The following is a 56,842-nucleotide window of genomic DNA, read 5'->3' on the forward strand; positions in this document are numbered from 1 at the left end:
GGGGCGCGGCAATCACCGCCGCTGGGAATTCATGTTGCTCCCCGGCGAGGACGACCAGGCGATGATGGAGCCGCAGGCGGTCGCGACCCTCGTCGAACCCTATCTGGCGCAGGTGCCCCACAGGATAGTGCGCGCGGCAACCTATCGCTTCCACGGTCTGATCGCCGAGCGGTGGCGGCTGGGCGGCGTTTTTCTGGCGGGCGATGCCGCCCACCAGACGCCGCCCTTTTTCGGGCAGGGCATGTGCCATGGGCTGCGCGATATCGCCAATCTGGCATGGAAGCTGACACTGGTGATCGCCGGCAAGGCGCCTGATGCGCTGCTGGACAGCTATCAGCCGGAGCGCGATCCGCATGTTCGCGCAGTCATTTCGGCGGCCGTCAATGCGGGCCGTTATATCTGCGTGCTTGATCCCGACGCTGCCGCCGAGCGGGATTCGGCAATGCGCGAAGCGGCCAGGGATGCGGAGCATGGCACCGCCGCCGACCTGATCCCGGCCATTGGAGCGGGCATCGTGGCGCTCGGCACCCCGGGGGCGGGGGAGCGCTTCATCCAGCCGCGCGTGGGTAACCGTCTGCTCGACGATGTGACGGGCGGGGGCTGGCGGCTCTTCACCGCTGTGCCGACCGAGGGCGGCGACGTAACCGTCATTCAGCTCGATCAACTGAAGGACGGCGGCGCGATCGGCGACTGGCTGAAGGCACGCGGCGCCGAAGCCGTGCTGGTCCGCCCCGATCATTATGTGTTCGGCACTGGCGAAGGACCGGAGCTTCTTGCCTTCCGCAACTTGCTGATCGCCGGAACCAAACACCATCGGGATATCGCAGCATGACCCTGACGCTTCTTCAGGCCCGCACGGTCATCGACGCCGCGCTGGAGCAGGCGCGCGCGCAGCATGCCCAGCCGCTTTCGGTGGTGGTTCTCGACGCGGGTGCGCATCCGGTCGCTTTCGCACGTGAGGATGGCGCCAGCCTGTTCCGCTTCGATATTGCCAGGGCCAAGGCGACCGGGGCGCTCGGCATGGGCGCGGACACCCGCGTCATTGCGGGACGGGCGGCAAAGAATCCGGCTTTCTTCCAGAGCGTGGTGGCCGCCACCGGCGGCCAGCTTGCCCTGTCCCCCGGCGGCGTCCTGATCCGTGATGTGGAAGGCGCGGTGATCGGCGCCGTCGGGATCAGCGGCGATACGGGTGAGGTCGATGAAGCCTGCGGACTGGCGGGCATCCGTGCCGCCGGACTTTTCCATGGAGATGCAAGATGAAGTTGCGCAGCATCGAACTGGCGCTGCCCGGCGCCGCGGAAGCGGCCGCTTTCCTGACCGACATATGGGGCATGGCTCCGGCCGAGGTGCGGGATGGAACTCATTATCTGCGTGGATCGGGCGGCTTTCCCTATCTGGTCGCGCTGGAGGAATCGCCGGACAACCATGTGCGCTCGACCACGTTCATCTGTTCGGCCGAGCGGCTTGAGCAGCTCAAGGCGCGTGTATCGGCAGCCGGCCTGCCCGCCATGCCCGTTATCTCGAACGATCCGGGCGGCGGCCATGGCATCATCGTCGAACTGGCCGAAGGGGAACTGCTGCGTTTCCTGACCGATGCCGGGGAGGTCGCGCCGATCGAGGGCGAGGATCTGCCGGTCAAACTCACCCATGTCGTCTTCAACTCCGTGGATGCCGAAGTCACCGCTCATCTCGTGGAAGATACGCTGGGTTTCCGCGTGTCGGACCGGACCAGGGGCATGGTGTTCGTGCGCTGCAATGACTCGCATCATTCGACCGCCTTTGCACGCGCAGGCTTCGCCTCGCTCAACCATATCGCCTTCGAGATGGTGGACATGGATGCGGTGATGCGCGGCATCGGCCGCCTGCGCGACCATGGCATGGTTCCCGCCTGGGGCCCGGGCCGTCATGGGCCGGGCGCGAATGTCTTCGCCTATTTCATCGCACCGTTCGGCCCCGTCGTCGAATTTTCCACTGCCGTGGAAAAGGTGCCGGAGGATTATCGGGCGGGCACCCCTGAGGATTGGACCTGGCCCGAAGGCCGGATCGACCAATGGGGCATGTCGGACAAGGATTTCAACGCGCTGCGCGAAGCCGAGGAGCGCTTTCGCCATCGCCGCGACTGGCAACCCCGGCCATTGAATGAGGAACAAGCCTGATGCGATATGTGAGTTTTCGCCGCCCTGACGGCACCCCCAGCTTCGGCCGCCTCGACGGCGAGATGATCGTGGAACTGGCGAGCGAAGGCGTGCCCAGCCTTAAAGCCGCGCTCGCCGGTGGCGCGCTCGCGACGCTCGCCGATGGCGTGCATTATGCCAAGGCCGACGTCGTGCTGCTGCCGGTGATCCCGGATCCGGCCAAGATCCTCTGCGTCGGCCTCAATTATGCCGAACATGTCAAGGAAACCGGACGCGAGCAGAAGGAGCATCCGACTATCTTCGTGCGCTATGCCGACAGCCTGATCGCGGACGGCCAGCCCATGGTGAAGCCGTCGGTCACCAGCCGCTTCGATTATGAGGGCGAACTGGCGGTCGTCATCGGCAAGCCCGCCCACAAGGTCGCCCGCGCCGATGCGCAGGCCTATGTTGCGGGATATGCCTGCTTCAACGACGGCACGGCACGCGACTGGCAGCGCCACAATATCCAGTTCACGCCGGGCAAGACCTTTCCGGGTACGGGAGGCTTTGGCCCGGCGCTGGTGACGACCGACGAGATCGACGATCTGGACTCGCTGCATGTCGTCACCCGCCTCAACGGAGAAACCGTGCAGGATCAGGCCATTGCCGACATGATCTGGGACATCGGCACCGTCATCGAATATGTCTCTGCCTTCACCCCGCTGGCGCCCGGCGACGTCATTGCCACCGGGACGCCCGGCGGCGTCGGCGACAAGCGTAACCCACCGCTCTACATGAAGGCCGGGGACAAGGTGGAGGTCGAGATCGGCTCCATCGGCACGCTCATCCACCGTATCATCGACGAACAGTGATTTCGGGCACTTACCCGATTCACAAAGAGGGGAGGAAACACATGCACAAATTCCATCTGTCCATCGCGGCGCTCGCGGGTGCGAGCGTCATCGCCCTTGCCGCACCCGTCCAGGCGCAGGATACCGCCGCCCAGGCGCCGGACGCGGCCAACAGCGACATCATCGTCACCGCCCAGCGCAAGCAGGAAAAGGTGACGGAGGTACCGATCTCCATCACCGTGGCTAATCAGGCGCAATTGGAGCGGCAGCAGGTCAATACGATGAACGACCTCAACCGGATCGCACCCAGCCTGGAAATCCAGCAGGCACCGGGCCAGAATACCGGTGGCGGCGGTTCGATCCGCGGCATCGGCACCCAGACCTTCTCGGCCGGCGCGGTCGCTTCGGTCGGTGTGGTGGTCGACCAGGTCAGCCAGGGCAATGCCAATATCTCCGACCTGTTCGACGTCAGCCGGATCGAGGTGCTGAAAGGACCACAGGGCACCCTCTTCGGCCTGACGACCTCGGCCGGCGTCATCAACATCACCACCAACGCGCCCGACTTCCATGCTTTCTCGGCCCGTGTGCGCGGCGAGCTTTCGGATGCGGGCACGGCTGGCTCGAAATTCGGCAATCAGGTGCTTCAGGGGGTCGTCAACCTGCCGCTGGCATCCAACGCCGCGATCCGGGTTTCGGGCGTCGCCAACATGCGTCAGGGCGTGAACCGCAACCTGACTACCGGCGACCTCAACGACAATGATCGCTACGGCGTGCGCGCACGGCTGTTGTGGGAACCGGCCGACAAGCTGACCGTCAATCTGATCGGGGACTATGCCAGGGCGCGCGCTGAAAATGGCGGCGACTTCTTCACTTTCATCAAGACCAGCACGGGGGTCGGCAGCGAGATCGCCAATTGCGGCCTGGTGGCGCGCGAAGGCAACCAGAATTATTGCACCAGCCAGTCCTATGTCGGCCACACTGAAAATTACGGCGGTTCGCTGCAGATCGACTATCAGGCGGAACCCTTCACCCTGACTTCGATCACGGCGCTGCGCCGCTCGACCGAAACCGGCTATAGCGCCGCCAGCAACGTCTTCCGCGCTGATCCGCTGGCGCTTCAGGTGGCTAATGGCCCGGTCAACCGGCACCTTAGCCTGTTCACCCAGGAATTCCGCATTTCCTCGCCGTCAGACCAGTTCTTCGAATATACCGCCGGCGCCTTCTATTCGCGGCAGAAGCAGACGCGCGACCCGGAAACGCTGTCGGTGATGCTGACGCTGTTTCCCGGAATGACCATCCCACTCGTTGATCCTGCGACGACGGGTGCCGGTGCGAACGACAAGATCGTCGACGAATCGCTCGCCTTTTTCGGCCAGGGTACGTTTCACCTTTCACCCGGCCTGCGCCTGATCGCCGGCGGGCGCTACACGACCGACCGGTTGTCGCTGGACCGCTATAATTATGCGACGGCGGTGGCCAGCAACACGGTGCTGAACGTTGGCAACTTCTCCTGGAAGCTGGGAGCGCAATATGATCTGGCGCGCAACGCCATGGTCTATGCGACTGCGTCGCGCGGGTTCAAGGGCGGCCAGATCGCCACGCCGTCCGCTCCGGCCGTCCCCTTCGTCGTGCTGCCGGAGATTCCGACCGCCTATGAAGCAGGCCTCAAGACGACGCTGTTCGGCGGCTGGGTGGCCGACCTCAGCCTCTTCTACCAGAAGATCAAAGACTTCCAGGCGCAGCAGTGCACCGTCGACAGCAATTCCGTCATCTCCTGCGTCCAGCGCAACATCGACGGGGTGAAGTCGCGCGGCGCGGAAATCAACTTCTTCGGCAAGGTCTTTGACGGCCTGTCGCTGAATACCGGCTTCATCTACGCTAAGGCGACCTATCCGACCGGATTCGTCGGCACCGACGGCACCGTTATCGGGGGGACGCAACTCGCCTATGCCCCGAAATATAAATTCACTCTGTCGGGCGAATATGAGGTTCCGGTCACCAGCCGCTTCAATGGTTTCCTGGCTGTGGATACGGTATGGAAGTCCCGCATCCGCTATGAAGCCAACTCGCGCAGCGAAACCACTTTCCGGCCGCATTGGCTGGTCGGCGGCCGCATCGGCGTCCGCACGGAGGATGACCGCTACAGCCTTTCGGTCTTCGGCCGAAATCTGTTCAATGTGCACGAACCTTCGCTAATCCAGAGCGATTTCCCATTTGGTGGCGCCGCAAATATCGGGGCCATTTACGGGCCGCAGTCCTTCCGTCAGGTTGGCCTGAGCTTCGACGCCAAATTCTGACCGGGTGAGGGAGGCAGGCGCATGGACACGGAAAATCGGATCGCTGCGATGGGACAGTCGCTCGGGCCGGATGTGTTGCAGGCCGTGCGCGACCTTTTCTCCGCCGAACAGGAGAGGCTGGCCGATGAGCGGCCGGCCTCTGCCGTCGATCTGCCCTATGGCCCGCATGAGCGGCATCGGCTGGACGTCTATCGGCCCGACTGTAGCGCGTCCGCGCCGATATTGGTCTTCGTTCATGGCGGCGGGTTCCTGAAAGGGGACAAGGGCGATCAGGGAAGTTGGGCCAATGCCAATGTCGGGCGCATGGCGGCGAAGGCAGGCTTTCTGGGCATCGTCATCAACTACAGGCTTGCGCCCGGTCATGTCTGGCCCGCCGGGTCGCAAGATGTCGCCGCCGTGGTGGCATGGCTCAAGAATCACGCGGCAAGCCATGGCGGCGATGCCGGTCGGATCGTGCTGGCGGGCACGTCGGCAGGCGCCGTGCATGTCGCCGGCTATCTGAAACTAGCCGGAACCCGCGATATTCGCGCGGCTGTCCTGCTGTCGGGGCTGTACGGATATACGCCGCTCGATGAACGGGACAGTGCCTATTATGGCGATCCGGCACTCTATCCCCAGCGGATGCCGCTGGAGGCGGTCGCCGGGACCGATCTGCCGCTGTTCATCGCCTGTGCCGGGCATGATCCAGCACGGTTCCAGCGGGAATTTCTCGGACTGATGCAGGATCGGGTCGCGCGCCATGGCACGATGCCCAGGGCGACGGTTCTCCAGGGTCACAATCATTATTCCATGCCCATGCATCTGGGAACCGCCGACCGGCGGCTGGCGGATGCGATCTGCGCCTTCGTGCGCGAAACCACCCTCTGAGATAATATGGGAGAGACTATGCTGGACCGCAGGATGCTGCTGGGTGCGGGGGCGGCACTGATGGCAGCCCCGGCCCTGGCCACGCGCGCGAGGAAGGCCGGTCCGGCTTTCCCCAAGGGTTTCCTCTGGGGCGCTTCGACCGCGCCGCATCAGATCGAGGGCAATAATGTCGCCAGCGATCTGTGGTTTCTGGAGAACCAGCAGCCGACCGCCTTCGTCCAGCCTTCGGGCGATGCCTGCAACAGCTTCGCACTATGGGAAACCGATCTCGATCTTGCTAGGGGGATGGGGCTGAACTGTTATCGCTTCGGCATCGAATGGGCGCGGATAGAACCGGAAAAAGGGCTGTTCTCCCAGGCGATGCTCGATCATTACAAGGCACTGGTCGACGGTTGTCTCGCGCGCGGCCTGAAGCCCGTGGTCACCTTCAACCATTTCACCGCGCCGCGCTGGTTCAGTGCGCAGGGTGGCTGGACCAATCCGGAAAGCGCGCAGCTGTTCGCCCGCTATTGCGACAAGGCGACCCGCGCCCTGGGGGATGGGATCGCCAGCGCCATCACCTTCAATGAGCCCAACATCCTGCTGCTGCTGAAGCCCATGTTGCCGGCGCAGGTCTGGGACATTCAGAAGCTGACGCTGGCAACGGCGGCGGCGCGGCTCGGCGTGCCCCGGTTCGTCTGCGCCAATGTGGCGGGGGTCGAGGATCTCCCGGCGCTGCAACGGGGGCTGCTCGCCGCGCACAAGGCGGGCAAGGCCGCGATCAAGGCAGTGCGCGACGACCTGCCGGTGGGCATTTCGCTGGCGATGATGGACGATCAGGCAGTGGGCGCGAACTCGGTCCGCGACCGGATGCGGACTGAGATGTACGGCGGGTGGCTGGACGTCGCCAGGGCGGACGACTTCATCGGCGTCCAGAATTATGAACGGGCGCTCTGGAGCGCCAAAGGCCGCCTGCCCGCCCCCAAAGGGGCGACGGTGAACTGGGCGGGGACGGAAGTCTGGGCGCCCTCGCTTGCGGGTGCGGTGCGCTTTGCCCATGAAGCGACGGGCGTGCCGATCCTGGTGTCCGAACATGGTGTCGGCACCGACGACGATGCCATTCGCGCGCGGTTCATCCCGGAGGCGCTGACGGAACTCAAGCAGGCGATGGATGATGGCGTGCCGGTGCTGGGCTATTGCCACTGGTCTTTGCTGGACAATTTCGAGTGGATTTTCGGCTACAAGCCGCATTTTGGCCTGCATAGCGTCGATCCGGTGACCTTCACGAGGACGGCCAAGCCCAGCGCGGCAGTCTATGGCGCGATCGCCCGCCGCAATGCGCCGTAAGGGGGAAAGCCGATGAAAAGCACCCGTCTGGTTGCGGCTATGCTGGCCTGCACCGCTTTCCTGTCGCCCGCACTGGCGGACCCGTTGGCCGATGGCTTCCGCGATCCGCCGCAATCGGCGCGTCCTCGCGTCTGGTGGCACTGGATGAACGGCAATGTGACGAAGGATGGAATCGACAAGGATCTCGACTGGCTGTCGCGGATCGGCATCGGCGGGGTGCAGAATTTCGACGCCAATCTGCAAACGCCACAGATCGTGAAGGAGCGGCTCATCTATATGACGGACGGCTGGAAGGATGCCTTCCGCCACGCCGTACAGGTCGCGGACAGCAAGGGGCTGGAGTTCGCCATCGCTGCCTCGCCGGGCTGGAGCGAGACCGGCGGTCCATGGGTGAAGCCGGAGGACGCCATGAAGAAGCTGGTCTGGGCAGAGGCTGACCTGGGCGGAGGGCAGCGGTTCAGGGGAAGCCTGCCCAAACCGCCTTCCGTCACGGGGGCTTTCCAGAGCGCGAAATTCAGCGATCCGCTGGCCGGAAGCGAAGTGCCGGAGCAGCCCGCTTTCTACCGTGACGCGCTGGTCCTGGCTTATCCGCTGGCCGTGCAGGCGCTTCCCCGGCCGATGGTGACGCAGGGCGACGGCGAGGCCGTCGACGCGGCGGCGTTGAGCGACGCCGATCTCGAGAGCAGCGTCGCTATCCGAAAGAATCCGGGCACCATGATCCTCGATTATGGCAAACCGGTCACGGTTCGATCGGCCAGCCTGTTCGTACCGCATGCGCGTCCGCCCTTTGGCGATCCGGAATATCGGCCAGTGCTGGAGGCGGAAGAAGCAAATGGCTGGCGACATGTGGGCGCCTTCGCGCTTACGGAGGCGGCCGCCACCATCGCTTTCGCGCCAGTGGCCGCGCGTCGTTTCCGGCTGGTACTCGCGGCCAACGATGCAGCCAGGGCGCCCGATCTTGGGGAAGGGGCGCCGGGCGCGATCAGCATCAACATATTCGGCCGGCCGCCCAGCGATACGCTGGCCATCGGCGATTTCCGCCTGTCGGCCGAAGCCAGGGTCGATCAGTTCGAAGCCAAGGCGGGCTATGCCGTCTATCCCGAATATGACGGCCTGCCTCAGGCACCCGATGCGCCCGCCATCGATCCCGCCAGGGTGATCGATATCTCATCCCGTCTTCGTCCCGACGGTTCGCTTGACTGGACCGCGCCCAAGGGCGGCAACTGGCGCATCCTGCGGCTCGGCTATTCGCTGATGGGCACGACGAATCATCCCGCCACGCCGGAGGCGACGGGGCTGGAGGTCGACAAATATGATGCGGCTGCGGTGCGGCGCTATATGGAAACCTATCTCGCCATGTATCGCGATACGGTCGGCGCGGAATGGATTGGGCAGAAGGGCATCCGGGCGCTGCTGACCGACAGTATCGAAGTCGGCCCGTCCAACTGGACGCCGCATATGCGGGATGAATTCAGGAAACGGCGCGGCTATGACCCGCTGCCCTTCCTCCCGGCGCTGACCGGGACAGTGGTCGGTTCGACGGCGCGCAGCGATGCTTTCCTCCACGATTTCCGTCAGACCCTGGCCGATCTGCTGGCCGACGCCCATTATGGCACCGTGGCGGCGGTCGCGCACGAGCATGGGCTGAATGTCTATGGCGAGGCACTGGAAAATGGCCGCCCGGTGCTGGGCGACGATCTGGCCATGCGGTCGCATGCCGATGTTCCGATGGCTGCGCTCTGGACATTCCGGCGTGGTTCCGCGCCCCGGCCGACCTTGCTCGGCGACATGAAGGGCGCGGCGTCGGTCGCGCATATTTGCGGGCAGAACATCGTGTCCGCGGAATCCATGACCTCCAGCTTCGCGCCCTGGGCTTTCGCTCCGGCCGACCTCAAGCGGGTGATCGATCTGGAATTCGTCTCCGGCATCAACCGGCCGATCATCCACACGTCGGTCCACCAGCCGGTGGATGACAAACAGCCTGGTCTCAGCCTCATGATCTTCGGCCAATATTTCAATCGGCATGAAAGCTGGGCGGACATGGCCAAGCCCTGGGTCGATTATATGGCGCGTACCGGCTTCCTGCTGCAGCAGGGGCGCAACCATGCCGACATCGCCTATTTTTACGGCGAGGACGCGCCGATCACGCAGCAGTTCGCGATGGGCGAACCGGCGGATCTGCCCAGGGGCTACGCCTATGATTTCGTCAACGCGGAAATAGTGAAGACGATGCTGGACGTGAAGGACGGCGACCTCACGGTACCTTCCGGCGCGCGGTACAAGGTGCTCTATCTGGGCGGCGCGGCAAGGGTTATGACGCTGGCGACGCTGCAACGGATCGCCGCCCTGGTCGAGGCTGGAGCGACTGTGATCGGCAGGGCGCCGCAGCGCGCGCCGGGGCTTCAGGACGATCCCGCCTCCTTTCAGGCGCTCACCGCGCGGCTTTGGAGCGGTGGGGCCGTGACAAGGCTTGGCCGTGGGCGGGTGATCGACCGCGATGATGCGGACGGCGCGATGGCTGGCCTTGGCATCGGGCCGGACTTCGCCCGCTCCGGCGGGGCCGCCGACGGCGATGATCGCTTCATCCACCGCAGGCTGCCAGACGGCGACCTCTATTATATCGTCAACGGCAAGGCCCGCGCGGAAAGGATCGAGGCGCGCTTCCGCGTTACCGGCAGACAGCCGGAAATCTGGCGCGCCATGTCCGGCACGGCCCAGCCCGTTTCCTATCGCATCGAGGGGCAGGAAACGATCGTCCCGCTCGACATGGGTCCGGAGGACGCACTGTTCCTATTGTTCCGCAAGCCGGCGACGGCCCCGTCGATGACGGTGAGGGAACGGAAGCTGCGGACGGTCGCCATGCTTTCAGCATCATGGACCTTGTCGTTCCAGCCCGGCCGCGGTGCCCCCGAAAGCGTCACCATGCCCGCGCTCGCCCCGCTGGAGGAGAGCAAGGATAGCGGCATCCGCTATTTCTCCGGCACGGCGACCTATGCCAGCCATTTTACCTTGCCCAAGGGGATGAGGCGCGGCGCACCGCTGTGGATCGACCTGGGCAAGGTCGGCGATGTCGCGGAGGTGCGCGTCAATGGAACGCCGGCGGGTACGACGTGGTTCGCACCCCATCGTCTGGACATCGGCAAGCTGGTCAGGGCCAGCAGCAACAGTCTGGAAGTGAAGGTCGCCAACCTTTGGGTGAACCGCCTGATCGGCGATCAGCAGCCTGGCGCGCAGAAAGTGACGTTCACTGCCGCGCCGACCTACCGGCCCGACGCCCCGTTGCGTCCGTCCGGCCTGATCGGGCCGGTGACGCTCCTGGATCGTGAACCCTGATCCGATCGCTCTTCTCGTTTCGGACGAAGGCGATCCGTTGAAGCGATGGTCACGCGGCGCTTCCTTTACGGGCGCGCCTTGCTCTGGGCGAACCAGATGACATGTTGCGGCCCCTTGCCGTTGCTGCGCGCCCGCACCTTGACCTCATCGACCGACAGGCCGGTCTGGGCAAGGCGGCGGGTGAAGGCCGGGTCCGGCGCCGCCGACCAGATCGCCAGCACGCCGCCCGGCTTCAGCGCGGCGACGGCGGCCGACAGGCCCCTTGCCGAATAGAGCCGGTCATTCTCCTGCCGCACCAGGCCGTCCGGACCATTGTCCACATCCAGCAGGATCGCGTCATATTGCCCCTTGGCCGCGGCGATGACATTCGCCACGTCGTCGCCGACCAGGCGCACGCGCGGGTCATCCAGACAGCCCGCCGCCAGATCGGCCATCGGTCCCCGGGCCCATTCGATGATCTCGGGCACCAGTTCGGCGACGGTCAGCCGCGCCGTCCCATCCAGCGCGGCGAGCGCGGCGCGCAGGGTAAAGCCCATGCCATAGCCGCCGATCAGCCAATGCTGGCCCTTGCGGCCCTGCAAACGCTGGAAAGTGACGTTGGCCAGCGCCTCCTCCGACCCGCTCATGCGGCTGCTCATCAACTCATTCCGGTCGAGCACGATCATGAAATCCCGGCCGCGCCGATAAAGCGTCAGCGTCTGACCGCCGGGAACCTGCGCTGTTCCCATAAATTCACGTGGCTGCATGGCTTTCCTCAAATCCCGTCCGACCCGCTTGGGGGCTGGCCTGCCCCCTTATGCCATCCGGCCGGCATGCGCCACGTCCGATGAAGGGTTTACGACCGGGCCGGGCGGCGTCATAGCGGCCGGGCAGCGAGTCCTGTCCCTGGGGCGGTTTTCGATCCGATCGGATCGGGCCACCGCTTCGGGTTTGTTTGCCGCGATTTGCGAACCGCGATCGATCCCGATCGCCTCGAAATCGCTCTAGTAGAAAGCGTTTTTCGAGTTGCGATATTTCCTGGATACCGAATTCAACGGCTTTGGCGGAGAGTTGATCAGCCTGGCGCTCGTTCCCGAATTCGGCGACCAGGATTTCTACGTCTCGCTGCCGCTTCCCGACCATATCCATCCCTGGGTGCAGCAGAATGTCATCCCCTATCTGCGCTTCGTGCCGGAGGGGATCGACCATCAGCTGAGCCGCGAAGAGGCGGCGGATCATATCGAGGCCTATTTGGCGCACGACCCCGATCCGGTCATCGTGGCGGACTGGCCCGACGATCTGGGCTATTTCTGCCATCTGCTGGTCAAGGGACCGGCCAATATGATCACGCTGAACGGGCTGCGGCTGGAATGGGTCAATGCCGCCGGCTTCAGTTCCGCGGCGAACAGCCGGACGCCGCACAACGCGCTGCATGATGCGCGCGCGCTCAAGGATTTCTGCCTCGGCCTGACCTACTGACCGGATAACGCCGCGTCGCGCCACTGGCCCGGCGCAAGGCCGTCGAGCGCCCAGTCCCCGATGCGCCACCGCACCAGCCGCAGCGTCGGATGCCCCACGGCGGCGGTCATCCGACGCACCTGCCGGTTGCGCCCCTCGCGGATCGTCAGCCGAAGCCAGCAATCGGGCACGCTCTTGCGGAAACGAACCGGCGGATCGCGCGGCCAGAGCGCCGGATCGTCGATCCGTTCGACCTGCGCGGGCAGGGTAGGGCCGTCCTTCAGGCGCACGCCCCGCCGCAGGGCTTCCAGCGCCGCCTCGTCCGGATCACCCTCCACCTGCACCAGATAGGTTTTCGGCGTCTTGAACCGGGGATCGGCGATCCGCGCCTGCAAGCGGCCGTCGTCCGTCAGCAGCAGCAGCCCCTCGCTGTCGAGGTCGAGCCGCCCCGCCGGATAGACGCCGGGGACATCGACGAACCCCGCCAGGGTCGGGCGCGCCGGCCCTGTGCTTTCGTCGGTGAACTGGCACAGCACGCCATAGGGCTTGTTGAACAGGATGAGCGTCATCGCGATCCGTCATCCTCCTCGAAGGCGAGGCTGCCCTGATCGATCAGTGCCGCGATCAGCGTCAGCACCGGCGCCGACCCGGCCAGCCCGGGATCGACGGCAACGGACTGTCCGGCGCAGAGCGACTCGGCCAGCGCGGCGCTGTCACCCACGCAATCGAAGCCATGGCCGTCCGCGAACAGCGTGAGCGCGCCGTCCTTGCCCCGGATGAAGGCGAAGCGGCTGGCGGGGTTGCGGCACAGCGGCACGCCCTGCGCCAGCAGCGCGCTTACCATATCCCGCCCGACCGGCCGTTCAGGCCGCCAGTCCGCCTCGGCATATTTGGGCAGGCTGTTATGCAATCCGAACCAGCGGGCAAAGGCATCGCGGTCGGCCAGCGCGTCGAGCACCATCGCATGCAGCCGGTCGATGGCCGGGGCGGTGATCTCTCCCGGATGCGGCTGAGCGTTCAGGTCGGGGTCGGCATAGCGATCATCCTCCGCCAGGGCATCGGCCTGATGCTCGGCCCAGCCTTCGACCAGCTCGGCGCGGGAGGGCGCGCGAAAACCGATCGAATAGGTCATGCAGTCCGTGCCCACCGCCGTACCGTCATGGGCATAGCCCGGCGGGACATAGAGGATATCGCCCGGTTCCAATATCCAGTCGCCCGTCGCTTCGAAATCGGCAATCAGGCGTAAATCCTCATGCGGCAGCAGCGGCGTTTCGGCATCGCATTTCGGCCCGACCCGCCAGCGCCGTCGGCCCAGCCCCTGCACCAGGAACACGTCATACTGGTCATAATGCGGCCCCACGCCGCCGCCGTCGGTGGCGTAGCTCACCATCACATCGTCGATGCGCCAGTCGGGCACGAAACGGAACGGTTCGATCAGGGCGGCGACATCGGGCGCATGATGGTCGACCGCCTGCACCAGCAGGGTCCAGGGGCCGCTGCCCAGATCGCCGAAGCGCGATTCCGGCAGCGGGCCGTTTTCCAGCCTCAGCGCATCGCCGTCGCGAAGGATAAGGCGCGATTCCACTCCTTCCTCGCAGGCCAGACCGGCCAGTTCGTCCGGCTCCAGCGGGTTGCGCCAACGCGTCCAGGGACTGCGGATCAACAGCGGGCGCTTCTGCCAATGGTCGCGCAGGAACAGGTCGGCATTGAAACGGGATAGCTGCATGGCGTGCCCATGCGCCGATAAGCGCCGCCTGTCAAAAGCGCGACCGGACCTGCGCCACGATCGCCCCGCGCCTTCCCGGCCCTTCAGCGCTCGGCACGGCCCGACAGGCGGACATGTTCAAGCGCCATGGCAGCGGACCGGGCCAGCGCCTCCAGCAGCGCGATCTCATTATCGCTGGGTTTCCCGATTTCCGACCAGTAAGCGCCGATCGCGGCGATCGGTTCGACCCGGCCGATCGGCACCATCAGCATGGACCGGACAAAGGTGGTGCGATAGGCATCGACCGGCACGCGCGGATCGTCGAAAATATCCGCGATCACGGCCGTCCGTTCATGTTCCATGGCCCAGCCCGACACGCAGTTTCCGATCGGGAAGCGCTGCCCCGCCCATAGCGGCTCCATCGCGTCTTCCGCGATATAGTGGCAATGATCGTCCTCGCGCAGGACGATGGCGATCCCGTCCGCACCCACCGCCCGCCGGGCGAAGGCGCGCAGCACATGGGTGACGGCGTCCAGCGAACGGGCCCCTGCCAGGGCTTCGATCGCCTCGGCGGCGATGCTCCATCGCGCCGCCAGCGCCTTTTGTTCCGAATCCCGTTCGCTCGCCAGCTTCTTGTCCATGGACAGTCTTCCGCATCAGAACCGGCGGACTTTGTACCATTGCAAAGGGGGGATCACAAAGACAATTCATTCAGTCACTTAGGGTCAGGGCATGAAAGTCCTTCTCAAAGTGAAAGGTCAATATGATCTTTACCTTTCCCGACCGTTCACGGAGGAGTGCAGCCGGCTATTGCGCGGCGACAGTTTCATGGCCGCGCTCGCCAGCGATGGCACGCTCGATCATCATGCGCGAACGCACGCCGCCCGCATCGATATTGAGCTTGAGCAACCGGCGGTCGGGCCGAAGCAGCAAATTCCTCTGCTGCTCCTCCAGCATGGCGAGGTCTTCGCTGAAAATCCTGCCCTGTCCTTCCCGGATGGCATCGGTGACGGCCGGATCGTCCACCGCGAACTGGCGCGCCATGCCCCAGAAATACCAGTGGCTATGCTCGGTTTCCGGCGTGATGAAGTCGACGACGATGCTCGATGCCTTGACCGCCGGATCGGCATCATGGCCGCCCTGTCCCTGCAGCGCGACGCCCACTTCGATCATCACATGGCTGGGCAGGCTGAAACGGCAGATCTGCCAGCGATCCACCGGTTCGTCCTCCGGCAAGCCCGCACAGCGCAGCGCCATGCGCCAGAAGGGCGGCGCGGATACGGCCGGCATCGTCCGGCTGGTGACGACCTCCTCTCCCTCGACACGCGTGCTGACCGGCGCCTCGTCGATCTCGCGCTGACCGATGCTGGAGGCATGGACATAGGTTTCGTGGGTCAGGTCCATCAGATTGTCGATCATCAGCCGATAATCGCAGGCGATGTGGAAGAGGCCGCCGCCATAGGCCCATCCATCGCTTTCCGCCCATGGCAGATGATGCAGCTTCGCAGGATCGGCCGCCGCCCGGTCGCCGGGCCAGACCCAGATGAAGCCATAGCGTTCGATCACCGGAAACGCAGCTATGGGCGGGAAATTCCGGACGCGCTGGCCCGGCATGCTTTCGGCATGGCCCGTGCAGGCCATGGCCAGCCCATGATAGCCGCAGACCAGATGGCCATCGCGCAGGAATCCCAGCGAAAGGGGCGCGCCACGATGGGGGCAGAAATCCTCCAGCGCGGCCACCTGGCCCTCATGCCCGCGATAGAAGACCATCCTTTCCCCGCAAATGGTGCGGCCCAGCGGCTTTTCCGCCAGTTCGGCCGATGTGCAGGCCACATACCAGGCGTTGCGGGGCCAGGGGCGTTCGGCGGACAGCTTATCGGTCACTTCATCTCTCCAGACATCGCGCCGCTGATCGAGGCTGCGAACCGGAGGTCTACCTGCCGGACAGGATATTTTCATCGGAAATAAATCATATAGTCTGTATATCGTCTGATAATGGAAATGATGGACCTCAATCTGCTGCGCGTGCTGGACGCGCTGTTCGCGCACAGGAGCGTGTCGGGCGCCGCACGGGCGCTGGGCACGACCCAGCCGGGCGTCAGCCTCGCCCTACGCCGTTTGCGGGCGCAGTTCGAGGATGAACTGTTCGTCCGCCAGGGCAATGAGATGGTCCCGACCCTGGTCGCCGAAAGGCTGGCCGAACCGGTGATGAAGGTGATGGCCTCGGTCCGGTCGGACATCATGATCGCCGCGCCCTTCGATCCGCCGCACTCGAACCGCTGCTTCACCCTTGCCTTGTCGGACCTGGGCGAACTGACCTTCCTGCCCGATCTGATCGCCGCCCTGCGCGAACGGGCGCCGGGGGTGCAGGTGCGTTCGGTCAACCTGCCTCCCGCAGAATTACGGCAGGGGCTGGCGGGCGGATCGGTCGATCTTGCACTGGGCTTCGTCCTGGGTCTGGATGGCGAGAGCCTGTTCACCCAGACATTGTTCCGGCAGGGTTTCGGCTGCCTGGTGCGCGAAGGGTGGGGCAATGGCGCCACCGTCATGACGCTCGACCATTTCCTGGCCGCGGATCATGTGGTGGTCGAACAGCAGGGGCGCAGCCAGGAAGTGCTGGAACGGCACTTGCGCAAGCTGGGCCTGCATCGGCGAACCGTTCTGCGGTCCCCGCATTTCATCACGGTTCCGTTGCTGGTCGCCGGGTCGGACATGGTCGCGACCGTTCCGCTGGGGGTCGGCCGCATCTACACGCGGCTTGCCCCGCTGCGCTTTCTCCCGTTGCCGTTCGAGACGCCGGAGATTCCGCTCCAGCAGATCTGGCACCGGCGCAGCCACAATGATCCCGGATCGATATGGCTGCGCAGGCTGGTGGCGGAGCTGTTCATGGGGCGCGATCCCATGCTCGACCCGAAAAGGTCCTGACCCGGATCGCCGGGACAGCATATCGAAGGCACGCGAAATCCACTTCCATCGCATCGGCAAGCTCTTCGCGCCGGTGACGGTTCGAAACCTGCAAAATGGGACCATCCCTCCTGGATGGCCGGGAAGGGCCTATCTTGCCGCGGACCGGCCGGTCGCGGTCCAGTAGATTCCGCCCATCAGATGCGCGAGATATTGGGGATCGCGGTACATCTCTCCCTTATGGCCAAGGGTGGTGACGAAGACCCGACCCTTTTCACAGGAATGATACCAGGCCACCGGATGGTCCCGTCCCATCGGCCTTGCTACCTGGCCGGGCCAGATTTTTGTGGGGTCGTAACTGTCTTCATCCACGTTCAGGACCGGGCTGACGCGGATATGATGCGGATTGGCGGTCACATAATATTCGTCGCTCCAGATCCAGCGTTCGGGCAAGCCGTAGGTGGCGGGAAAGCGCCTGTCCGTCACCGTCACCACGCCGGTCTGGAGCATCGGATGGATGACGAAGCTGCGGCCGACCATCTTTTCATACCATGGCCAGTCGCCGGGCGGCGTGATCGCGGCGCGGTGCACGACCATCGCATTGCCGCCCGCACGCATATAGGCCTCGAACCGGCTGCGTTGCGTGGCGCTCAACTCCTCGCCCGGCGTATTCAGGAACATCACCGCGGCATAGGGGCTGAGATCGCGGTCGAACGTCTCCGTCCTGTTCGTCCAGACCAGCTCGAAATCATGCAGCTTCGCCAGCTTTTCCAGGCTCTCGCGCGCTATCGGAATATATTCATAATGATATGTGTTAGGGATGGCGAGCACCAGCAGCCTGAACTGGCCCTCCGCCCGGACCGCCGATGCGGTCATGAGGGCAAGACAGGCACAGAAAAGCCGGACGATGCCGGTCATGCCGCCTACGCTCATTCGATATGCGCCGCGTAGAGCGCGTGGTGCGCCAGCATGAACAGCGTTTTCCCGTCCGGCCCGCCGAACAACAGTTGCAGCGGTCGTTCCGGGACATCGATCCGGCCGATTTCCCGGCCGTCGGGCGCATGGACGAACACCTGCCCGTTGGCGACATAGACGCGGCCCTGGGCATCGGTGGTGACGCCCTCTCCCCCGCGCTCGGCAAAGACCTTAAGGTCGGTGATCGCGCCGCCTGCGCCGACCTTGCCGCTATAGGTGCGGTTTTCCGATCCGTTGGTCAGGTAAACCCGTTCGCCAGGCTTTCCCTGAATGAAGCCGTAGCTGTCGAGCGAATCCGAAAAGCGAAGCCCGCGATGGTCCGCCGGCCCCTGCGCAAAGACGCGCCAGGCAGGCAGCACGATGCTGCCGTCGGGCGAGACATATTCCCGCGCCTTGGGCAGCGCCATGTCGCGCGCGAACATTTCGGCAAGGGTGGTGAACCGATAGCTTTTGGGATCGATCTGATCCTTGAACTCGCCATTATTCCACCAGTTGACCGGCAATATGGTTGTCGCTCCGGCGTGGGACGTGGCGGAGGTCGGCTGGATCAGCGTCAGGTCGGTGTCGGGCGTGCCGGGCCTGAAGCTGTAGACCGTTCCATTCCGGCCATGGGAGGACAGCACCAGCAGGTCGCCCGACCGGTCCACGGCCAGATTGACCGGATCGAGCGCCGCGTCGCGGACGATCTCCAGCCCGCGGGCATCGGACCAGCCCCAGATGCGCTGGAACTGGCGGTCGATGAAATAAAGCCTGCCCTGCGCGTCCGTCGCGCCCCCGCCGATGGAGTGGAATCCGTCCGCCAGCTTCTCGACCCTGGCCCCCGCGAAGGTGGAGGGCGTGACCGGCTCGGGCCTGGCGGGCACGTCCAGCACGGCGAACTCCCGTTCCCGCACATCGATGCCATGGGTCACGTCGCGGATGGCGTTTTCGAAGGGAAATTTGGTCAGCCGCAGGAAGGTCGCGCAGCCATTCTCATCACAGGTGCCAAGCCCGCTTTCCCCGTTCACATGGACGTTGCGGAAACGGATATCGTGCGAATTATAGAGCGTCACCGCGGCGGGAGCCGCCTTGCGCGTGCGGGTGACGCGATAGCCATGGAAATTGGCGATCAATATGTTGCGGGAATCGCGGATTTCCAGCGCCACGGCATCGCCGCTCTCGCCCGCTTCGCCCTCGGTCTGGGGCGCCAGCAATTCCCAGTTGGCAACGCGGTTGAGGCCGATTTCGGTTCGGACATGATGCTCCACCGACGCCTGGATCAGGCGGCCGGGGGTGTCCGTATCCGATATCAGTATGCCGGGATGGCCGAAGGTGCTGGGGCTCCAGATATTGGCGAAGGTTCCGCCGCCGCCGCGTGTTACCCAGAGGCTGGCATATTGCCCGTCCCAGCGCCGGGCGGCATCGGGATCGGCCGTCGCATTGTTATTGTAGGGATTGACGCGGCTGCCATCGTAGAGATTGGTGCCGTGGCCGCCCTGAAACTTGACGTCGTTCACCATCGAACGGGCGCCCGCCATCCACAGCAGAGCCGTCGCTCGCGGATTGGCGCCGTTGCTATTGAGGCCCAGCCCGGCGACGATCGCGTCGCCGCCCCGCGCGCTTTCGACCAGCGCCTTGGGCGCGCCGACCCCGTGATAGGCCGGCGTCCCGTCCGGCAGCACGATCTGCGTCAGGCTGGGGTGCAGGCCCAGCAGCACCGTGTCGGGACGCAGGCGCAGCGTATCGCTGACCTTGTAGAAGCCGGCCGGGAGATAGACCACGGGATGGCCGTCGATCGCCCTTTGCAGCGCGGCGGTATCGTCGCTGTCATTGTCGCCCTTCGCGCCCAGCGACCGGACGCTGACCCATTCCGATACCGGCGGCAGCGGCCGGATGGCAGGGCCGGGAGGCGCGGGCAGGCTGGCGATCCCTTCCGCCTGCATATCCGTCCGGTAGTCGCCCATCCGGCCGAGGCCCGGCAGGGTCAGTCCATGGGTGAAGGCCGTGACCTTGTAGGCCGCGCCCTTGCCCGCCACCGTCCGCCCGCTCTCCCGAAAACGGGCGAAGATGGGCATGTTCGCCGCCAGCACATTCTGGAAGCCGATCTGCGTATAGACATTCTTTTCGTTGGAGATGATGACGCCCGCCTTCGAGACATTCTCGAACCGCACATCCTGTCCCCACAGCCAATCGCCATAGCCCCGGTCGATCTCGATCCCGACCGGCGTGTTGCGGATGGCGACATTGACCAGCGTCAGCCCGGCCTCATGCTCGCGGATGGCCGCGTCGCGCTGCCCGTCGAAGCTGGCATCGACCAGCGCGAAGGGCCAGGCGGGCGAGGTTTTCTCCGCGAGGATACCATAGCGGCCGCCCTTGAAGTGCAGGTCTTCGGCCTCGTTGGCGACATGATAGAGGCCCGCGAGACCCGATCCGATGTCGAAATCCACATGGCTGACGAAACTGTGCTGGGCGGAGTGGAAACGGATCGCGGTGGCGGCGGGATTGCCCTCCATGATGCGGAAGTCGATATTGCCCAGCGCCGAGTAGAAGGTGCCCGGATTGGCGTCGGCGACCGCCTTGTTGAACGGTACGCTGCCTGCGGGCGGGAAGGCCGCGGGCGGGCTGTCCCTGTCGGTCTGCCGCGCGCTGCCGGTGAACATCAGCATATGCGCGACGCCGCGCTGGAATCCGGGCGTCCTGGCGCCCAGCAGGATCACCGGCCGCTTTTCGCCGATGCCGAAGATGCGCACGCCCGGCCAGAGGAAGATGGTCCGGCTGATGCGATAGGTGCCCGCATGCAGGAAGACGATGCCGCCGCCGCCCTTTTCGGCCGCCTTGTCGATCGCCTGCTGGATCGCGGCGCTGTCGTCCGCGCGACCGTCGCCCACGCCCATGACGCGGATCGCGCCCGGTTCGTCAGGCGCCGTCGCATAGACGGAGGAAGAGGCCGAAGCAGGCTGTGCCGCCGCCAGAAACAGCAGCACCGGCGCACAGGCTCGGCTCAATCCTCGATACATCGACATGCTCCGGTTACAAGAAGTCCCGGCCGGTAAAGGCCGGGACAAGGTGAGGGGATGGTAGGGGAGGCAGGCTAGAAGTTGAAGCGCACCCCCGCGCGATAGATCCGGCCCAGCGTGTCGTAGAGCGCCGGGTTGACGTCCAGGCCGGTATTGGTCTGCGGCGCGGCGACCGGGTCCTTGTCGAACAGATTGTCGACCTTGCCATAGATCGACACATTGTCGCCGAACTTGAAGGTGGCGCCGATGTCGACATAGAAGGCGCCCTTCATCTTGTTATAGTCGATGGTCGGGTGGTTCGCGTCCGATGCCGGGCAGGACGACTGGCACACGACATATTGGTTGCCGAAAGTGCCGTCGCTGATCCAGCGTTCCTGCACCGTGAAGCTGAACCGGCCGCTGTCATAGGTCTGTATCGCCAGCCATTTCCAGTCCGGGGTCGCACCATTGTTCGCGCCTGCCTGATCGACCGGAGCGACGCCCGCGATGCCCGCACTGACGATGAATTCGCGGATATGCGTACCCAACGCCCGGACGGTGAAATTGCCGGGCAGGCCCAGCGGCTGCTGCCACTGGTAGCTTGCCTCGATATCGAACCCGCTGGTCTTCCACGAGGCGAGGTTGAAGGGCTGGACGTTGACGAAGTTCGTGCCCTGCGGTCCGTCGAGCTGGAAGCCGCCGCAGAAGGCCTGATTGCCTTCGGAACAGAAGCGCACGATCTGGTCCGCCGACAGGCTGGATACGACCCCGCTCAACTTGATGTTATAATAGTCGAACGACAGGCTGAGGCCCGGCAGCCAGGACGGCCGCGCCAGCACGATGCCGAGTTCGGTGTTCCGCGCCACTTCGGGCTTCAGGTTCGGGTTGCCGATGGTGTTCTGGAACACCTGCACCGCCTGGTTGCGGAACGGATCGTTGAAGTTGGGCAGCGTCGTCACCGTCGGCGCGGCGAACAGTTCGGACAGGTTCGGCGCACGCACGTCGCGCGATGTCACCGCGCGCAGGCGGATACCGTCGAGCGGCGTGTCCCAGGTGCCGCCGACCTTCCACGTCCACACCGTGCCCGACGTGCTGTAATGGGTTCCGCGACCCGCGGCGTTCAGGTTGGCGCGGCCCAGCGAATCGCTGTTGATCAGCGGCAAGTCGACTTCCAGATAGCCTTCATAGACTTCATATTTGCCGCGGCCATTCTTGTAGTTTCCCGCCGCCCAGTTGCTGCCTTGCGCCGCATTGAGCAGCGGGTCCGCCGGATATTCGGGACTGTTCGGGCTGAACGCCGACACGCCCGCGCCATAGGGATCGGCGTTCACGCGATAGAATTCGCGGCGATATTCGCCACCGAAGGCAATGGAGACCGGCCCTGCCCACAGTTCGAACGGATTGCCCGAAAAGTTGAGGCTGGCGACGTCCTGCGTCAGCTTGGTATGCTGGAACGGTCCATTCTCATGCGGCGCGACATAGGCCAGCGCCGCCGCCGACGGCGTGAAGCCGCCGAAGATGTTGATCGGCTGGCACCCCGCCGCCCGCGCCACCGGATCGGCGCAGACGATCGCGCCGTTCAGCGTGATCGCATTGGTCGCGGCCACATAGCGGTTCTGCAGCACGATATCGCGGACGCGGATATCGGAAATGGTGATGCCATGCTCATAATAGGCATCGTAGTTCCAGTCCGTCCCGCCCATGTCGAACTTGCCCTTCAGGCCGCCGACGAAACGATATTGCTTGCGGTCGGTATGCACCTGCGGGTCGGGGAAGGCGCCGTTGCTGGTGCCGAAGTTGAACTGGGTGATCCCGGCGGCGGCGCAGCGATCGCGCACCAGTTGCGGCAGGAAGGGATTGGCGCACTGGACGGTCAGGTTCGGGCGATTGTAGCCGGGGCTGGGCTGGTTGCTGGTCTTCACCTGCGCCACATTGACGGTGACATAGGCTTCGTTGTCGTCGGCAAAGTCGTAACCGACGCGCGTATAGCCGTTGATGCGTTCCAGCGCCGATTTCAGCGAGGCACCCGAACCCGGCGCGCCCGACAGATCGCCGCCCTGGCAGAAGCTGTTGCCGCGGAAGCAGTTGCTGACCTGGCCATTGCCCAGCGGCTGGCCGTTCGACCCATAGTTGAAATTATAGGGCGTGCCGTTCGCGTCGAAGGCGATGCCCTGCAACGGGCCGTTGTTGATGAGGCCGTAGCGCGCATATTGATAGGGCTGCGCATAGTCGCGATAGTTGAACTGGGGCAGGCCGTTGTTCGTCTGGCCGGTGTTCATCAGCGTGGTGGCGCGATACCAGTCGCGGCTGCCCGCCAGGTCGGTGCCGAAATCGCCGGCGCCCACGCCGCCTTCATGGTCGAACTCGCCGCTCACCACGACATGCAGGCGGTTGTCGAGGAAGGATTTGCCCCAGGCCGCCTGCACCAGCCCGGTTTCGTCATCGCCATATTTGGTGATGCTGCCCAGGATATTGCCCTTGAACCCTTCGAACCGGGTGTCGGTGATGAAATTGACCACGCCGCCGACCGCGTCGGAGCCGTAGGAGGCCGACGCGCCGCCCGTCACCACATCGACCCGCTTCACCAGCAGTTGCGGGAACATGGAGATGTCGGGCACGCCGGTCACGTTGGCACCGACCACGCGCTGGCCGTCCAGCAGCGTCAGGGTGCGGATCGGCTGGAGCCCGCGCAGCGAGAAGGAACTGAGGCCCTGCTGCCCGCTCGACGTGCTGAAAGTGCCGGTCGCCGCGCCGGTCGATCCCTGCAGCGAGGGCAACTGGGCGATGGTGTTGAAGACATTGGGCTGCGCATTGTTGGCGATCTGCTCCTCGCCGATCACCTGCGTCGGCGTCGGCGCGTTGAAACCGCTGGTGGTGATACGCGATCCGGTGACGACGATATCGGCGTTGCCGGCGGGCGCCTGGCCGGTCGTCCCGGTCTGCGGCGCGACCGTCGCGGCCTGCGGCGCGGCATCCGTCTGGGCCTGCGCCACGCTGGCGAACGCCATGACGGCCAGGCTGGCGCTGGCAAGCTGGATAGCGGTTTTCATCGATCCTTCCCCTTATTTTTGTCCTCCGGCCCCCCTCCCGGAGCGGGCCGCGCCCATGGCGGGCGATCTTGTCAAGAATATCGCGCCGCCCCCGACGCCGCACTTACGACATAGGTCGTAGGTGGCGCTTTCAGGGCCGGGCGGCGTAGAGGGCGTGGTGCGTCAGAATATATAATGTACGCCGGTCGGCACCGCCGAACAGGATCTGCAGGGGCCGGTCGGGCACGTCGATCCGCCCGGCTTCCTTTCCGTTGGCACCATAGATGAAAATCTGCCCGTTCGCGACGAAGACGCGGCCCTGCGCATCCACGGCGACGCTTTCGCCGCCACGATGGGCGAAGGGCTTGAGGTCGGTCAATGTGCCGCCCGCGCCGATCCTGCCGCTATAGGTGACATTCTCCGATCCGTTGGTGACGAACAGGCGCTCGCCCGGCTTGCCGCCCACCAGACCATTGGCGTTCAGGCTGTCGGACCAGCGCCAGCCGGTGTGATCGGCCGGGCCCTGCTGCCAGACGCGGAAGGCAGGCAGCGAAACACTGCCGTCGGGGGAGACATATTCCTGCGCCTTGGGCGTTCCCGCGTCGCGCGCGAACATCTCCGCCAAGGTGGTGAACCGATAGCTTTTGTGATCGAGCTGGTCGGAAAACTCGCCATTGTTCCACCAGTTGACCGGCAACAGGGTCTTCGCCCCCGATCCGGCACGCACGGGCGTAGGCTGGATGAGCGTGAACTGGTCCTTCGGTCCGTCCGGATCGAAGGAATAGACGCCCGCCTTCGCCCCCAGCGACGACAGCACCAGCAGATGGCCGGACGCGTCGATCGCGAGGTTGACGGGGTCGAGCGCATGGTCGCGCACCACCTCCAGCCCCTTGCCCTCGCTCCAGCGATGGATGCGCTGGAACCGCCGGTCGATGAAATAGAGCGCGCCCCTGGCATCCACCGCCGCGCCGGAGATCGACCAGAAGCCGTCCTCCAGCTTCTCCACCTTCGCGCCGCCGGGGGAGGGCGGGGCGATGGTGCGGTCGACCGCACCGATGTCGAGCTTCGCGAATTCGCGTTCGCGCACCACCAGCTTGCGGCTCAGATCCTCGATCGCATTGTCGAACGGATATTTGCTGGCGCGCAGGAAGGTGCCGCAGCCCTCGTCGTCGCAGGTCGCATAGCCGCTCTCGGCATTCACATGGACGTTGCGGAAACGGATATCGCCGGAATTGAACAGCTTCACCGCGCTGCGGGCGGGATGATAGCTGCGCGTCACGCGATAGCCATGATAGTTGGCGAACAGCAGGTTGCGCGAATTGCGGATCTCCAGCGAGACGGCATTGGGGCCGTCGCCCACCTCCTGCTCGGTCTGGGGGGCGAGAAACTCCCAATTCTGCACATTGTCGAGCACGAACTCGTTGCGGGCATGATGTTCGACCGACATTTCATAGACATGCCCCGGCGTGCTGGTGTCGGTGACGTAGAATCCGGCCTGCGCGAACGTGTTGGGGCTCCACACATCGGCAAAGGTTCCCCCGCCGCCGTCCGTCACCCAGATGCTGGGATATTGCGCATCCATCCGCCCGTCCGTCACCGGATCGCCGGTGCGCGCGGTCAGCGTTCCCAGCATCTTGCCGTCGGCGGTCGGCGTGCCGCCCCCGCCCATGATCTTGACGTCCTCGACCAGGCTTGTCTCGCCCGACCGCCAGAGCAGGGCAGAGGCGCGGGGGTTCACTCGCCCGGTGAACAGGCCAAGGCCCGACAGGATATTGTCTCCCCCCTTCGGGCTTTGCAGGATCGGCAACACCGTGCCCAATCCGGCGTGGCGCGGATTGTCGTCGGGAATATAGAGCTGGGTGATCGCCGGATGCAGCCCGATCAGCACGCTGTCGGGGCGCAGCTTCAACCCGTCCGTCACCTTGTAGAAACCGGCCGGGAAATAGAGGACGCGGTGGCCGTCGATCGCCCGTTGCAGGGCGGCGGTGTCGTCCGCCTTTCCGTCACCGGCCGCGCCCAGCGTCCGCACATTCACCCAGTCCGCCATGGCGGGCAGGTCGCGGATGGCGGGCGCTCGCGGCGCGGGCAGGGCGGGCAGCGGATCGATCTTCGCTTCGGTCGCATAATCGCCCATCCGTCCCAGTTCGGGCACGGCCAGCCCATAGGAGAAGGATGCGACCCTATAGGCCTTGCCCTTGCCCTCCACCGTGCGGCCGCTGTCGCGGAAACGGGCGAAGACCGGACTGTTCACCGCCAGCGCATTGTCAAAACCGATCTGGGTAAAGACGTTCTTCTCGTTCGAGATGACGACGCCCGCGCGGCTCACATTTTCGAAGCGGACATCCTTGCCCCAGAGGGAATCGCCATAGCCGCGATCGATCTCTATCCCGACCGGCGTGTCGCGGATGGCGACGTTGACCAGGGTCAGGTCCACCTCATGCTCCCGGATCGCGGCGTCCCGCTGCCCCGCGAAGCTGGAATCGATCAGCGTGAACTGCCAGGCGGGCGAAGTCTTTTCGGTGACGATGCCGTAGCGGCCACCCTCGAACCGGACATTCTCGATGACGTTGCCCGCCTGGTAGACTCCGGCAAAGGCCGAACCCAGGCGGAAGTCCATATGGCTGAGGAAGGCGTGCTGGGCCATGCGGAACCGCACCCCCGCCGCCGCCGGATTGCCGGGGCCGATCTCTATGTCGACATTGCTCATCGCCGAATAGAAGGTGCCGGAATTGGCGTCCCGCACGATCCTGTCGCGGGGCACCACGGTCGGGACGGGCACCGGCACCTTGCCGACCTGATACTGGTCGCCCCCGGCGAAAACGATCATCGTCGAGACGCCCTGCTGGAAGCCGGGCGTGCTGGCGCCCAGCAGGATGACCGGCCGCGTCGGCCCCACGCCATAGAGGCGCACCCCGGCCGGGACCACCAGCGTCCGCGTGATGCGATAGCGGCCGGACGGCAGGAAGACGATGCCATGGCCGGTCGGGTCGCGTGCCTTGTCGAGCGCCTGCTGGATCGCATCGCCATCGTCGGCGCGCCCGTCGCCCCTGGCCCTGACCGTCACCGCATGGGGTTCGTCGGGCGCGACCGGAAAGACGGATTCCCCCGCCGCCCAGGCCCGGCCGGGTCCAGCCAGAGCCGAAGCCGCCAGCAAGGCTGCCATCATGCCGCGTCCGATCATCTGGCCTCTCCAAAGACTGTCTGCATCCCTCGAACAGCTAGATCGCGCCGCCGCATTTGGCACTTGCGACAAAGGTCGTAGTTTTCATGCGCTTGCTCCCAATCCTATAGGAGTGGCAAATCCATCCTTGCGAGAAGAAGCCTTTGCCAGCCGCTACCGACCCTCCGCCCGATTTGCCGCTGGCCATCATCGTCATGGGGGTAAGCGGCTGCGGCAAATCGACGCTGGGCGCGCTGATGGCGGAAGCGCTCGACTGCGCCTTTCTGGAAGGCGACGGTTTCCATTCCAACGAGGCGATCGAGAAGATGCGCGGCGGCTGCCCCCTCACCGACGAGGATCGCTGGCCCTGGCTGGACCGGCTGGGCGCGGCCATGGATCGGGCGGTGACGGAACAGGGGATCGCGGTCGCGGCCTGCTCGGCGCTCAGGAAAGGCTATCGCGACCGACTGCGCGCCGCCATCGGCGCGCCCGTGCGTTTCATCCTGCTGGAAAACAGCCGGGACAGGCTGCTGGCCCGTCTCGCCGGCAGGCCCGGCCATTATATGCCCGCCAGCCTGCTGGAAAGCCAGCTCGCGACCCTGGAACGCCCGCTGGCCGAAGAAGGGGCGTTGATCTTGCGCACGGATGACGCGCCGGCCCTGTTGCGCGACGCGGCATTGGACTGGCTGCGCTGATCCTTCGCCTTTTTCAGGGCATCAGCCGTCGCCGTCCCTCCCACAGATGCCATCGCATCGCCAGCGCGGCGCCGTCCGGATCCTGCGCGCGGATCGCATCGACGATCACCTCATGCTCGCGCAGCATGGTCGCGATCACTTCGGGCGGGCGGGACCGGGAAATGTCGACGCCCGCGCGCATGATCTTCTCGACATCGCCCCATAGCGCGTCGAACGCCATCAGGAAGGCGCTGTTGCCCGTCGCCAGGGCGATGCGGCGGTGTAATTCCCGGTCCTCGGCATGGGCCGGCTCGCTCGACAGCAGCGCCTCGCGCAGCAGCGCCATTCCCTCCTCGATATGCGCCATCTCGTGGGGGGAACGCCGCGTCGCCGCCAGCCTCGCCGCCTCCGCCTCCAGCACGAAGCGCACTTCATAGCTGCCCAATGTCGTCGGCAGTTCGGTCGAGGGGACGAAGGCCGCCAGCCGGTCGGACGGGCGGCTTTTCACGAAGGAACCGGCACCGCGCCGCGCCTCGGTAATGCCGTCCGAGGCCAGCCGCACCAGCGCCTCGCGCACGACGGCGCGGGACATGCCGAAAATCTCCGCCAGCCGCGCCTCTGACGGCAGGCGCGCGCCGACCTCCAGCCCTTCGGACCTGATCATCTCGACGATGCCCGCATAGGCGTGATCGGAAAGGCGTGTCTGGTTCATCGCTGCCCCCATGCTACAGGATGCTGCTCGCCGCCAGTACCAGCAGCAGACCCACCACCGCGACCACCGTTTCCATGATCGACCATGTCCTGAACGTACCGGGCATGTCGGTGCCGAGATAGCTCTTCACCAGCCAGAAACCCGGATCGTTGACGTGCGAGAAGAACAGCGACCCCGCGCCGATGGCCAGGACCATCCATTCCGGCTGGACGCCCGAAGCAGCGACCAGCCCCTCCATCACGCCCGCCGTGGTGATGGTCGCGACCGTCGCGGAGCCGGTGGCGAGGCGAATGCACACCGACACACCCCAGGCCAGCAGCAGCGGAGAGATGGCGCCGCCGTCGGCCAGCCGCACCAGCATGTCGGACAGGCCCGCCGTGACCAGCACCTGCTTTAACGCGCCGCCCGCGCCGATGGCCAGCAATATGCCGCCAGCGGGCGTCATCGCCTCGGTCCAGATCGCGTTCTGGATGGAACGGTCGGTGATCCGGCGCCCGAAGAGGAGGGGGAGGGCAGCCAGCACCGCGACCAGCAACGCGACCACCGGGTCGCTGACCCAGTCGAGCCAGTGGAAATGCGCGGCGACGGCGGGGGGCAGGAGCGCGACGGCCTGGCCCGCGGCGATCAGCACCACCGGCAACAGCACGGCTGTCAGGGCGCGGGCGACAGAGGGCGTCGCGACATCGACCTTGACCGGTTCCAGCAGGGGCGCGCTCAGCTTGACGCCCGGCGCGGTGAAGCGCGCCAGCACCGGCCCGGCGATGATCGCCGTCGGTATGCCCACGATCAGGCCGTAGAACAGCGTCAGCCCCAGATTGGCGCCCAGCGCATTGACCGCCAGCAGGGGTCCGGGATGCGGCGGCACCAGCGCGTGGACGACCGACAGGCCGGACAGGGCGGGCAGCATCAGGCGCAGCTTGGCGGTGTCGTCATCCTGCCCCTTGGGCAGCGCAGCGGCCGCGGACGCGACGATGGGCAGCAGCAGGACAAGGCCGGTTTCGAAGAATAGCGGCAGGCCGATGACGATGGCGGTGAACAGGCTGGCCCAGGGCGCGCCCCTGATGCCGGACAGGCGCAGCGCGGCCCGCGCCAGACCGCTCGCGCCGTCGGACAGTTGCAGCATCGCGCCCAGGCCCAGCCCCAGCGCGACCACCAGCCCGGTGCCGCCCAATATGGCGCCCGCGCCCTTTTCCACTGCCTTTGCCGTTTCCGCCATGGGCAGTCCGGCCAGCAGGCCGACGGTGAAGGCGCCGCAGAGCAGCCCCACAAAGGGATGGAGCCGTCCGCGAATGATGAGGGCGATGGACAGCGCAATGCCGGCAAGGGCCGAAAGCAGCAGCCGGACATCTTCCGCCGTCATCGGCCGCCCTCCGTACCGATCGCGGGTCCGCGCGATGCAAGGCTGCATGACATGTGCCAGCGAAGCGAAACCTTCATCCTCTCCCTCCCTTTTTGGTGGCCGGACTGCGGATATCCGCATGGGCCGGCCCATGGAATCTGTTAGACAGGTTATACAGGTCCCAAGCGTGAACACTATGAAATTTATCGATTTTGGAAAATTTTTTCTTGAACCTGTCTGACTAGTTCACGTACGGTAGCGTTAACGCGAATCCTTGGGGATGTGACCCCGATCAATCGCAAACAGGAGAGGGAAGATGGATTTCGGCACAGCTCTGCACGACATTCTCGATCGCCCTGGGCAGGACTATCAGGATGATGGCGAACCCCGGCGAGGCGAATCGCCGCCCCATCTCACGCCCACGCAGATGAAGGTGCTGCGCTGCGTATATTCAGGGCTGCTCAACAAGCAGATCGCCTATGAACTGGGCATGGCCGAAGCGACGGTGAAGGTGCACATGACCGCGCTGATGCGTAAGCTCAACGTGCGCAACCGGACGCAGGTGGCGGTCGCGGCGGGCCATCTGGGCTGGCATGGCGCCGCTTTTCGTGGCGCGGTGGACTGACCGCCAGGCCCCGGGCCGTCACCTGCATGATGACGCCTGGATCAGCCGACCTGAGCCAGCCAGTCGGCCAGATTATAATGATTGCTCACCCGCGCGATCCTGCCCTCGCGCAGTTCGAAAAAGGCGCCGACCCGCAGCCGGTAACGCTGTCCGGCGGCGGGCGGCAGGTCGCCGTCCGTCTCCAGATATTCGCCCTCCAGCATGAATTCCGCGGCCGCGCGCGTACCGTCGGCGGACAGCAGGAAGACCGGGTCGATCACGGCCTCCCGGTAGCAGCGGTTCATATGGTCCAGAAATTCGGCGAAGGCCGCCTTTCCCTGGCGCACCGCGCCCTGGGACGGCTCATGCACCACATCGGGCGTCAGCAGCTCCAGCATGGCCGGGGCGTCGCCGCGATTGAACGCCGCATAATAGCGATCCAGCAAATCCACGCTCATGCGCCGTCCCCCTTCAACCGCCCGGCATGCCAGCGCAGATGATCCGCCATGAAGCTGGAAATGAAATAATAGCTGTGGTCATAGCCCGGCTGCATCCGCAGGGTGAGGGGCTGGCCCGCCGCCCTGCAGGCCGCCTCCAGCAGGTCGGGGCGCAACTGCCCGGACAGGAATGGGTCGGCGTCCCCCTGATCCACCAGCAGGCCCGGCAACCGCGCGCCGTCCTCGATCAGCGCGATCGCGTCGTGGCGGCGCCAGGCGGCCCGGTCCTCGCCCAGATAGCCGCCCAGCGCCTTCTGGCCCCAGGGCACCTGCGACGGCGCGACGATGGGCGCGAAGGCGGATACCGCCCTGAACCGGCCGGGGAAGGAGAGGCCGATGGTCAGCGCGCCATGGCCGCCCATGCTGTGGCCCATGATCGACTGGCGCCCCATGTCGACCGGGAAATGCGCAGCGATCAGCGCGGGCAGTTCCTCCGTCACATAGGACCACATGCGATAATGGGCGGCGAAGGGCGGCTGCGTCGCGTCGACGTAGAAGCCTGCGCCCAGGCCGAAATCATAGGCGCCGTCGGGATCGTCCGCCACGGCGTTGCCGTTGAGATCCGGTCCGCGCGGCGAAGTGTCGGGCGCGACGAAGATCAGCCCCAGTTCCGCGCAGGCACGGCGATATTCGCCCTTTTCGGTGACATTGGCATGGGTGCAGGTCAGCCCGGAAAGATACCAGACGACCGGCAGCTTCGCGCCATCGGCATGCTCCGGCACGAAGACGGAGAAGGTCATCTCGGTCCCCGTCGCCGTGGAGGCATGTCTATGGACGCTCTGGACGCCGCCGAAGGCGCGGTTGACCGAAACGGTTTCCATCATCCTCCCCGATACAGGCCGCACAGCTTGTTGCCCGCCGGATCGCGCAGATAGGCGAGGTAGAGCGGGCCGATCGCGCTGTCCCGGACGCCCGGCGGGTCTTCGCAGCTCGTGCCGCCCGCCGCCACGCCCGCCGCATGCCAGGCATCGGCCTGCTCCGCCGACGCCATGGCGAAGCCGATGGTGCCGCCATTGGCATGGCAGGCGGGCTGGCCGTCGATCGGTTTGGTCACCATGAACATGGCGCCGTCATGCATATAGATCAGGCGCCCCTTGTCGTCGCGCACGGCGGGCCTGCCGCCGATCGCCGCGAACAGCGCGTCGTAAAAGGCCTTCGAGGCTTCGATGTCGTTCGAACCGACCATGACATGGGTGAACATCAATCCGTCTCCTGCTTTCCAATCAGAACACCACCACGCTGCGGATGCTTTCGCCCGCATGCATCAGGTCGAAACCCCTGTTGATCTCCTCCAGGCCGAGGACATGGGTGATCATCGGGTCGATCGCGATCTTCCCGTTCATGTACCAGTCGACGATCTTGGGCACGTCGGTCCGGCCCTTGGCCCCGCCGAATGCGCTGCCCTTCCACACCCGGCCGGTGACCAGCTGGAACGGGCGGGTGCTGATTTCCTTGCCCGCCTCGGCCACGCCGATGACGATGCTCTCGCCCCAGCCGCGATGGCAGGCCTCCAGCGCCGTGCGCATCACCCCGGTATTGCCGGTGCAGTCGAAGGTGTAGTCGGCCCCGCCATCGGTCAGCGCGACCAGATGCTGGACGATGTCGCCCTCCACCTTGTTGGGATTGACGAAATGCGTCATGCCGAACCTGCGGCCCCATTCCTCCTTGCCGTCATTGATGTCGACGCCGACGATCATGTCCGCGCCCACCATCTTCGCGCCCTGGATGACGTTGAGGCCGATGCCGCCCAGGCCGAAGACGATGACGTTGGAACCGGGCGTGACCTTCGCCGTCTTCACCACCGCGCCGACGCCGGTGGTGACGCCGCAGCCGATATAGCAGCTCTTGTCGAAGGGCGCGTCCTCGCGGATCTTCGCCACCGCGATTTCCGGCAGGACGGTGAAGTTGGAGAAGGTCGAGCAGCCCATATAATGGAAGATGGTCTGCCCCTTGTAGGAAAAGCGGCTCGTCCCGTCGGGCATCAGCCCCTTGCCCTGGGTCGCGCGGATCGCGGTGCACAGGTTCGTCTTGCCCGACAGGCAGCTTTTGCACTGGCGGCATTCGGGGGTGTAGAGCGGGATCACATGGTCGCCCGGCTTGACCGACGTCACGCCCGGTCCGACCTCCCGCACCACGCCCGCGCCCTCATGGCCCAGGATGGACGGGAAGATGCCCTCGCTGTCGAAGCCGTCCAGCGTATAGGCGTCGGTGTGGCAGATGCCCGTCGCCATGATCTCGATCAGGACCTCACCGGCCTTCGGCCCTTCCAGATCGACTTCGACGATTTCGAGGGGCTGTTTCGCCTCGAAAGCAACGGCGGCGCGGGTCTTCATGGCACGGCTCCTGTCTCCGATGGATTGTCGCGCTTTTCCTAGCAATGTCCCGCAAACGCGATAAGAAGCCATTTCGGCAATTCATTATGCCTGCACGGGGACAATCATGCGCGGCTGGGACGGGATCGACGAATTTGTGGCCATAGCCGGCGCGGGCAGCTTCAAGGGCGGCGCGGATGCGCTGGGCCTCTCCACCACCCATATGAGCCGCGCCGTCGCCCGGCTGGAGGCGCGGCTCCAGACCCCGCTGTTCCACCGCACCACGCGCAGCGTCCGGCTGACCGACACGGGCCGCCTGTTCTTCGACCATTGCAGCCGCATCGTGACGGAGCGGGACGAGGCGATCGCGCTCATCAGCGAGGGCGCCGAGCCGCAGGGCGACCTGCGCATCACCTGCTCGACCGCCATGGGGGAGCGGTTCATCGCCCCGCTGGTCCGGCAATTCGCCGCCCGCCACAGCAAGATCAGCGTGACGATCGAGCTTACCAATCGGCTGGTGGATCTGATCGCGGAGGGTTACGACCTCGCCATCCGCACCGGCGATCTGGCGGACTCCCGCCTGATCGGCACGCGCATCGCCTCCCGCACCCTCTATACCTGCGCCGCGCCCGCCTATCTCGACCGGCATGGACGGCCGGGCAGGGTCGCCGATCTGGCGCGGCACGAATGCCTGATCGGCACCGCCACGCAATGGCGCTTCCGCTCCTGGGGACGGACGGAAAGCATCCGGCCCAAGGGGCGCTGGCGCTGCAACAGCGGCGCGGCTGTGGTGGAGGCGGCGATGGCGGGGATGGGCATCTGCCAGTTGCCCGAATTCTACGTGCTGCCGCATATCGCTTCGGGCGCGCTGGAACAGCTGTTGCCCGACCTGACGCCGGAGGACGAACCGATCTGGGCGGTCTATCCGCAGCGGCGGCATCTGCTGCCCAAGATCAGCGGACTGCTCGACCTGTTGCGCCAAGAACTGCCGGTCGCCCTGGCCCAATGCGGGTGATTATGCTGTCCTACAGCCAGGCCCCGATGCTATGGCTCCTGCGGCTCTTTGAACGGCGCGACGCGCCTGTCGGGAAATGAAGAAAGGCGGCGCTTTCCAATGCCGTCACCGTGTCACTTATGTCACCCGGATGTTGTTGGAGAAGGGGTGTCAGTCCGCCCGGAAATGCACCTGGTTGGCCTTGATGACCGCCTGCGTCCGGCTCAGCACGCCCAGCTTCTGGAGGATCGCCGACACATGCGCCTTGATGGTGGTCATCGACACGCCCAGGTCATGCGCGATCTGCTTGTTGAGCCGCCCGCGCACCAGATGGGCCAGCACCGTCTTCTGCTGCGGCGTCAGGCTGTCGATGCGGCGCGCGATCTCATCCTCCTCGGCGGTCGGGGCGACGCTTTCGCCCATGGCTTCGGGCAGGTAGATCTCGCCCGACACGACCCGGTGCAGCGCATCGACGATGGCGCTGCGCTTGAGCGACTTGGGGATGAAGCCCGCCGCCCCCGCGGCGAGCGCTTCCTGGACGATGGCGCGGTCGAAAGCACCTGAGACCATCACCACCGGCAGGATCGGGAAACGGTCCCGCAGCAGCTTCAACCCGTCGAGGCGGCGAACGTCGGGAATGTTGAGGTCCAGCAGAATGAGGTCGAAATTATCCTGCTTTTCCAGCGTGGCGACGGCCTCGTCCATGCTGGCGGCCTCGAACACCTCGATATTGTCGAAGCTGATCGCGATCACGCTGCGCAGCCCGTCGCGCACCAGGGGATGATCGTCGACGATCAACACCCGCTCCATGATCGGCTCGCCACTCGCAAACTGGCCCATACCCGTCCCCCGTCCCGGATAATCGGACAAGTCACGGGACGAGGCAAGCCGCATCGCACCGGGCGGAACCGCCGGGCTGGAGTGCACATGGTTGCCGCGTCCCATGACGATCATCTTGCCTCTCCTTTTTGTCGTCGCATCGTTTTCGCGCAAAACCGGTGCCCGCTTTTGCGCACGATGCTCTGGTTACCTGGGCAGCTTGAACACCCAGAGCGAGCCGCCCTGGTTGATGTCCTTGAAGCTTTTGGCGACCTCGCCGCCCCACAGCGGCACCGCGCCGCCCCAGCCCGACATGACGGCGACATATTGCTCGCCATCCTGTTCCCAGGTCACCGGGCTGCCGACCACGCCGGATCCGGTCTGGAACTTCCACAATTCCTGCCCGGTCCTGGCGTCGAAGGCCTTGAGATACCCCTCCGGCGTGCCGGTGAAGACCAGATTGCCCGCGGTCGAGAGCACCCCGCCCCAGAGCGGCGCCTTGTTCTTATATTCCCAGACGATCTTGCCGGTCCTGGGGTCCATGGCGCGCAGCGCGCCGATATGATCCTCCGCGATCGGCTTGATGGTGAAGCCCGCGCCCAGATAGGCCGCGCCTTTCTTGTAGGCGATCGGTTCGTTCCAGATGTCCATGCCCCAGTCGTTGCTGGGCACGTAGAAAAGGCCGGTGTCCTGGCTGTACGCCATGGGCATCCAGTTCTTGCCCCCCAGGAAGCTGGGGGATGCGAAGACCGAAGATCCCTTGGCCGCTTCGCCCGGCGCGCCGGGGCGGTTGGCGTCATTATAGTTGGGGCGGCCATTCTTGTTGAAGCCATTGGCCCATGTCGTCTGCATGACGAACTTGCTGGCGCTGATGAACTTGCCGTTGGTGCGGTCGAGGACGAAGAAATAGCCGTTGCGGTCGGCCTTCGCGCCCAGCTTCATCGGCTTGCCGTTGATCGTCGCGTCGAAGGGGATGAACTCGTTGACCCCGTCGAAATCCCAGCCGTCATGCGGGGTGGTCTGGAAATGCCATTTGATGACCCCGGTGTCCGGGTCGATCGCCAGCGTCGAACTGGTGTAGAGATTGTCGCCGGGGCGCAAATGACTGTTCCAGGGCGCGGGATTGCCGGTGCCGAAGAACAGCAGGTTGGTTTCCGGATCGTAGGTGCCGCCCAGCCAGGTCGCGCCGCCGCCGGTCTTCCACAGGTCGCCGGTCCAGCTCGCATTGGCCTTGCCGGTGATGCCGTTATCCTTGCCATTGAGCGTGCCCATATTCCCTTCGATCGTCGGGCGGCGCCAGACCAGTTCGCCGGTGTTGACGTCGCGCGCCTCGACCGCGCCGGTGATGCCGAATTCGCCGCCGCTATTGCCGTAGATCACCTTGCCCTTCACCACCATCGGCGCGGCGGTGGCGGAATAGCCCGCCTGATAATCGGCGGTCTGCTTGTTCCAGATGACCTTGCCGGTATGGCGGTTGAGCGCCACCATATGCGCATCCAGCGTCGCGAAGATGATCTTGTCGCCATAGATCGCCGCGCCCCGGTTCACCACGTCGCAGCAGGGCATGATCGCTTCGGGCAGGCGGGCGTCATATTGCCACTTTTCCTCGCCCGTGCGCGCGTCGAAGGCGAAGACCCGCGAATAGCTGCCGGTGACGTAGATGGTGCCGTCATAGACGATGGGCTGGGCTTCCTGCCCGCGCTGCTTTTCACCGCCCAGCGAGGCGGCGAAGGCGGGCACCAGCTTCGCGACGTTGGAGGCATTGATGGCCTTCAGGGGGCTGAAGCGCTGCGCCTGCGGACCCATGCCATAGGTCAACACGTCGCCGGGCGTCGCCGCATCGTTCATCAGGTCCGCGTCGGTCGGCCCCTCGGCCAGCAGCGGCGCGGCGGCCATCGCCAGCGTCACTATCGCGGCTCCGGACAATGCGCGCGTCAAACGTCCTTTCATTCCATCCTCCCTCTGTTGAAAGGGTGCGTCTGGACGCCCCCTGCATCTCCAGATTATTGCGCCCTTCCGGCACGGCAATTGGACCTTGGGTCGGCCCTTATCCTGCCAGCGCGGGCGTCCACTCGACCCCATAGGGCGCGAACAGCGCCTTCATCTCGCCGCTCGACGCCATGGCCGCGACGATCTCCTCCACCGCATCGCCCAGCGTGCGGCTGCTTTCCTTGACGGCCATGCCGATATCCCAGCCGGGCGAGGTGAAGGCGGGCAGCGGCCCCTTGCGCAGGGAGAGCTTCGCCCCGCCATGCACGGCCTCCTCGATCTGCGCGCGGCTTGCGAGCACGGCATCGGCCTTGCCCGACGCCACCGCCGCGACCGCTTGCGCGCCGCTGGGATAATGGGTCACATCCCTCGCCAATATCCCTCCGAAGGAACCGATCAGGTAGAAATCGGGAATGCTGTCCAGTTCCGCCGCCAGACGGTGCCCGCGCCATCCGGTCGGCGGCGCTTCCAGGTCGACTTCGCCGCCGGCCCCGACAAAACCGAAGCTCTCGCGATAATAGGGCGCGATGATCGCCACCTGGTCGTTGCGCGCGGCGAAGGTCCGGTCGAAGGGGATGTGCAGCATCAGGTCGCCCGGCGCAAAGCCCAGCAGCCCGCCCTTCCAAACGCCATGACGCAGATCGTCGTCCACGCTTTCGTCCGCGGCCAGCTCGGCGATATCGGCACGTACCCCCAGCTTCGCGGCGATGGCACGGGCCAGATCGACGTCAAGGCCGGTCAGCCTGCCGCCTTCCTCCCAGGACCAGGGGCGATTGTCCTTGTAGACCACAACCCGCAGCACGCCCAATTCCCTGACCTTCCCCAGGGGCGCGGCACCAAGCGGACCCGCGACCATCCCCGGCAGCAGGCCAAGAGCCAGTGCCGCGCTCGCGCCAAGCAGGCTTCGCCGGCTGATCATCTCAGCCTTCGTGCCTGGTTTCGAGCCAGGCGCGGATCGCCCAGCCGGCCTTCTGGCCCAGAACGTCGCCGAAGGGCGGCATATAGACCTTCCCGTCATGGCTGGAACCGTGGCGGAAGCGCTCCACGAACCACTGATCGCCGGACTCGCCCAGTTCAAGATAGCGCAGATCGGGCGCGATACCCCCGCTTTCCGCGTCGAGACCATGGCATCGCGCGCAATTCTGGCCATAGGCCGACTGGCCGATCTCGATCGCCTTGGCATTGCCGCTATAGGGGTTTTTCTGCAGCCATTCCGCGCCGATGTCCGGCAGGGCGGAGGTGTCGACGGCCTGCGGCGTCACATTGCCATGTGCCATCAGCCCGGTCGCCATGGTCGCGCCCAGCAGGGCGGCGGCACCCAGCAGTGAAATGCGTCCCAGATTCATGTTCCATCCTCACCCATCAGTTCCTCTGATCGGCACCGGTTGTAAGCCAGCGGCCGTGGCGGCCCTATTGGCCGTTGGTACAATCCCGGTGACCCTGCACGCCCGGTAGACCCTGGGGATGAAAGCAGGACAGAGAGGATCAAAGGCGATGAAGCGCATCCTATGGGCGGGACTGATGCTGGTCCCGGCAACGGCGCAGGCGGAGACGCTCTATGTTTCCAACGAACGCGGCAACAGCATCAGCGTGATCGACGCGGCGAGCGCGAAACTGGTCGCGACATGGCCGGTGGGCGGGCGGCCGCGCGGCATCACCGTCTCCAGGGACGGGCGCTTCCTCTATCTCTGCGCCTCGACCGACCATGCCGTGCAGGTGATCGAGCGCGCGACCGGCAGGGTTGTGGCCGAACTCCCGTCCGGCGAGGATCCGGAGCAATTCTTCCTCTCGCGCGACGGGAAAAGCCTGTTCGTCGCCAATGAGGATAATGCGGCGCTGACCGCCATCGATCTCGCGACGAAAAGCGTCGCCTTCCAGGTCGATGTCGGCGGCGAGCCGGAGGGGGTGGCGCAAAGTCCGGACGGTCAGTGGGTCGCCGTCACATCCGAGGAGGATAATGTCGTCAACTGGATCGACGTGGCGAAGAAGGCCATGGTCGAGGCCACCCCCGTCGATCCGCGGCCCCGCCATGTCGAGTTCACCGCCGACGGAAGCAGGCTCTGGGTCGCGGCGGAGGTCGGTGGCACGGTACAGATCCTCGATACCGCGACGCGCAAGCTGGTGGACACGCTGCACTTCGCGATTCCCGGCGTGGCGGATCATCGCATCCTGCCCTGCGGCATCCGCTTCACGCCCGACGGCAGGACGGCGGTGGTCGCGCTCGGACGGGCGGATCATGTGGCGCTGGTCGATGTGGCCAGCCGCAAGGTGCGCGCCTATGTGCCGGTGGGCAAGCGCGTATGGCATGTCGCGGTGAGCAGCGACGGCACCCATGCCTATGCCGCCAATGGCCTTTCGGACAATGTGAGCGTGATCGATCTGGCCAGCGCGCAAGTCACAGGGACAGTGCCGGTGGGGGCGGCGCCCTGGGGCATTGTGGCGGTTCCCTGAGCGCCCTTCATCTCCCCGGCCTGCGGAAGGGAGGCATCCCGGCTTCCTCCGAAGGGAGGAGGCCCTAAGTCCAATTTCCGCTTCGTCCCGTCCGCCCCACTCTCTCTTCGCCCGGGGGCTTTCACCGGCACATAAGAGGGAGGATGGATATGAAAAGGACGCTGCTCCTCGCGAGCGCGGCCATGGGGCTGCTTTGCGCGACTGCCACGCCAGCCATGGCCGGAACCACGGCCGATCTGCTGAAGCGCCTGCATGAAAAGGGGATTCTCTCCGACGATGAATATGAGCAGCTGCTGAAGGGCGACAGTGCCGAGGCCGCGGCTCCGTCCGCGCCCGCGGTGACTCCCGATGCATCGGGCGGCGGCCGGACCGTTCGCATGACCGACAGCGGCGTGGGCTTCGAAATGGGCGACATCACGCTCAAATTCTCCGGCTCGGTCAACGGCTTCTATGTCCATGACAAGGGCGATGCGCCCAGCGCCACCAGCAGCGTGATCGGCGGCGTGGCGACGGTGGGCGGCGACAGTTCGGCAATCCGCAACGGCCTGCTGCCCGGATTCCTGAAGGTGGACGTCACGACCAGACAGGGCGGCTGGGACGTCGGCGCCCATTTCGGCATGTATCCGGGCATCAATTCGGTGAACTATGCGGCGGGCGGCGGCGCCAACAGCCCCGGCAATCCGCGCGGGCTGCAAACGGCAGGCATCGACTTCCGCCAGACCTACCTGACCTTCGCCCGTCCCGGTTTCGGCGAGGTGAAGATCGGCCGCGATATCGGCCTGTTCGCGTCCGAGCAGATATTGAACGACATCACCCTGCTGTCGCCGGGCACGCCCGCGGGCAATGTCGCGCCGTCCAACACCACGCTGGGCCGGATCGGCGTCGGCTATATCTACACCGACTTCCAGCCGCAGATCACCTACACCACGCCCAATCTGCGCGGCTTCACCGCCAGCATCGGCATTTTCGAGCCGCTCTCCTCGCTGACCGGACCGGCGGAATCGAACAAGGAACCGGGCTTCCAGGGCAAGCTCGTCTATGACGGCAAGCTGGGCGGCATCGGCACGCGGCTGTGGGCGGCGGGCATCCGCCAGAAGCATAATGTCATTGCCGGTCCCGATTATACGGGCTGGGGCTGGGATGCGGGCGCGAAGGTCACGGCCGGGCCGCTGACCCTGGTCGGCACCTATTATGACGCGTCGGGCCTGGGCACCACGGCGCTCAACCTGTTCGACACCGATGGCCTCGGCAACACGCGCGACAGCCACGGCTTCTATCTCCAGGGCCTCGCCACCTTCGGCAAATTCTCGTTCGGCGGCAGCTATGGCGAAAGCAGCCTGGACTATGCCAATGCCGCCGACGCGCTGGCCAACCCCACGCTGGTCGACAAGAACAGCAGTTGGGTGGGGCAGGTCCGCTATGGCCTCACCAGTTGGGTCACGCTTCTCAGCGAATATGTCCATACGAAGTCGGAAGCGCATAACGGCAACCAGGCGAGTTCCGATGCGGTCGCGGCAGGCGCCATCCTGTTCTTCTGATCCCGCCCGGCAGCATGTCACGAAGGGAAGTGGCCGCATTTCAATGGGATGCGGCCGCTTTTTCCCTGTTGGTCCCAGGGGCCCGACGCTGGGGTCGGGACCCATTCATTGCGCCGTGAAAGGGGCCCGACCCTAGGTCCAATGGCGGCGTCTGGACTCTGGCCGTAGCGCTGTCACAAAAGCATGAATGGGAGAGGACATGCAGAACAGGGCTGCGTGGATGACAGGCGCGGCCATCGCCCTTTGGGCGGGGCAGGTCCATGCCGGTGAGTCGGCCGATCGCCAACCGATCATCGTCACCGCTCCCGGCGGCGGGATGGACAGCGACGACGCATTGCACCTGTCGGGCAAGGATGTCGTCCGGACGGGGCGGCCCGACCTGCTGGGCGCGCTGACCCGCACGATCGCGGGCATCACCCTGCAGGATGCGCAGGGCAATTCCTGGCAGCCCAATCTCGTCTATCGCGGCTTTACCGCCTCGCCGCTGCAGGGTCAGGCGCAGGGGCTGGCCGTCTATCTGGACGGCGCGCGTTTCAACCAGCCCTTCGGCGACACCGTCGCGTTCGACCTGCTGCCCGACGCTGCGATCCACAGCGTCACCCTGTTCGACAGCAGTGCCGTCTACGGCCTCAATGCGCTGGGCGGGGCGATGGTGATGGACACGAAAACCGGCGCCAGCGATCCGGGGCTGGAGGCCAGCCTCAGCGGCGGCCGTTTCGGCACGCGGGAGGCGAGCGTCGCTGGCGGATTCGCCAGGGGCGATACCAGTATCTTCGATATCAGTGCCTTCGGCGCGTTCCAATATCGCCATGAGGATGGCTGGCGCGCCCATTCGCCCTCGACCCTTTACAATGGCTACCTGGACCTCGGCTTCGACACGGCTGGCGGCGGCCTGCGCCTGAAGGCGATCGGCGCGGACACCGACCTGACCGGCAATGGCGTCGCCCCGGTCGACCTGCTGGCCGTGAACCGGCGCGCGGTCTTCACCTGGCTGGACGATGCGATTGCCCATTATGGCCGGGTCAGCCTGCATCCCTGGGTCGCGATCGGACAGGCCACGCGGATCGAGGGCACATTCTACGCGCAGCAATTGAAGCTGCGCAGCGTCAATGGCGACGCCGCCGATATGGAGGGGTGCGGCGACGGGCTGCTCTGTCTGGAAACGCTGGATGGTAAGGAAGACTCGATCCTGACGGATATGCAGGGCCATGCGATCGCCGACAGTCTGGGCGGGAGGGGCTATGGCGTGCTCAACCGCAGCCGGATGGACAGCCGGGCCATGGGGGCGCTCATCCAGATCATCGACCGGCGCGCCCTGCCCGGCGGCGAAAATCATCTGGCCCTCGGCATGAGCCATGACGCGAGCCGCACGCGCTTCGGCACCTCGGTCGAACTCGGCGCCCTGACGCAGGACCGCGGCGTCGCCGGGCTGGGACCGCTGATCGCGCAGCCGGATGGATCGACAGGACCGGTGGGCCTGGTGGCGACGGCCAGTTATTGGGGGCTGTTCGCGCAGGACCGGCTGCCGCTGACGGGACGCCTCTCGGCCGAGATCGGGCTGCGCTACAACCGGGCGCGCATCGACATGCGCGACCTGATCGGGACCGCGCTCAACGGGCGTCATCGCTTCGACCGGGTCAATCCGGGGATCGAGTTCGACTATGCCGTGACGGAGGGCGTCAGCCTGCGCGCGGGCTATGCCGAGAGCAATCGCGCGCCGACGCCCGCGGAACTCTCCTGCGCGGACGAAAATGCGCCGTGCAGCCTCGCCAATTTCTTCATCGCCGATCCGCCGCTGAAACAGGTCGTCGCCAGAAGCTGGGAAGCGGGGGCGAGCGGCCGGAGCCAATGGCACGGCTTCCGGATCGAATGGCTGCTCAGTGCCTATCGCACGCGCAACGACAACGACATTCAGCATGTCGCCTCGGCCATTCGCGGGCGGGCCTATTTCCGCAACATCGGCGCGACCCGGCGGCAGGGGCTGGAATTCAGCCTCAAGGGGGTGAAGGGCGGCTTTACCGGCATATTCAGCTACGCCCTTACCGATGCCAGCTTCCGGCATGATCTGGCGCTGTCCAGCCCCGCCAATCCGGCCGCGAATGGGGCAGGGGTGATCTTCGTCAGACCCGGCGACCGGCTGCCCGGCATTCCCCGCCACAGCGCCACGCTGTCACTCGACTATGCGGGGCGGGGCTGGTCGGTGGGCGGCGACGTGGTGGCGCGGTCGGGTCAATATCTGGCGGGCGACGAGGGCAATGATAATGCGCCGCTGAAGGGCTATGTTCTCGTCAATCTGCGAGCCGGTGTCGATATCATGCCGGGCGTGACGCTGTTCGGGGAAGTGCGCAATGCGTTCGACCGGCGCTATGCGACCTTCGGCACCTTTGCCGATGTGGGCAAGGTGGCCATGGCCGAGGCCCCCGACGCATCCAATCCGCGCGCCTATGGACCGGGCGCCCCGCGCCGTTACCATGCGGGCGTGAAAACCCGCTTTTGAGCGCCATTTGCAGGCCGTCAGGGCTGAATGTCGATCGATCGTAGGACCAAAGGCCCATTGCGGTCGCCCGCCACTCTCGGTCATTCCTCCCGCAACGCCAATCTGCCGTGGGAGAGAGCCTTGAACGACATTCACATCATCTTGCGGATCGGCGCCGCCGCCCTTCTGGCGCTGGCGCCGCTGTCCGCGCAGGCCAGGGACATCATCGTCCATATGAAGAACCAGGGCGCGGAAGGCGCGATGGTGTTCGAACCGTCCTTCGTGAAGGCGGCGGTGGGCGACACCATCCATTTCAAGCCGAGCGATCCCAGCCACAATGCCGAAAGCCTGCCCGCCATGCTGCCCGCGGGCGCCGTGCCGATGAAGGGCGGCATGAACAAGGAAGCGGTGATGACCGTGACCAGGCCCGGCCTCTACGGGATCAAGTGCATGCCGCATTTCTCGATGGGCATGGTCGCGCTGGTGCAGGTCGGCAAGGTGGACCCGGCGGCGCTTGCCGCGGCGAAGGCGGTGAAGCTGCCCCCCTTCGCCGCCAGGCGGATGAACGCCGCGCTCGCCCAGGTGAAGTGATGCCGGGCGACGTGTATCCGGTGCCGCCGCAATGGGCCGCGGGGGCGAAGGTCGATGCGGCCGGCTATGCCGCCGGCTATCGCCGGTCGCTGGAGGAGCCGCAGGCCTATTGGCTGGAACAGGCGCGCCGGCTCGACTGGATCGAGGCGCCCGGCCGGGCCGACGAAAGCAGCTTTGCGGAAGGCGATTTCGGCATAAGCTGGTTTGCCGACGGGACGCTCAACGTGTCGGCCAATTGCCTCGACCGGCATCTGGCGGAGCGGGGGGAACAGGTCGCCATCCTCTGGGAACCCGACGATCCGGATGAAGACGCGCAGCGCTTCACCTATGCCGATGTCCATGCCGAGGTCTGCCGCTTCGCCAATGTGCTGAAGGGTGCGGGCGTGCGGCGGGGCGACCGGGTGACGCTCTATCTGCCGATGATCCCGGAGGCAGCCTTCGCGATGCTTGCCTGCGCGCGGATCGGGGCCATCCATTCGGTCGTGTTCGGCGGCTTCTCGCCGGAGGCGCTGGCCGGGCGCATCACGGATTGCGACAGCAAGGTCGTGGTCACTGCCGATGAAGGACGGCGCGGCGGCAGGATCGTTCCCCTGAAGCGCAATGTCGATGCGGCGGCATCGCTGGCGCCGGTGGTGAAGACGGTGATCGTCGTCCGCGCGACCGGCGGCGACGTCGCGATGCAGGAGGGGCGGGACGCCTATTATGACGAGCTGGCCGCCTCTGTTTCGGCCGACTGCCCGGCTGAACCGATGGGCGCCGAAGATCCGCTGTTCCTGCTCTATACGTCCGGCTCGACCGGGAAACCCAAGGGCATGGTGCACTCGAGCGGCGGCTATCTGCTCTGGGCGGCGATGACCTTCGATCTCGCCTTCGACTATCGGCCGGGAGAGGTCTTCTGGTCCTCCGCCGATGTCGGCTGGGTCACGGGGCACAGCTATATCGTCTATGGCCCGCTGGCGAACGGCGCGACCACCCTGATGTTCGAGGGCGTGCCCAACTGGCCCAGCCCGTCGCGCATCTGGGACATTGTCGACCGGCACCAGGTGACGACGCTCTACACCGCCCCGACCGCGCTGCGCTCGCTGATGAAGGAAGGGGATGCGTTCGTCACCCGAACCAGCCGCGCGTCGTTACGGCTGCTGGGCACGGTGGGCGAGCCGATCAATCCGGAGGCCTGGCGCTGGTATCATGAGGTGGTGGGGGAAGGGCGCTGCCCGATCGTCGACACCTGGTGGCAGACCGAGACGGGCGGTCACATGATCACGCCCCTGCCGGGCGCGACGGACCTCAAGCCCGGCGCGGCGACCAAGCCCTTTTTCGGCGTGGAACCGCTGCTGGTGAACGGCGAGGGCGGGGTGATCGAGGGCGCCGGCGAGGGCAATCTCTGCATCGCCCGCTCATGGCCGGGACAGGCGCGCACGGTCTGGAACGACCATGAACGCTTCTTCCAGACCTATTTCACCACCTATCCGGGGCTTTATTTCACCGGGGATGGCTGCCGCCGGGACGCGGACGGGGATTATTGGATCACCGGCCGGGTAGACGATGTCATCAACGTGTCCGGCCACCGCATGGGCACGGCCGAGGTCGAAAGCGCGCTGGTGCTGCACGAATGCGTGGCGGAGGCGGCCGTGGTCGGCTTCCCGCACGATATCAAGGGTCAGGGCATCTACGCCTATGTGACGCTCAACGCCCATGAGGAACCCAGCGAGGGCCTGCGCAAGACCCTGGTGGCCTGGGTCCGGCAGGAGATCGGCCCGATCGCCACGCCCGACGTGATCCACTTCTCGCCCGGCCTGCCCAAGACCCGGTCGGGCAAGATCATGCGCCGCATCCTGCGCAAGATTGCGGAGGGAGAGACTTCGGCGCAAGCGCTCGGAGACGTCTCGACGCTGGCGGACCCGGCCATCGTGACGGAGCTGGTGCGGAACCGGGCGGGGTAAAAGCCTTCCGTCAGCCGATCTCTTCCGGCCAATAGAGCCGCATTGGATTGTCGATCAGCAATTTTCGTTGCAGTTCGACCGTGGGCGCGATGCGCGGGATCATGTCGACCAGATGGCCGTCGTCCGGGATGGCGTCCTGCATGTTGGGGTGCGGCCAGTCCGTGCCCCACAGCACCCGGTCCGGATAGTCCGCGACCAGCGGCGCCACCGCCCCGGCAAAGGCGTCCCAAGGATCGCCGCCTGGGTCGAGCCGGTCGGGGCAGGTCGCCTTGAACCAGATATCGTCCCGGCCGTTCAGGAAAGCCCGAAACGCCTTCATGTCGGCGCCGTCCGGCCCCTGCGTGACATCCGGGCGGCCCATATGGTCGATCACCAGCGGCACGGGGATAGCGTCCATGAAGGGGCGCAATTCCTCCAATATGTCCGCCTCGAAATAGATGACGACATGCCAGCCCTCGGGCAGCCGCCGCGCCACTTCGAGGAACTGGTCCTTGGGCGCATCGTCGACGAGGCGCTTCAGGAAGTTGAAGCGGATGCCGCGAATCCCGCCGTCATGCAGGGCGGCAAGACCGGCTTCGGAAATCGCCGGATCGACCACGGCAACGCCGCGCGCCTTGCCCTGCGACCTGGCGATGCCGTTCAGGGTCGCGCCATTGTCCGTACCGTGGCAGCTCGCCTGGACGATGACGTTGCGCGCAAAGCCCAGATGGTCGCGCAGCGCGAACAGCATGTCCGGCCCGGCATCCTCCGGCAGATATTTGGCCTTGGCGGAAAAGGGGAAGTCGGCCATCGGTCCGAAAACATGGCAATGCGCGTCGATCGCGCCCGGCGGCGGGGTGTAACGCGGCGGAGAGGGATGGCCGTGCCAACTGGTGATGCGCCCGGTCTCTCTGGCAGTCATGCGAAAACCTCTCCATCCATCAACTTGCGCGCGGTGCGCAGCATCGCCGCGCTGGTGACGGCGCCGCTGTCGTCCAGTTCCATGACGCAGGTGGTCTCGCCGGTCGGATGCTCGACCGACAGCGTCTTGCGCTTGCCCGCGGGAATGGAGGCGACCTCGGCGGCAGGAGAGCCTTCGATCAGGCAGGCGGTGGCGACGCTGACCGCGCCCAGCACGCCGATCGAGGCATGGGCGCGGTGCGGGATGAAGCTGCGCACCGTGACCGCGCCGCCCTGGCGCGGCGCGGCGACCAGCATCATCTTGGGCACCGACTTTTCCCTGACGTCGCCCAGGTTCATCCGCTCGCCGACCGCGAGGCGGATCGTCTCGATCCGGGCCTTGAGCACCGCATCATTGTCCAGCGTGTCGCGATCCTCATATCCAGTGACGCCGACATCCTGCGCCTTCATGACGACGCAGGGCATGCCATTGTCGATCAGCGTGACGCGCACCCCCTCCACCTCGTCAAAGGCATTGCCGGTCGGAAGCAGCGCGCCGCAGGAAGAACCGGCGGTGTCGCGGAATTCCAGCGGAATGGGCGCGGCGCTGCCGGGAACGCCATCGATTTTCGCCTCGCCGTCATAGCGGACCCTGCCGCCCGGCGTTTCGACGCAAGCGATGGCGATCTGCCCCGTATTCTCCATGAAGATGGCGACGCGGGTCTCGCCGTCCCGCGCCGCAACGAGGCCGCGCTCGATGGCGAAGGGACCAATGCCGGCAAGGATATTGCCGCAATTCTGCGCGTCGCTGACGATGGCCTGATCGACGAAGACCTGAAGGAAGAGATAGTCGACATCGACGCCCTTACGTTCCGATTTCCTCACGACGGCGACCTTGCTGGTCAGCGGATCGGCACCGCCCATGCCGTCGATCTGGCGGGGATCGGGCGAACCCATGATCCGCAGCAGGAATGCGTCGCGCGCGGCGGGGTCGGCGGGCAGGTCATCGGCCAGGAAATAGCCGCCCTTCGACGTGCCGCCGCGCATCCACATGACGCGGGCGCAGCTTTGCGCGTCAGACATATTTCAGGCCCATGTCTTCCAGACGCGGGCGCATATCGTAAATGTCGAGGCCCAGCTCGCCCGCGGCGAGACGGACGCGCTTGGCTTCCTCGGCGGCTTCGCGGGCCTGCGCCTTCGCCAGCACGGCGGCAGCTTCGGCGCGCGGCACGATGCATACGCCATCGTCGTCCGCGATCACCACGTCGCCCGGATGGACCAGCGCATTGGCGCAGATGACGGGGATGTTGACCGATCCGATCGTGTTCTTGACCGTCCCCTGCGCATGGACCGCTCTGGACCAGACGGGGAAGTTCATTTGCGTAAGGTCGCGCACGTCGCGCACGCCCGCATCGATGACGAGACCCCGGCACCCGCGCGCCTGCGCGGAGGTCGCCAGCAGATCCCCGAAATAACCGTCGGTGCAGGGGCTGGTCGGCGCAAGCAGCAGGACGTCGCCCTCCTTCAATTGCTCGATCGCGACATGGACCATCCAATTGTCGCCCGGCGGGGCCGAAATGGTGACGGCGCTCCCCGCGATCCGCGCGCCGCTGTAGATGGGGCGCATATAGGGCGCAAGCAGACCGGTGCGGCCCTGCGCCTCATGCACGGTGGCAACGCCGCACGCCGCCAGGCCGTCAATGACGGAAAGGGCCGCCCGCTCGATATTCTGGACAACGACGCCGGACATCAATCCTTCTCCTGCCGCATGGAAAGCTGATCGTCCCATGACCAAGGGCGGGCCGCCGAACAAATCCGTTCTATGTGCTGCCCATAAATTTTTGCTAATGATGGGAAATGGACCCCGATCAGTTCAATATCCGGCATCTCGCCGCCATGGCCGCCGTGGTCGAGCAGGGCAGCGTCTCGCTCGGCGCGCGGCAGGTGCATCTGACCCAGCCCGCCGTGACCCAGGGCATCGCCAAGCTGGAGGCGCAACTGGGCCTTCCCCTGTTCGACCGGCAACCCGGCGGCATGGTCCCGACCGGGGCCGCCCTGTGCCTCGCCCCGCGCGTCAATGCGGCCCTGCGGCTGATCGGCAGCAGCCGGGTGACGGCGGCGCAGATTCGTGCCTTCGTCGCGCTGGCGCGCGCGGGCAGCTATCCGGCGGCGGCGGCGGAAGCGGGCGTTACCGAACCATCGCTGCACCGGGCGGTGGGCGATCTGGGGTTGGCGGTGGGCTATCGGCTGGCCGACCGGCGCGGGAGGGGACTGGTGCTCACCCGGCAGGGCGCGGCGCTGGCCCGGCGGCTGCGGCTGGCGCTGGCGGAGCTGCGATCGGGGCTGGCGGATATCGCCGATCTCAAGGGGCAGGAAAGCGGGCGGGTCCTGGTCGGGGCGATGCCGCTGTCGCGGGCGCGGCTGCTGCCCGGCGCCATCACCCGATTCCGTGCCGACTTCCCGCAGGTCGACATCCATATCTTTGAAGGGTCGCATACGGAATTGGTGGGGCCGCTGCGCGAGGGGGAAATCGACATGATGATCGGCGCGCTCCGCGATCCCTCCATCGGGCAGGATCTGGCGCAAAGGCCGTTGTTCGAGGATCGGCCGACCATCATCGCGCGGGCCGGTCATCCGCTGGCATCCGGCTGGAGCGCCGATGCGCTGCGGCGCTATCCGTGGATATTGCCGCCGGAAGGCACGCCGCTGCGCCAGCTCTGGCGCCGGATGTTCGAGGCGCTGGGTGGCGCATTGCCGCCCGTGCCGATCGAATGCGGATCGGTGATGACGATCCGCCAGTTGCTGCTGGGCGGCGATTATCTGACCCTGCTGTCGGTCGACCAGCTCGCGCTGGAACTGGATGTGGGGATGGTGATCGACATCGGCCCGGCCCCCGGATCGGTCAGCCGCACCATCGGCATCACCACCCGTGCCGACTGGCGCCCGACCCGCCTGCAAAGCCGCTTCATGGCGGCCGTCGAGGCAGAGGTCGCGCTACTATATTCGTAAAATCTTATATCGATCGCGTGGATTCGATTGGCCGGGGCACGGGCGATCGGTCATGCCCCGTTCCCATGGAGCAGATAGTCGGTCTGATCGGTTTTGGTGAGGCAGGGTCCACCTTTGCGCATGCCGGCGCATGGGGCGGGCAGGCGCAGGTGTTCGACCGAAAGGCCGTCCACGGCCCTGATGCGCAGGCGATGCTGGACGCTTATAGCGCGGCCCATGTGCGGGGCGCCCTCTCGATGGAGCAGGCGCTGTCGGGCGTGGGCCTGATCCTGTCCCTCGTGACTGCGGATCAGGCGCTGGCCGCGGCTGAAGCGGCTGCCGAATGCCTGCCCGCGGGAGCCATTTATTGCGACATGAACAGCGTCGCCCCCCAGACCAAGCAGGCGGCGGCGCAAATCATCGACGCGGCGGGTGGTCATTATGTCGACGTCGCGGTGATGGCGCCCGTCGATCCGGCCCGGCTGTCGGTCCCCTTGCTGGTGAGCGGCGCCAAGGCCGGGCAAGCACAGGCGCGACTTGCGGCGTTGGGCTTCGCCAAAGTCCGGATCGCGGGGGATGCTGTGGGCCGTGCGTCGTCGATCAAGATGATCCGGTCGGTGATGGTGAAGGGGATCGAGGCGCTGACCGCCGAATGCGTGCTGGCCGCCGATGCCGCGGGCGTGCGGGAGGAAGTGCTGGCCTCGCTCAACGCCAGCGAGCGGGCCAGGCCCTGGGAAGAGCGGGCCGACTATAATCTCGACCGGATGCTGATCCACGGCCTTCGCCGCGCCGCCGAAATGGAGGAGGTGGTGAAGACGCTGGAGGGGCTAGGCACCGGCGCCGCCATGACGCGCGGGACCGTCGAGCGGCAGCGCGCGATCGGTGAACTCGCCATCCGGCAGCCGCCACAGGGGCTGGCCGGAAAAATCGACCAAATTACCCAATCGACCGAACGAAAGGCCGACGCCGCATGAGCCTGATCATCGACTGCCACGGCCATTATACCGTGCTCCCCAAAGGGCATGACGCATGGCGGGAGGAACAGAAGGCCGCGTTCAAGGCAGGCGTTGCGGCCCCGGCCTATCCCGACATTTCCGACGACGAAATCCGCGACACGATCGAATCCAACCAGTTGCGCCTCATCCGGGAACGCGGCGCGGACCTCACCATCTTCAGCCCACGCGCCTCCGCCATGGCGCCGCATGTGGGCGATGCGGACGTGGCGAAGGCGTGGGCGACCCGCTGCAACGACCTGATCGCCCGCGTGGTCGGCCTCTATTCCGAAACCTTCGCCGGGGTGTGCATGCTGCCCCAGTCTCCGCAAGCCGACATGACAAACAGCATCGCCGAGCTGGAACGTTGCGTCAGCCTGGGCTTCATCGGCTGCAACCTCAATCCCGATCCGGGCGGCGGCCATTTCCGGCACCCGCCGCTGACCGACCGCTACTGGTATCCCTTCTACGAGAAGATGGTCGAACTGGACGTCCCCGCGATGATCCATGTGTCGGGCAGCTGCAACCCGGCGATGCACGCGACCGGCGGCTATTATATCGCGGCCGACACCATCGCCTTCATGCAATTGCTCGAAGGCGATCTGTTCGCGGACTTCCCGACGCTGCGCTTCATCATCCCGCATGGCGGCGGCGCGGTGCCCTATCATTGGGGCCGCTATCGGGGCCTGGCGGACATGCTGAAGAAGCCGAGCCTCGACACGCATCTGATGAACAACATCTTCTTCGACACCTGCGTCTATCACCAGCCGGGCATCGACCTGCTGGCCGATGTGATCGACAACAAGAATATCCTGTTCGGATCGGAAATGGTCGGCGCGGTGCGCGGCATCGATCCCACCACCGGCCATTATTTCGACGATACCAAACGCTATGTCGACGCGCTGGACATAAGCGACGCGGAGCGCCACGCCATTTTCGAGGGCAATGCCCGCCGCGTCTTCCCGCGCCTGGACGCGCAGCTCAGGGCGAGGGGATTATGACCGACATCCATGCATATCTGGCCGAATTTGACGACATACCCGGCACCCGCGTCTACACCGCCCGGCGCGCGCGGCAGGGATATTGGATGAACCAGTTTGCCATGACATTGATGAAGGCGGACAATCGCGAGCGCTGGAAGGCGGATGAGCGCGCCTATATCGACGCATGGCCGATGAGCGAGGATCAGAAACAGGCGATCCTCGACCGCGACTATAATCGCTGCCTCGACCTGGGCGGCAACATCTATTTTCTGGCCAAGATATTCTCGACCGACGGCCTCAGCTTCCTCCAGGCCGTCGGCACCATGACCGGCATGAGCACCGAGGATTATCAGGCGATGATGGTCGCGGGCGGCCGTTCTCCCAAAGGCGTCCGTTCGATCAGGGAGAAATATTGATGGCCCGCATCACCGCCGGGGTCGCGACCAGCCATGTGCCCGCCATCGGCGCCGCCATGGACCTCAAAAAGACCGCCGAGCCTTATTGGCAGCCCGTTTTCGCCGGTTACGACTGGTCGCGGCAGTGGATCGCGCGGGAAAAGCCCGACGTCGTGATCCTGGTCTATAACGACCACGCCTCGGCCTTCGACATGAAGATCATTCCGACCTTCGCCATTGGTTGCGCCGACCGCTACGGCATTTGCGACGAAGGCTGGGGTCCGCGCCCGGTCCCGGACGTGGAGGGGCATGCCGATCTTGCCTGGCATATCGCGCAGAGCCTGATCCTCGACGAGTTCGACATGACCATCATCAACGAGATGGATGTCGACCATGGCCTGACCGTGCCGATGAGCCTGATGTTCGGCCAGCCCGGACGATGGCCGTGCAAGGTCATCCCGTTGGCCGTCAATGTCGTCACCTATCCGCCGCCCTCGGGCAACCGCTGCTGGCTGCTGGGCGAAGCGATCGCGCGGGCGGTGGAGAGCTTCCCCGAAGATCTGAACGTGCAGGTCTGGGGCACCGGCGGCATGAGCCACCAGCTCCAGGGACCGCGCGCGGGCCTCATCAATGCGGAGTGGGACAACCGCTTCCTCGACCTGATGAGCCATGACGATGGCGAGGCGCTTCGGGCCATCCCGCATATCGAATATCTGCGGGAAACCGGGTCCGAGGGGATCGAGATGGTGATGTGGCTCATCATGCGCGGCGCGCTGGGCAAGCGGGTGAAGCCCCTGCACCGCCATTATCATGTCCCTGCATCCAACACGGCGGTCGGGCATCTGGTGCTCGAACCCGTCAGCTGACCTCATTCAAGGAGACGATCCTCATGCGTATAGCCCTGGCCGGTGCCGGCGCCTTTGGCGAAAAGCATCTTGACGGCCTGAAGAATATCGACGGCGTGACCGTGACCTCTCTGGTCGGCCGCCGTCTGGACGCGACCCAGGCAATCGCCGACAAATACGGCATCGGCCATGCGACCACGGACCTCGACGAGACGCTGGCCCGCGACGATGTCGACGCGGTCATCCTCTGCACGCCGACCCAGATGCACGCGGGACAGGCGATCGCCTGCATGAATGCGGGCAAGCATGTGCAGGTGGAAATCCCGCTCGCCGACAGCTGGGCCGACGCGCAGGCGGTGCTGGCGAAGCAGGAGGAAACCGGCCTCGTCTGCATGGTCGGCCACACCCGCCGCTTCAACCCGTCGCACCAATATGTCCACAATCTCATCAGGGCGGGCGAGCTCAACATCCAGCAGATGGACGTCCAGACCTATTTCTTCCGCCGCAGGAACATCAATGCGAAGGGCGAGGCGCGCAGCTGGACCGACCATCTGCTCTGGCATCATGCCGCGCACACGGTCGACCTGTTCGCCTATCAGGCGGGCAGGATCGTCGCGGCCCATGCCATGCAGGGGCCGATCCATCCCGAACTCGGCATCGCCATGGACATGTCGATCCAGTTGAAGAGCGAGAGCGGCGCGATCTGCACCCTGTCGCTGTCGTTCAACAATGACGGCCCGCTGGGCACCTTCTTCCGCTATATCGGCGACACCGGCACCTATATCGCGCGCTACGACGATCTGGTTACGGCCAGGGAGGAAGCGATCGACGTGTCGAAGGTCGCCGCGTCGATGAACGGCATCGAGCTTCAGGACCGCGAGTTCATCAGCGCCATCCGCGAAGGGCGCGAGCCGAACAGTTCGGTCGCCAAGGTGTTCGACTGCTACCGCGTGCTGGGCGAACTGGAAAAGCAGCTCGCCTGATCCAGCCAGGGGGAGGGGCCGCCCTGCCGGAAGGCCCCTCTACCCCAGGAAATTGCTGAGGAAATCGGGGTGGAATCCCCATCCGGCAAAGCCGCATACCCCCATGAACAGCCCGACGGCGCCGAACGCCCAGCTCGCAAACAGCAGCCCCATGCTTTCGCACAGCGCCGCGACCGCCGCGAGCGAGATGGCGGTGGAGATCAACGCCTCGCTCGCGTCGAACTGATCGTCATGGATGTTGAGCGCGTCATAGTCCTGCCGGAAATCCCTGGCCTGCTTCGCCAGACCCGGCGCTTCGGCCCGATATTTGGCGATCTCCGCATCCAGCGCGGCGAGCGCGGCCCTGGCTTTTCCGGTCGCGTTCCCGTCCGCCACCACGGCCAGCATCGCCCGGCTGTCCTGCGCCAGATGCAGCTTGGTTCGGGTCGCCTGATACTGGTTCCAGGCATCGACCGAACTGGACTGGGCCAGATCCATGGCCTGAACGATATTGCCGTCCTTGATGTTGCAGACCCCGGTGAAGACGGAAAGGATGACGACCGTGATCGCGACCATCCGGTTGAGCCGCTTGTCCTTTGCCTGTGCGCTGACTTCGATTTCCATGTCCGGTCCCTGCGTGCGGGCGAGAGACGGCGCAGCCCGACAGGAACCGCAGTTGGCCGGCGGGAAGCGCTCAACTCATTGCGGCGCCAGGCTCCAGCCGCCGCCCATCGCCTGATACAGCAGGACGCGGGCGGAGAGCGCGTCCGCCCGTGCCTGCACGAGCGCGAGTTCGACCGCGAACAGATTGCGCTGCGCATCGAGCTGCTCCAGATAGGGCGAATATCCCGCGCGATAGCGATTGGACGCCAGCCGAAGCCCCTCCGCCGCTGCCTGACGCTGCCGCTCCAGCAGCATCACCTGTTCGTCGCCGTGGCGCGCCGCCGCCAGCGCATCCTCGACCTCGCGAAAGGCGGTGAGCGCGGCCTTGCGGTAGCCCAGCGCCGCCTGATCCCGCTGCGCGCCCGCCGCCTCGGCGCCGGCGCGGAGCCGGCCGCCCTCGAACAGCGGGGCAAGGATGCTGCCGCCAACGGACCAGATGGTGATGGGATCGGCCAGCAGCGTGGAAAAGGCCGCGCCGCCCGATGCGGTCAGGCGGAACTGCGGCAGGAAATTCTTGCGGGCCGCCGCCAGCAGCTTGTCGCTCGCCGCAAGCTGATATTCGGCCTGCGCGATATCCGGCCTGCGCCGCAGCAGTTCGGAGGGCAGGCCGTCGGCTATGGCGGGTTTGGCAAGGCCGTCGAGCGGCTCGCCGCGCGGAACCGCGCCGGGCAGATCGCCGGTCAGCAGGCGCAGGGCGTTTTCCTGCCGCGCAATGGCCTGCTCCAGGGGAGGGATGACCTGCGCCGTCGCCTGATATTCCGCTTCCGCCTGGGCCAGTTCCAATCGCGGCGAATAGCCCGCATCGCTGCGCCGCTGCGCCAGTTTCAGCGCTGCCGCCCGCGCATCGAGCGTCTGCCGGGCGACGGCCAGACGGGCATCGAGCGCGCGCAGGGTGATGTAGCCGCTGGCGGCCGTGCTCGCGACCGACAGGCGAATGGCGTCCCGCGCCGCCTGGCTGGCGAGCCAGCCCGACCGCGCCGCCGATGCCCGGTCGGACAGGCGGCCGAACAGGTCGGCCTCCCATGCCGCCTGGACCTGCGGCTGGGCGGCGGTCTGCTCCACCGCCCGGCCGAAGGGATTGACGCTGCGCGAACGGGCCGCCGCGCCCGCCGCGTCCAGCGTGGGCAGCAGGGCGGCTCTGGCCAGGCTTTCCTGCGCCCGCGCTTCCCTGATCCGCGCGCCCGCCAGGGCAATGTCGATATTGCCCGCCAGCGCCCGTTCGACCAGGCCGGTCAGGGCCGGATCGCCAAAGCCCTGCCACCAGTTCCGGTCGAACGGCGCGGTGGGACCGGCATCGGTCCGCCAGGCCTGCGGCGCGGCCACGGGCGGCACGTCCATCGTCTCGACCGCCGGTCCGGCGCAGGCGGAAAGCGGCAGGAGCAGGAGAGGGGCGTAGCGCATCAGTCGTTCGTATGGATCTTGATGACGACCGACATGCCGGGCCGCAGGCGCCTCGCCAGAGGCTGGTCGGGATCGATCCGGACCCGAACCGCGATGCGCTGGGCGACCTTCACGAAATTGCCGGTGGCATTGTCCGCCTTCAGCACCGCGAATTCGGAACCCGCCGCCGGGGACAGATTTTCCACCCGTCCGGTCAGCTTCGCCCCGCCCAGCGCGTCGACGCGGAAGGTGGCGCGCTGGCCCACGCGCATCTGGCGGGTCTGCGCTTCCTTGAAATTGGCGATCACCCAATGATCGTGCGGGACCAGGAACATGAGCTGCGTGCCCGCCGTCACATAGGCGCCGTTGCGCACCCCGATCTCCGACAATTGGCCGGCGACGGGGGCGCGTATCACGCTGTTGTCGAGGTCGATCCGCGCCAGATGAAGCTGGGCCCTGGCGCCCTCCACCGCGGCTTCCAGCCCGGCGCGGCCGACCAGCACCGACCGGACATCCTGCGTGCCGATGCGCTCGGCGGCGCTGGCCTGCTGGACGGCGGCCTGCGCGGCCAGCAGGGCGGCGCGGGTCTGGTCGCGCTCCCGCTCGGAAATCGAACCGTCCGCCACCAGCGCGTCGGCGCGGCGCATGTCGGCCTGCGCCTTCACCAGTTGCGCACGGGCGCTGGCGATGCCGGCGGCCTGTCCCGTCAGGGCGGCCTCGCGCGATCGCTGGCTTTGCTGTGAATTGGAAAGGGCGGCGATCTGCGCCGCGAGATTGGCCTTCGCCTGCTCGACCTTCGCCGCGTAGATGCGCTGGTCGATGGTGGCCAGTATCTGGCCGGCC

Annotated in this window: 49 protein-coding genes (2 of these 49 running past the window's edge); 24 read left to right on the plus strand and 25 right to left on the minus strand. The window is 65.8% G+C overall.

What is annotated here, in order from left to right; genetic code table 11:
* The 8 genes in view from MJ601_RS04420 to MJ601_RS04455 are tightly spaced (at most 41 nt apart) and all read left to right on the plus strand, a layout consistent with a single transcriptional unit that may run on beyond the window.
* Positions 1 to 832: the 3' portion of a bifunctional 3-(3-hydroxy-phenyl)propionate/3-hydroxycinnamic acid hydroxylase gene (locus MJ601_RS04420; RefSeq protein WP_242123659.1), read on the plus strand. Its footprint begins 671 nt before the window's first position; the window shows 832 of its 1,503 coding nt (coding positions 672-1,503); its start codon lies beyond the left edge, outside the window; it ends in the stop codon at positions 830 to 832.
* Complete coding sequence (locus MJ601_RS04425; protein ID WP_242123661.1) at positions 829 to 1,260, plus strand: GlcG/HbpS family heme-binding protein; 432 nt, start codon at positions 829 to 831, stop codon at positions 1,258 to 1,260. The genes MJ601_RS04420 and MJ601_RS04425 overlap by 4 nt, the downstream gene beginning before the upstream one ends.
* A complete protein-coding gene (locus MJ601_RS04430; protein ID WP_242123663.1) occupies positions 1,257 to 2,156 on the plus strand; it encodes a VOC family protein in 900 nt (299 codons plus the stop codon). The genes MJ601_RS04425 and MJ601_RS04430 overlap by 4 nt, the downstream gene beginning before the upstream one ends.
* Positions 2,156 to 2,986 carry a fumarylacetoacetate hydrolase family protein gene (locus MJ601_RS04435; RefSeq protein WP_242123665.1) on the plus strand — a complete coding sequence of 277 codons (831 nt, stop codon included), beginning with the start codon at positions 2,156 to 2,158 and terminating at the stop codon, positions 2,984 to 2,986. The genes MJ601_RS04430 and MJ601_RS04435 overlap by 1 nt, the downstream gene beginning before the upstream one ends.
* 41 nt (positions 2,987 to 3,027) lie before the next feature.
* Entirely contained in the window at positions 3,028 to 5,262 is a 2,235-nt protein-coding gene (locus MJ601_RS04440) for a TonB-dependent receptor (RefSeq protein WP_242123666.1), read from the plus strand.
* Between the two features lie 21 nt (positions 5,263 to 5,283).
* Positions 5,284 to 6,129, plus strand: coding sequence for an alpha/beta hydrolase (locus tag MJ601_RS04445; RefSeq protein ID WP_242123669.1), 846 nt, complete (start codon positions 5,284 to 5,286; stop codon positions 6,127 to 6,129).
* Positions 6,130 to 6,147: 18 nt separating this feature from the next.
* Positions 6,148 to 7,455, plus strand: a complete 1,308-nt coding sequence (locus MJ601_RS04450) for a family 1 glycosylhydrolase (protein ID WP_242123671.1) — start codon at positions 6,148 to 6,150, stop codon at positions 7,453 to 7,455.
* A gap of 12 nt (positions 7,456 to 7,467) precedes the next feature.
* Complete coding sequence (locus MJ601_RS04455; RefSeq protein WP_242123672.1) at positions 7,468 to 10,788, plus strand: glycosyl hydrolase; 3,321 nt, start codon at positions 7,468 to 7,470, stop codon at positions 10,786 to 10,788.
* A gap of 65 nt (positions 10,789 to 10,853) precedes the next feature.
* Here MJ601_RS04455 and MJ601_RS04460 read toward each other — a convergent pair whose 3' ends face one another.
* Complete coding sequence (locus MJ601_RS04460) at positions 10,854 to 11,534, minus strand: spermidine synthase (RefSeq protein WP_242123674.1); 681 nt, start codon at positions 11,532 to 11,534, stop codon at positions 10,854 to 10,856.
* A 259-nt stretch (positions 11,535 to 11,793) separates the two neighbouring features.
* Between MJ601_RS04460 and MJ601_RS04465 the strand changes: the two genes are divergently transcribed.
* Positions 11,794 to 12,246 (plus strand): 3'-5' exoribonuclease, encoded by a 453-nt coding sequence (locus MJ601_RS04465; protein WP_242123676.1) that lies wholly within the window; start codon positions 11,794 to 11,796, stop codon positions 12,244 to 12,246.
* On the opposite strand, the gene MJ601_RS04470 is transcribed toward MJ601_RS04465, so the two are convergent.
* From MJ601_RS04470 to MJ601_RS04485, 4 genes are all read right to left on the minus strand, one after another.
* Positions 12,240 to 12,794, minus strand: coding sequence for an rRNA large subunit pseudouridine synthase E (locus MJ601_RS04470; protein WP_242123678.1), 555 nt, complete (start codon positions 12,792 to 12,794; stop codon positions 12,240 to 12,242). The genes MJ601_RS04465 and MJ601_RS04470 overlap by 7 nt on opposite strands.
* Positions 12,791 to 13,951 carry a cupin domain-containing protein gene (locus MJ601_RS04475; RefSeq protein ID WP_242123680.1) on the minus strand — a complete coding sequence of 387 codons (1,161 nt, stop codon included), beginning with the start codon at positions 13,949 to 13,951 and terminating at the stop codon, positions 12,791 to 12,793. Before MJ601_RS04475 ends, MJ601_RS04470 begins: the two co-directional genes overlap by 4 nt.
* Before the next feature lie 83 nt (positions 13,952 to 14,034).
* Positions 14,035 to 14,571, minus strand: coding sequence for a GAF domain-containing protein (locus MJ601_RS04480; protein WP_242123682.1), 537 nt, complete (start codon positions 14,569 to 14,571; stop codon positions 14,035 to 14,037).
* 166 nt (positions 14,572 to 14,737) lie between these two features.
* Positions 14,738 to 15,814, minus strand: coding sequence for a Rieske 2Fe-2S domain-containing protein (locus tag MJ601_RS04485; protein WP_242123684.1), 1,077 nt, complete (start codon positions 15,812 to 15,814; stop codon positions 14,738 to 14,740).
* A gap of 117 nt (positions 15,815 to 15,931) precedes the next feature.
* Between MJ601_RS04485 and MJ601_RS04490 the strand changes: the two genes are divergently transcribed.
* Complete coding sequence (locus MJ601_RS04490) at positions 15,932 to 16,855, plus strand: LysR family transcriptional regulator (protein WP_242123686.1); 924 nt, start codon at positions 15,932 to 15,934, stop codon at positions 16,853 to 16,855.
* A 129-nt stretch (positions 16,856 to 16,984) separates the two neighbouring features.
* Here the strand turns inward: MJ601_RS04490 and MJ601_RS04495 are convergent, their stop codons facing one another.
* The 4 genes from MJ601_RS04495 to MJ601_RS04510 all read right to left on the minus strand — a co-directional run bounded on the left by MJ601_RS04495 (position 16,985) and on the right by MJ601_RS04510 (position 26,994).
* On the minus strand, positions 16,985 to 17,752 hold the full coding sequence (locus tag MJ601_RS04495) for a ThuA domain-containing protein (protein ID WP_242123689.1): 768 nt from the start codon (positions 17,750 to 17,752) through the stop codon (positions 16,985 to 16,987).
* An 11-nt stretch (positions 17,753 to 17,763) separates the two neighbouring features.
* Positions 17,764 to 20,805: a glycosyl hydrolase family 28-related protein gene (locus MJ601_RS04500; protein ID WP_242123691.1), complete on the minus strand. Its 3,042-nt coding sequence runs from the start codon at positions 20,803 to 20,805 to the stop codon at positions 17,764 to 17,766.
* A gap of 74 nt (positions 20,806 to 20,879) precedes the next feature.
* A complete protein-coding gene (locus MJ601_RS04505) occupies positions 20,880 to 23,834 on the minus strand; it encodes a TonB-dependent receptor plug domain-containing protein (protein WP_242123694.1) in 2,955 nt (984 codons plus the stop codon).
* 130 nt (positions 23,835 to 23,964) lie between these two features.
* Entirely contained in the window at positions 23,965 to 26,994 is a 3,030-nt protein-coding gene (locus MJ601_RS04510) for a glycosyl hydrolase family 28-related protein (protein ID WP_242123695.1), read from the minus strand.
* 143 nt (positions 26,995 to 27,137) lie between these two features.
* Between MJ601_RS04510 and MJ601_RS04515 the strand changes: the two genes are divergently transcribed.
* Positions 27,138 to 27,668, plus strand: a complete 531-nt coding sequence (locus MJ601_RS04515; protein WP_491572883.1) for a gluconokinase — start codon at positions 27,138 to 27,140, stop codon at positions 27,666 to 27,668.
* A 13-nt stretch (positions 27,669 to 27,681) separates the two neighbouring features.
* Here MJ601_RS04515 and MJ601_RS04520 read toward each other — a convergent pair whose 3' ends face one another.
* Both MJ601_RS04520 and MJ601_RS04525 read right to left on the minus strand, forming a co-directional pair.
* Positions 27,682 to 28,359, minus strand: coding sequence for a FadR/GntR family transcriptional regulator (locus MJ601_RS04520; protein ID WP_242123697.1), 678 nt, complete (start codon positions 28,357 to 28,359; stop codon positions 27,682 to 27,684).
* Between the two features lie 13 nt (positions 28,360 to 28,372).
* Positions 28,373 to 29,719, minus strand: coding sequence for a GntP family permease (locus MJ601_RS04525; RefSeq protein WP_242123699.1), 1,347 nt, complete (start codon positions 29,717 to 29,719; stop codon positions 28,373 to 28,375).
* Between the two features lie 295 nt (positions 29,720 to 30,014).
* Between MJ601_RS04525 and MJ601_RS04530 the strand changes: the two genes are divergently transcribed.
* Positions 30,015 to 30,323 carry a helix-turn-helix domain-containing protein gene (locus tag MJ601_RS04530; protein ID WP_242123701.1) on the plus strand — a complete coding sequence of 103 codons (309 nt, stop codon included), beginning with the start codon at positions 30,015 to 30,017 and terminating at the stop codon, positions 30,321 to 30,323.
* Between the two features lie 41 nt (positions 30,324 to 30,364).
* Here MJ601_RS04530 and MJ601_RS04535 read toward each other — a convergent pair whose 3' ends face one another.
* Genes MJ601_RS04535 through MJ601_RS04550 form a run of 4 tightly spaced genes read right to left on the minus strand, consistent with a single transcriptional unit; the run spans position 30,365 to position 33,132 of the window.
* Positions 30,365 to 30,760 carry a ketosteroid isomerase-related protein gene (locus MJ601_RS04535; protein ID WP_242123704.1) on the minus strand — a complete coding sequence of 132 codons (396 nt, stop codon included), beginning with the start codon at positions 30,758 to 30,760 and terminating at the stop codon, positions 30,365 to 30,367.
* Complete coding sequence (gene fghA, locus MJ601_RS04540) at positions 30,757 to 31,620, minus strand: S-formylglutathione hydrolase (protein WP_242123705.1); 864 nt, start codon at positions 31,618 to 31,620, stop codon at positions 30,757 to 30,759. The genes MJ601_RS04535 and fghA overlap by 4 nt, the downstream gene beginning before the upstream one ends.
* The gene (locus MJ601_RS04545) at positions 31,620 to 32,000 is read right to left on the minus strand and encodes a VOC family protein (RefSeq protein ID WP_242123707.1); all 381 of its coding nucleotides are present in this window, start codon (positions 31,998 to 32,000) and stop codon (positions 31,620 to 31,622) included. Before MJ601_RS04545 ends, fghA begins: the two co-directional genes overlap by 1 nt.
* A gap of 22 nt (positions 32,001 to 32,022) precedes the next feature.
* Complete coding sequence (locus tag MJ601_RS04550) at positions 32,023 to 33,132, minus strand: S-(hydroxymethyl)glutathione dehydrogenase/class III alcohol dehydrogenase (RefSeq protein WP_242123709.1); 1,110 nt, start codon at positions 33,130 to 33,132, stop codon at positions 32,023 to 32,025.
* A 106-nt stretch (positions 33,133 to 33,238) separates the two neighbouring features.
* Here MJ601_RS04550 and MJ601_RS04555 point away from each other — a divergent pair, with 106 nt between their 5' ends.
* The gene (locus MJ601_RS04555; RefSeq protein WP_242123711.1) at positions 33,239 to 34,126 is read left to right on the plus strand and encodes a LysR family transcriptional regulator; all 888 of its coding nucleotides are present in this window, start codon (positions 33,239 to 33,241) and stop codon (positions 34,124 to 34,126) included.
* Between the two features lie 150 nt (positions 34,127 to 34,276).
* On the opposite strand, the gene MJ601_RS04560 is transcribed toward MJ601_RS04555, so the two are convergent.
* From MJ601_RS04560 to pedF, 4 genes are all read right to left on the minus strand, one after another.
* Complete coding sequence (locus MJ601_RS04560; RefSeq protein ID WP_242123714.1) at positions 34,277 to 35,059, minus strand: response regulator; 783 nt, start codon at positions 35,057 to 35,059, stop codon at positions 34,277 to 34,279.
* A 72-nt stretch (positions 35,060 to 35,131) separates the two neighbouring features.
* Entirely contained in the window at positions 35,132 to 36,874 is a 1,743-nt protein-coding gene (locus tag MJ601_RS04565; protein WP_281061204.1) for a methanol/ethanol family PQQ-dependent dehydrogenase, read from the minus strand.
* A gap of 97 nt (positions 36,875 to 36,971) precedes the next feature.
* Complete coding sequence (locus tag MJ601_RS04570) at positions 36,972 to 37,832, minus strand: substrate-binding periplasmic protein (protein ID WP_242123715.1); 861 nt, start codon at positions 37,830 to 37,832, stop codon at positions 36,972 to 36,974.
* Between the two features lies 1 nt (position 37,833).
* Entirely contained in the window at positions 37,834 to 38,259 is a 426-nt protein-coding gene (gene pedF / locus MJ601_RS04575; protein ID WP_242123717.1) for a cytochrome c-550 PedF, read from the minus strand.
* 148 nt (positions 38,260 to 38,407) lie between these two features.
* Here pedF and MJ601_RS04580 point away from each other — a divergent pair, with 148 nt between their 5' ends.
* The 5 genes from MJ601_RS04580 to acs all read left to right on the plus strand — a co-directional run bounded on the left by MJ601_RS04580 (position 38,408) and on the right by acs (position 45,912).
* Positions 38,408 to 39,364: a PQQ-dependent catabolism-associated beta-propeller protein gene (locus MJ601_RS04580; RefSeq protein ID WP_242123719.1), complete on the plus strand. Its 957-nt coding sequence runs from the start codon at positions 38,408 to 38,410 to the stop codon at positions 39,362 to 39,364.
* Positions 39,365 to 39,513: 149 nt separating this feature from the next.
* The gene (locus MJ601_RS04585) at positions 39,514 to 40,902 is read left to right on the plus strand and encodes a porin (RefSeq protein ID WP_242123721.1); all 1,389 of its coding nucleotides are present in this window, start codon (positions 39,514 to 39,516) and stop codon (positions 40,900 to 40,902) included.
* A 199-nt stretch (positions 40,903 to 41,101) separates the two neighbouring features.
* Complete coding sequence (locus MJ601_RS04590) at positions 41,102 to 43,399, plus strand: TonB-dependent receptor (protein WP_491572884.1); 2,298 nt, start codon at positions 41,102 to 41,104, stop codon at positions 43,397 to 43,399.
* 129 nt (positions 43,400 to 43,528) lie between these two features.
* A complete protein-coding gene (locus MJ601_RS04595) occupies positions 43,529 to 43,969 on the plus strand; it encodes a pseudoazurin (RefSeq protein WP_491572886.1) in 441 nt (146 codons plus the stop codon).
* Complete coding sequence (gene acs, locus MJ601_RS04600; protein WP_242123726.1) at positions 43,969 to 45,912, plus strand: acetate--CoA ligase; 1,944 nt, start codon at positions 43,969 to 43,971, stop codon at positions 45,910 to 45,912. Before MJ601_RS04595 ends, acs begins: the two co-directional genes overlap by 1 nt.
* 10 nt (positions 45,913 to 45,922) lie before the next feature.
* Here the strand turns inward: acs and MJ601_RS04605 are convergent, their stop codons facing one another.
* From MJ601_RS04605 to ligK, 3 genes are read right to left on the minus strand one after another with little or no spacing between them, the layout of a single operon-like run.
* Complete coding sequence (locus MJ601_RS04605) at positions 45,923 to 46,813, minus strand: amidohydrolase family protein (RefSeq protein WP_242123728.1); 891 nt, start codon at positions 46,811 to 46,813, stop codon at positions 45,923 to 45,925.
* Positions 46,810 to 47,874 carry a 4-oxalomesaconate tautomerase gene (locus MJ601_RS04610; protein ID WP_242123730.1) on the minus strand — a complete coding sequence of 355 codons (1,065 nt, stop codon included), beginning with the start codon at positions 47,872 to 47,874 and terminating at the stop codon, positions 46,810 to 46,812. The genes MJ601_RS04605 and MJ601_RS04610 overlap by 4 nt, the downstream gene beginning before the upstream one ends.
* On the minus strand, positions 47,867 to 48,541 hold the full coding sequence (gene ligK, locus MJ601_RS04615) for a 4-carboxy-4-hydroxy-2-oxoadipate aldolase/oxaloacetate decarboxylase (RefSeq protein WP_242123732.1): 675 nt from the start codon (positions 48,539 to 48,541) through the stop codon (positions 47,867 to 47,869). The genes MJ601_RS04610 and ligK overlap by 8 nt, the downstream gene beginning before the upstream one ends.
* A gap of 107 nt (positions 48,542 to 48,648) precedes the next feature.
* Here ligK and MJ601_RS04620 point away from each other — a divergent pair, with 107 nt between their 5' ends.
* The 6 genes from MJ601_RS04620 (at position 48,649) to MJ601_RS04645 (ending at position 53,977) form a co-directional block, all read left to right on the plus strand.
* A complete protein-coding gene (locus MJ601_RS04620; RefSeq protein ID WP_242123735.1) occupies positions 48,649 to 49,800 on the plus strand; it encodes a LysR family transcriptional regulator in 1,152 nt (383 codons plus the stop codon).
* A gap of 65 nt (positions 49,801 to 49,865) precedes the next feature.
* Positions 49,866 to 50,753, plus strand: a complete 888-nt coding sequence (locus tag MJ601_RS04625) for an NAD(P)-dependent oxidoreductase (protein ID WP_242123737.1) — start codon at positions 49,866 to 49,868, stop codon at positions 50,751 to 50,753.
* The gene (locus MJ601_RS04630; protein WP_242123739.1) at positions 50,750 to 51,772 is read left to right on the plus strand and encodes an amidohydrolase family protein; all 1,023 of its coding nucleotides are present in this window, start codon (positions 50,750 to 50,752) and stop codon (positions 51,770 to 51,772) included. Before MJ601_RS04625 ends, MJ601_RS04630 begins: the two co-directional genes overlap by 4 nt.
* Positions 51,769 to 52,170 carry a protocatechuate 4,5-dioxygenase subunit alpha gene (ligA, locus tag MJ601_RS04635; RefSeq protein ID WP_242123741.1) on the plus strand — a complete coding sequence of 134 codons (402 nt, stop codon included), beginning with the start codon at positions 51,769 to 51,771 and terminating at the stop codon, positions 52,168 to 52,170. The genes MJ601_RS04630 and ligA overlap by 4 nt, the downstream gene beginning before the upstream one ends.
* Positions 52,170 to 53,015, plus strand: coding sequence for a class III extradiol dioxygenase subunit beta (locus MJ601_RS04640; RefSeq protein WP_242123743.1), 846 nt, complete (start codon positions 52,170 to 52,172; stop codon positions 53,013 to 53,015). Before ligA ends, MJ601_RS04640 begins: the two co-directional genes overlap by 1 nt.
* A gap of 23 nt (positions 53,016 to 53,038) precedes the next feature.
* Positions 53,039 to 53,977 carry a Gfo/Idh/MocA family oxidoreductase gene (locus MJ601_RS04645; RefSeq protein ID WP_242123745.1) on the plus strand — a complete coding sequence of 313 codons (939 nt, stop codon included), beginning with the start codon at positions 53,039 to 53,041 and terminating at the stop codon, positions 53,975 to 53,977.
* 39 nt (positions 53,978 to 54,016) lie between these two features.
* Here the strand turns inward: MJ601_RS04645 and MJ601_RS04650 are convergent, their stop codons facing one another.
* From MJ601_RS04650 to MJ601_RS04660, 3 genes are all read right to left on the minus strand, one after another.
* Positions 54,017 to 54,580 carry a DUF4337 domain-containing protein gene (locus tag MJ601_RS04650; RefSeq protein WP_242123747.1) on the minus strand — a complete coding sequence of 188 codons (564 nt, stop codon included), beginning with the start codon at positions 54,578 to 54,580 and terminating at the stop codon, positions 54,017 to 54,019.
* Positions 54,581 to 54,655: 75 nt separating this feature from the next.
* Entirely contained in the window at positions 54,656 to 56,020 is a 1,365-nt protein-coding gene (locus MJ601_RS04655; RefSeq protein ID WP_242123748.1) for an efflux transporter outer membrane subunit, read from the minus strand.
* Positions 56,020 to 56,842, minus strand: the 3' portion of a protein-coding gene (locus MJ601_RS04660; protein ID WP_242123751.1) for an HlyD family secretion protein. The gene runs 290 nt beyond the window's last position; 823 of the gene's 1,113 nt are visible here — the last part of the coding sequence; its start codon lies beyond the right edge, outside the window; it ends in the stop codon at positions 56,020 to 56,022. The genes MJ601_RS04655 and MJ601_RS04660 overlap by 1 nt, the downstream gene beginning before the upstream one ends.

The organism is Sphingobium trunci (assembly GCF_022664535.1).
In the GTDB taxonomy this organism is placed as follows: Bacteria; Pseudomonadota; Alphaproteobacteria; order Sphingomonadales; family Sphingomonadaceae; genus Sphingobium.

What these genes read in the sequence shown, in the direction of transcription:
- MJ601_RS04425 (WP_242123661.1), top strand. Translation starts at nt 829, where the DNA reads ATGACCCTGACGCTTCTTCAGGCCCGCACGGTCATCGACGCCGCGCTG.
- MJ601_RS04430 (WP_242123663.1), top strand. Translation starts at nt 1,257, where the DNA reads ATGAAGTTGCGCAGCATCGAACTGGCGCTGCCCGGCGCCGCGGAAGCG.
- MJ601_RS04435 (WP_242123665.1), top strand. Translation starts at nt 2,156, where the DNA reads ATGCGATATGTGAGTTTTCGCCGCCCTGACGGCACCCCCAGCTTCGGC.
- MJ601_RS04440 (WP_242123666.1), top strand. Translation starts at nt 3,028, where the DNA reads ATGCACAAATTCCATCTGTCCATCGCGGCGCTCGCGGGTGCGAGCGTC.
- MJ601_RS04445 (WP_242123669.1), top strand. Translation starts at nt 5,284, where the DNA reads ATGGACACGGAAAATCGGATCGCTGCGATGGGACAGTCGCTCGGGCCG.
- MJ601_RS04450 (WP_242123671.1), top strand. Translation starts at nt 6,148, where the DNA reads ATGCTGGACCGCAGGATGCTGCTGGGTGCGGGGGCGGCACTGATGGCA.
- MJ601_RS04455 (WP_242123672.1), top strand. Translation starts at nt 7,468, where the DNA reads ATGAAAAGCACCCGTCTGGTTGCGGCTATGCTGGCCTGCACCGCTTTC.
- MJ601_RS04460 (WP_242123674.1), bottom strand. Translation starts at nt 11,534, where the DNA reads ATGCAGCCACGTGAATTTATGGGAACAGCGCAGGTTCCCGGCGGTCAG.
- MJ601_RS04470 (WP_242123678.1), bottom strand. Translation starts at nt 12,794, where the DNA reads ATGACGCTCATCCTGTTCAACAAGCCCTATGGCGTGCTGTGCCAGTTC.
- MJ601_RS04475 (WP_242123680.1), bottom strand. Translation starts at nt 13,951, where the DNA reads ATGCAGCTATCCCGTTTCAATGCCGACCTGTTCCTGCGCGACCATTGG.
- MJ601_RS04480 (WP_242123682.1), bottom strand. Translation starts at nt 14,571, where the DNA reads ATGGACAAGAAGCTGGCGAGCGAACGGGATTCGGAACAAAAGGCGCTG.
- MJ601_RS04490 (WP_242123686.1), top strand. Translation starts at nt 15,932, where the DNA reads ATGATGGACCTCAATCTGCTGCGCGTGCTGGACGCGCTGTTCGCGCAC.
- MJ601_RS04495 (WP_242123689.1), bottom strand. Translation starts at nt 17,752, where the DNA reads ATGACCGGCATCGTCCGGCTTTTCTGTGCCTGTCTTGCCCTCATGACC.
- MJ601_RS04500 (WP_242123691.1), bottom strand. Translation starts at nt 20,805, where the DNA reads ATGTATCGAGGATTGAGCCGAGCCTGTGCGCCGGTGCTGCTGTTTCTG.
- MJ601_RS04505 (WP_242123694.1), bottom strand. Translation starts at nt 23,834, where the DNA reads ATGAAAACCGCTATCCAGCTTGCCAGCGCCAGCCTGGCCGTCATGGCG.
- MJ601_RS04510 (WP_242123695.1), bottom strand. Translation starts at nt 26,994, where the DNA reads ATGATCGGACGCGGCATGATGGCAGCCTTGCTGGCGGCTTCGGCTCTG.
- MJ601_RS04520 (WP_242123697.1), bottom strand. Translation starts at nt 28,359, where the DNA reads ATGAACCAGACACGCCTTTCCGATCACGCCTATGCGGGCATCGTCGAG.
- MJ601_RS04525 (WP_242123699.1), bottom strand. Translation starts at nt 29,719, where the DNA reads ATGACGGCGGAAGATGTCCGGCTGCTGCTTTCGGCCCTTGCCGGCATT.
- MJ601_RS04530 (WP_242123701.1), top strand. Translation starts at nt 30,015, where the DNA reads ATGGATTTCGGCACAGCTCTGCACGACATTCTCGATCGCCCTGGGCAG.
- MJ601_RS04535 (WP_242123704.1), bottom strand. Translation starts at nt 30,760, where the DNA reads ATGAGCGTGGATTTGCTGGATCGCTATTATGCGGCGTTCAATCGCGGC.
- fghA (WP_242123705.1), bottom strand. Translation starts at nt 31,620, where the DNA reads ATGGAAACCGTTTCGGTCAACCGCGCCTTCGGCGGCGTCCAGAGCGTC.
- MJ601_RS04545 (WP_242123707.1), bottom strand. Translation starts at nt 32,000, where the DNA reads ATGTTCACCCATGTCATGGTCGGTTCGAACGACATCGAAGCCTCGAAG.
- MJ601_RS04550 (WP_242123709.1), bottom strand. Translation starts at nt 33,132, where the DNA reads ATGAAGACCCGCGCCGCCGTTGCTTTCGAGGCGAAACAGCCCCTCGAA.
- MJ601_RS04555 (WP_242123711.1), top strand. Translation starts at nt 33,239, where the DNA reads ATGCGCGGCTGGGACGGGATCGACGAATTTGTGGCCATAGCCGGCGCG.
- MJ601_RS04560 (WP_242123714.1), bottom strand. Translation starts at nt 35,059, where the DNA reads ATGATCGTCATGGGACGCGGCAACCATGTGCACTCCAGCCCGGCGGTT.
- MJ601_RS04565 (WP_281061204.1), bottom strand. Translation starts at nt 36,874, where the DNA reads ATGAAAGGACGTTTGACGCGCGCATTGTCCGGAGCCGCGATAGTGACG.
- MJ601_RS04570 (WP_242123715.1), bottom strand. Translation starts at nt 37,832, where the DNA reads ATGATCAGCCGGCGAAGCCTGCTTGGCGCGAGCGCGGCACTGGCTCTT.
- pedF (WP_242123717.1), bottom strand. Translation starts at nt 38,259, where the DNA reads ATGAATCTGGGACGCATTTCACTGCTGGGTGCCGCCGCCCTGCTGGGC.
- MJ601_RS04580 (WP_242123719.1), top strand. Translation starts at nt 38,408, where the DNA reads ATGAAGCGCATCCTATGGGCGGGACTGATGCTGGTCCCGGCAACGGCG.
- MJ601_RS04585 (WP_242123721.1), top strand. Translation starts at nt 39,514, where the DNA reads ATGAAAAGGACGCTGCTCCTCGCGAGCGCGGCCATGGGGCTGCTTTGC.
- MJ601_RS04590 (WP_491572884.1), top strand. Translation starts at nt 41,102, where the DNA reads ATGCAGAACAGGGCTGCGTGGATGACAGGCGCGGCCATCGCCCTTTGG.
- acs (WP_242123726.1), top strand. Translation starts at nt 43,969, where the DNA reads ATGCCGGGCGACGTGTATCCGGTGCCGCCGCAATGGGCCGCGGGGGCG.
- MJ601_RS04605 (WP_242123728.1), bottom strand. Translation starts at nt 46,813, where the DNA reads ATGACTGCCAGAGAGACCGGGCGCATCACCAGTTGGCACGGCCATCCC.
- MJ601_RS04610 (WP_242123730.1), bottom strand. Translation starts at nt 47,874, where the DNA reads ATGTCTGACGCGCAAAGCTGCGCCCGCGTCATGTGGATGCGCGGCGGC.
- ligK (WP_242123732.1), bottom strand. Translation starts at nt 48,541, where the DNA reads ATGTCCGGCGTCGTTGTCCAGAATATCGAGCGGGCGGCCCTTTCCGTC.
- MJ601_RS04620 (WP_242123735.1), top strand. Translation starts at nt 48,649, where the DNA reads ATGGACCCCGATCAGTTCAATATCCGGCATCTCGCCGCCATGGCCGCC.
- MJ601_RS04625 (WP_242123737.1), top strand. Translation starts at nt 49,866, where the DNA reads ATGGAGCAGATAGTCGGTCTGATCGGTTTTGGTGAGGCAGGGTCCACC.
- MJ601_RS04630 (WP_242123739.1), top strand. Translation starts at nt 50,750, where the DNA reads ATGAGCCTGATCATCGACTGCCACGGCCATTATACCGTGCTCCCCAAA.
- ligA (WP_242123741.1), top strand. Translation starts at nt 51,769, where the DNA reads ATGACCGACATCCATGCATATCTGGCCGAATTTGACGACATACCCGGC.
- MJ601_RS04640 (WP_242123743.1), top strand. Translation starts at nt 52,170, where the DNA reads ATGGCCCGCATCACCGCCGGGGTCGCGACCAGCCATGTGCCCGCCATC.
- MJ601_RS04645 (WP_242123745.1), top strand. Translation starts at nt 53,039, where the DNA reads ATGCGTATAGCCCTGGCCGGTGCCGGCGCCTTTGGCGAAAAGCATCTT.
- MJ601_RS04650 (WP_242123747.1), bottom strand. Translation starts at nt 54,580, where the DNA reads ATGGAAATCGAAGTCAGCGCACAGGCAAAGGACAAGCGGCTCAACCGG.
- MJ601_RS04655 (WP_242123748.1), bottom strand. Translation starts at nt 56,020, where the DNA reads ATGCGCTACGCCCCTCTCCTGCTCCTGCCGCTTTCCGCCTGCGCCGGA.